The sequence below is a fragment of the Paenibacillus piri genome, from assembly GCF_004354045.1.
GTDB classification, from domain to species: domain Bacteria; phylum Bacillota; class Bacilli; order Paenibacillales; family NBRC-103111; genus Paenibacillus_S; species Paenibacillus_S piri.
In genome coordinates this window covers 1-57671 of sequence record NZ_SMRT01000024.1, presented here as the reverse complement: position 1 = coordinate 57671, position 57671 = coordinate 1, and the positions used below count along the sequence as shown (strand labels likewise).

The following is a 57671-nucleotide window of genomic DNA, read 5'->3' as shown; positions in this document are numbered from 1 at the left end:
GATTTTCGATACGCAAGCAGGTAGAGCAGGAGCCGCGTCCTGCTTTTTTAATCGGACTCGATTGCGGATATTATACACGGCAGCGCGGCACATGGAAGAAGTCGCCCGGTTTAACGACTTACGGAGCATGGAATTTTTCATTAAACTGGGGTACAATGGCACCAGAGAGAACACCGGGAGATTCGCTCCCGGAGCGGAGCGTTCTCATAACAGTTCGGACGAGCTTTACATCGGTTATGCAGCGAAAATAGAAGCATAACGCGCACAGACGAACCGCTAGAGAAAGGAGATCCCCCATGAGTGAAGCTTTATCCGGTCACTATCAAGATCAGGAGCTGATCGCGCAAATCGCCGTTCGTAATGAAGAAGCTTTTAAAAAACTATACGACCGTTACGAAAAGCCGGTTTATGTTTTTATATACCGGATCGTCCGCGATGCGGCGAAAGCCGAAGAAATTTTACAGCAAATGTTCGGTCAGCTATGGAATGCGGCGGATGGGTTTGACGGTCAGGAGGGTGAGCCGGCCAAGCGGATTTTTGCGCTGGCACGCAAGCTGGCGGTCGATGTGCTGCGTATACGGAGAACTCGTGCGTCTCGCCATGTCGCCGATTCAGGTCAGGAGTCCAGGCAGTCTCTCCCGTTGCAGTTGACGGATGGGGCGCTTGAAACGGCAGCGACGTCGGAAAGGGAATGGATCGGTGAGCGGGTCAATTCGGCTCTGGAAAGATTGAGCCGGGAACAGAGGCAAATTGTGGAGTGGATATATTTCCAGGGGTACACGCCCCAGGAAATAGCGGATCGGCATTCCATCCCGCTGAAAACGGTGAAAAGCCGGGGGCGTATAGCGGTGAAGCAGCTTCGCCAGCATTTGTCCGATCTGGCCGGAGGCGTTTCGGCCATAAGCAGCGGACAATCGGATACGATGTGCGAACGGGTCGAGCTGTATGCTCTGGACGGATTGGAGGAGCATGAAAAGGTGGCCTTTGCGTATCACTTGACCCAATGCGCATTATGCCGTAATCAGCTGAAGGAGCTGCAGCGCATGGTCGAGCTTCTGCCTGCGGCCTCGGATGCGGTTCCGCTGCCTGCGGGGATACGCAGCCGGCTGCTGTCGGCAGTACTGGGAGAAGCGGCTGCCGGGCGGGCCGGAGCAGCATCGGAGGCGCTTCCGTCGGGAGGCAGAAGGGCGGGCCAAGCCACCGGCCGGACAAGCCGATACGTGTCATCGCGCGATCTGGCCGCATTTGCCGCCGAAGCGCAAGGAAAACCAGCCGCGGATGCGGCCGAGCTCAGCCGGCGCGCGGTCCGCAAGGAGCGGGCGGGACGCCAAGCGGTCTACTGGCGGCTGGCAAGCGCGGCGCTGCTGATTGCCGGAGCGGCGGCGGGCTGGTACGGCTACCAGTCGAAGCAGTTGGCCAACCAACTGCAAACGGAGCTGGCCGCTTCAAACAATGCGCAGCTGAAAATGGGCGCGGATTTGGACAAAGCGGCAGCCGAGCTGCTATCGCTACATAGGCCGGCGGAGGCGTTGAAGGTGAGCCGGACGGCCAGCCTGACACCGATGCTGGATACGATCGCCTCCAAAGGCCAGGCGACGATAGGCGTCGACAGCAAGGGAATGCATCTGCTTGTACAGGTTGAGGACATGCCGATCATTAAGCAGGAGGAAGCTTTTCAGGTGTGGCTGATCAAGAACAATGCGCCGACGAATGCGGGAACCTTTTTTTCGCAAAATGGACGGGGCGCATCGTATTTCACGTTTGAGCCGAAGGAATTCGATTCGTTATCCATCACCATCGAGCCCGACGCAAAGGGCGAGAAGCCGAGAGGGCCGGTCATTATGTCGGCCAGCCTGAAAGATTAACTTTGAAGTGGAGGGAAAACATGAACAAAGTTGACATACGCCGCATCCCGAAAGAGCAGTTCGCCGACAGTTTGGCGTTATCCGAATTCGCTTTTCAATATGAGCTGCCTCCTGACAAGCGGGAGGAGAAGCTGGCGCAGTTCAAGGAAGAGGAAAATTGGGGCGCCTACGTGGACGGCAAGCTGGCGGCGCGGCTAACGGTTCTTGATTTGCATACGTGGCTGTACGGTAAACGTTTGGCGCTGGGCGGGGTTGCATCCGTTGCCACATGGCCCGAATACCGGCGCGGCGGGCTGGTCGCCCGGCTGCTGCACAACGCGCTGCAGGTAATGAGAGAGCAAGGGCAAACGGTGTCCTACCTGCATCCGTTTCAATTCGCATTTTACCGCCGATTTGGCTGGGAAACATATACGGATACTAAAAAATATGAAATACCGACAGCGTTGCTGCCCAAGCTGCCTTCCCAGCCCGGCCATGTCAAGCGAGTCGGCTCTGATATCGGGCTGCTTCATTCGATTTACAGCGCTTACGCTTCGCGTTATAACGGCACGTTGGATCGGGATGAGGATTGGTGGAAATGGAAAATTTTCGCAAATAAAAAAGGGGCCGCGGCCGTATATTTTGATGCCGTCGGCAAGCCGTCCGGCTATGTGCATTACCGGGTGAATGAGCGTGTCTGTCAAATTCATGAGCTTGTCTCGTTAGATTGGGAGACGACGAAGGGCTTGTGGAAGTTTATTGCCGATCACGATTCGATGATCGATAAAGTGACGGTAAGCGTGCCGACCGACGATAAGCTGCCGTTTGTGCTCGATAACCCGCGGATCAAGCAGGAGATCGTTCCTTACTTTATGGCGCGCATCGTGGACGTGAAGCGGTTTTTGGAGCAGTTTCCGTTTGCCGCAGCCAATGCGGGGAGCGGCTGCACGCTGAAGCTGAGCATAACCGACGCTCATGCAAGCTGGAACAACGGCTTGTTTACGGTTGAAGTCGACGGTCGCGGTCATACGGCCGTACACTTCGAAGAGCTGCCGAACGATGCTCCGGCTGCAGCAGCAAACCCGGATGGCCAGGTACATAGTTTGGCTTGCGATATATCGACGCTAACGGCCATATTTATGGGGTACCAGCGCCCCGCCTTTATGCGGGAAATTGAACGGCTGTATGGCGATGAAGCGGCGGCAAGCTGCCTCGGTGCACTTATTCCGCAGCGTCAAACTTATTTGCCCGACTTTTTTTAGTTGTAGAGAAAGCAAATATTTATGCTTTGCTTCGCGCCTTTCGACAAACCGCGCTCGTCCCCTAAGGACGACGAGGCTATCGTTTGAGCAGCTCGAGCAGATGATACTGCTGCAGAAATGGTTCCGGATTGGCCGGACCGTCAAATACATAAGGCTTGCCCTCATTGCTGAATACGAGCATATGAGGGTTTTCTTTTGTCCGGGGATCGATAAACAGGTACAGATCGGCTGCCTGGATTGACAGCCAGCTGTGCTTCACGAGCAGCGGAGGGTTTAACGGAATATGAATGACGATACCTTGCTCCGCCTCCATATCGGCTCTGCCGGACAGCCTTTGCACGGCTTGCAGCCATCGGTCGGCCTGCTCCCTTAGTTCCTGCGAATTGGGGAAGGTGGCGACGACTTCCTCTTTCCCTACGTCGAATACTTCAACAGGCTCTGCCGCGGCGGCCGCCGGCTCTGCCGATGAAACCCCGCTGGCACAGGTTAAGGGGAGAAACAGCAAGCCGAACCATATGACGGACGCCAAAGCTTTTGTCCGGAAACGGCCGGAATATGAAAGATGATTATGATTGAAGCGGAATGGGCGCGAATATTTCATAAGGGAGGGCTCCTTTTTACAGTAAGATAGGCCATTAGTTTTGCAAGTCCGGTTTCGAGAAGAAGCAGGGCCGGAGTTTATCCGAGTACGACTTTATCGGGTTAAGACCCCCACCTCTAAGGTGGGCCTTGAATCAGGTGGGTAGAGTCCCCATCTGATTCCCCGATGTTCAGCAAAGCTGAACGAGTTCACTAAAATGCATCAGCCTCGCCGTTGTCTCCGATATTTAGTTCTGGAGCGGTTCCATTCAACGTATGGCCCGTAAGCGCAGCAGATATTCCATTCACGGTGCTTTTAATAGTAGTATGACGTTTCGCATGCCGGATCATGCACATTCGCCGACCTGTATGCGGCTATGGAAGGGCCGGAGCGCAGCCTAAAGTCTGACCTTACCCCCGACTTTGGTCTAGGAACAAAAACCGCCGCAGGTCCGTTTTGGAAAATGCCCCAAAACCCTAGAATAAAGACATAAGCAAACGACAAACAACGAAAGGCGGTGAATACATAAATGAGAATGAATCGGCACAGCGGCTTGGCGCTTCTGCTCATCTTGTTCGGGGCATTGATTTTGTTTAACAAATTCGGTTTTCATACCGGGCATTTGATGAGTTATTTATTCCCGGTTGCGATGATCGGCCTCGGCTGGTTAGGAGTGAAAAACGGCAAATCCTTAATCGGATTCGTATTGCTTGCAATCGGCGGCTTGATACTATTGGCTAAATTGTCCGGCCTGATCGCGATTGCCTTTGCAATCGGTCTGATCATCTACGGAATTTCGCTTCTGAAAAAGAAACCGTCCGTTTATTAAGTGAAGCTTGGGGAAATTTGGAGAAAAGGTGGTTAGAGCATGAGTATAGGTAAACGATTAAGAGATATTACGGTAGCTAACTTCAACGAAATGCTGGAGCAGTCGGAAGACCCGGTTCGCTTGATTGACAAGTACTTAAGCGAGCAGTCGGAACAAATTCGCGAGTCCGAGCGGCTCTTGCAGCAATGCTTGTCGCATGCGGCCACGCTCCGCCAAACGTACGTCTCGGCCACACAACTGAAGGAGCGCCGGGAGCAGCAAGCGCTCGTCGCCTTGAAGGCCGGCGAAGACGAAATGGCGCGGATTGCGCTGCAGGAGAAGCTGCAGCAGGAAGAGCGCAGCGCGCAGTACAAAGCGCTGTACGAGCAGAGCAAGCTCGGTATCGTCGAGCTGGAGCAGCAGCTGCAGCAGCTGAAGGCCGACTTCGATGAAGTCGCGTCCAAGCGCAGCTACTACATCGCAAGGCTGGAAAGCGTGCGGCTGCAGCAGCGGATGAACGAGCGGCTGCGCGGCATGGGCGGAGGCTTCGGCCATTCGCCGCGGATGTTCGATAGGCTCGAGGAGCGGGTATCCGACATGGAGCTTTCGGCGCGGACACTGCGCGAAATTCGTTCCCATGGACGGGATGCGATTATCGCGGCGGGAAATGCGGCATCTGCGGCATCGCAGCTGGTCGATCATGAGTTGGAGAAACTGAAGTCGAAACTGCAACAGGAGGGCTGGATGCGATCATGAGCAAACTATACCGTTCACGCACTGACCGTATGATAACCGGCCTGTGCGGAGGATTATCCCAGGCGCTCGGCATCGATTCCACATGGATTCGTTTACTGCTGGTGATTACGACATTTTTTACCGGAGGCGTGATGATTCCGCTCTATTTCCTGGCCGCCATCGTCATACCGAAGGAGCCGATTCCTTACGGTCCTTACGGTCAGGGCTACGGCTATAATGAGGGACCGGGACAAGGCGCTTGGCAAGGAAGCGAGGTGGGATGGCAGCAATGGGGCCAGCATTGGGGCAGAAAACGCCGCTGCGGCTCACATAAATTCGAGCACGGCGACCGCCGCGAATACGACGCCCAATATAATTCCTATGAAGGTCCGCACGGGCAAGGACAAGCCGGCAGCGACTTTGACGATAAAATGAAAGATATCGAGAAAAAAGCGATGTGGAGAGAGATCGAAGAGCTTCGCGCAAAAGTAGCCAGCTATGAAAAAAACCAACAAAATAAAGGAGATGTGTAATCATGGGCGTATTTTCCAGAATTAAAGATATGACGAAAGCTTCCATTCACGAGGTATTGGATAAAGTAGAAGATCCGATCGTTATGCTGAATCAGTATTTGCGGGATATGGAGGAAGAAATCGCACAGGCGGAAGTTACGGTTGCCCGTCAAATCGCCAATGAGCGCAAGCTGAAGGAGCGTCTGGATGAAGCGGTGCGTTTGACGGCACAGCGCGAGGAACAGGCCAAGGAAGCGTTGAAAAACGGTCAGGAAGCCGCGGCGCGTCAAGCGCTGGAGCAAAAGCTGTACTACGAAGGCAAAATTTCCGAATATACCGAAGCGCACGAACAGTCGAAAGCGCAGGCCGGAGAATTGGTTCAGCAGCTGCATGAAATGAAGGATGCCTTCTACCAAATGCGCAACAAGCGCAGCGAGCTGATCTCCCGCACCCAACTGGCAAAGGCGAAACGCCAAATGGCCGAAGTAACGGCCAGCAATGTGATCGAGGGCGGCAATGCGGCCAAAGGCTTCCGCCGGATGGAAGAGAAAATATTGACGCTCGAAGTTGAAGCTGAAATCGCCAGCAAGCCTTATGTTGCCGGAGCGTATTCCCCGGGTTCGGCCTATGCGGCAACGACAGGCTATGGGGCAGTCGATGCAGAGAAAAAGCAGAAGGTGGACGACCAGCTTCAGCTGTTAAAGGAAAAAATGAACGCGGAGCAAGCTGGGTCCTGACAAAGCCGAAAGATTCGGCAAAATCGAGCAAAAATCCACTTTGAGGAACATACAATTTGTGATATGCTAGGTAAGGCAAAAAGCCATAGGGCAGTTTTCTCGGCCGCTATGGCTTTTCCGTCTAGTTAACGATAACCGCTAAGAATCCGCATAAGAAAGGAGGCAGCACAGATGAAAAATTTCCATTGGGACCGCAAGCGCGATTACTTCCGCAAACGCGATTACAATCGCAATCACAACCGGAATGTGGCCCTTATTTTGATAGGAGTCGGCATTCTTCTGCTTGTGAATAATCATTGGGGCTTTTTTACCGTGCTGTCCCTTGTGCTGATTATAGTCGGAATCAATAAAATCCGTTCAGCTTCTCCGCGCAAAGGGTACATCCTGATCGGCATCGGAGCGGTCATTCTGATCGGCGGCAACCTGTCGCTGCTCATTGCCGTTATTCTGATTTCATTGGGATTTTTCTATATACGGTCCAAGCAGCTGCAAGGCAGCGAAAGCTATGTGAAAAAAAGCTTGATTGAAAGCATTAAATGGGGCAGAGAACCATGGGTGCTTCGCAGCACGTCCATCTGGAACGTGATCGGGGAGCTGCATATGGATTTGACCTATGCGATTTTGGAGCAGAAGGAAATAACGCTCGTTCTGCAGGGCGTTATCGCCGATGTGGACATCATCGTTCCTGAAGATATCGGCTTGTCTGTCGTATCCACCGTGTTGGCGGGCGAATCCGACGTTGGACCGAATAAGGAGTCCGGTATTTTAAACAAGACGGTATGGCAGTCGGAAAATTACGAAACGGCGGATAATCAGGTGAAAATTATGATTTCATACATCATCGGGGATATTGACATCAAAGTGGTATAACTATACTCAACAAATAAAAGTCCGGTGAACAAGAAGCGGAGAGACGCAACAGTTCATTAACGCCCGACTTTTTTGGAATGCAATTGTCAGAACGGGTTCGGTTCAAGAAATAGCTGTCGGTGCAGTCGGAATAATGATCCGGCTGCGCGGCGGCATGGACTCGCCGTATATTAGGCCGGCATTCAAGCATGCAGGCATCGGAACAGCGGGAGGTACGACTACGTATGGAGAGGCACGAGAAGCGTCTGACCAATATGATTTGGAGAAGCATGGGTGAGTCGATAGGACTCAGCCTTGTTTTGTTTGGCGTTATCGTGTACTTTTTACATTCCAACGGGTATATGATAGAGCTGTCCACCTGGCAGCAAGGCGTTCAGCTCAGTCTGACTCTGATTGTTATAGTGGCTGTCATCGGGGCGGCATACGGACTTTGGTACAGCAGCAAAATAAGGCGGCGGCTTGAGCAGCTGCGCGAAGCGATGCTGCTGCTGGAGAAGGGCAACCTGACCCGTACCGTGCCGCCGCTCGGCGAAGATGAAATCGGACGGCTGGGCGACCAGTTGAACGGCATTACGAAAAAGTGGGAAGAGCAGGTCACCTCGCTGCAGCGGCTGTCCAGCAACAATGCTCAGCTGGCGCAAAAAGCCAAATATTCCGCAATCGTCGAGGAGCGTCAAAGGCTGGCCAGAGAGCTGCACGATGCCGTCAGCCAGCAGCTGTTTGCGATTTCGATGACCGCTACCGCCGTCGGGCGGACGCTCGACAAAGACTTTGAACGGGCGCAGCGCCAAATCCATCTTATCGAGGAGATGGCGTCCGTGGCGCAGTCGGAGATGCGGGCGCTGCTGCTGCATCTAAGGCCTGTCCATCTGGAGGGCAAGCGGTTGTCCGAAGGTTTGGTCGAGCTGCTTCAAGAGCTTACCGCGAAGGTGCCGATGGAGATTACGTGGGAGCTGGCCGATCATATTCAGCTGCCCAAGGGGATCGAGGATCATTTGTTCCGGATCGTGCAGGAGGCGATGTCCAATGCGCTCCGCCATTCCAAAGCGACGCGGCTCGAGGTCCGGCTGAATCAGCCTTCAGTGGACGCGATCCGGCTCATTATCCGTGACGACGGTATAGGTTTCGATCTCGATGAGAGGAAGCACGCTTCCTACGGTATCGTGACGATGAAGGAACGGGTCAATGAGATTGGCGGTTCGTTGAATTTAATTACAGCACCGGGTAAAGGGACCCGGATTGATATACGAGTACCCATTATGACGAAGGGAGGAGACGAAATTGGAGAACGAGACGGCGATTAAAGTGCTGCTGGTCGACGATCATGAGATGGTGCGGATCGGACTGGCAGCCGTATTGAGCACGGAGGAAGATATTGAGGTGGTAGGCGAAGCGAGCAACGGGGCCGAAGGAATCCGGCTTGCGCAGGAATACCGGCCGCAAGTTGTGCTGATGGATCTTGTGATGGAGGGTATGGACGGAATCGAAACGACCCGGAGGCTGCTGCAGCTGCACCCCGATTGCAAGGTGATTGTGCTGACCAGCTTTTTGGATGACGAGAAAATGTACCCGGTCATTGAGGCCGGCGCGTTCAGCTATTTGCTGAAAACGTCCCGCGCCGCCGAAATCGCGCAGGCCATACGCGCGGCGGTCAAAGGGCAGTCGATCCTCGAATCGCAGGTGGCTTCGAAAATTATGAACCGGTTCCGTCAGCCGAAGCTTGCCGCCCCGGCGCATGAGGAGTTGACCGAGCGCGAGATGGAGGTATTGCGCCTGATCGCTTCCGGCAAATCGAATCAGGATGTGGCCGACGAGCTGTTTATCGGCATTAAAACCGTCAAATTTCACGTCACCAATATTTTAGCCAAGCTGGGCGTAGAGGATCGTACGCAAGCCGCAATCTATGCATTTAAGAACGGCCTGGTCGAGTAACGGCGGCCGCGGCGGTGGTAATGCCGTCCCAATATATCCGCCAGATGCTGTTCAGCCGGTTGTAGAACGGCTCTTTCCCGTAATAGTACAGCTGCAGAAAACAGCCGTCCATCAGGCATAAATACGAAGCCACCAAATCCTCGACGGGCTCTTCCTTGATGATTCCCTCATGAATGCCTGCCGTAAAAATCGCCTGCAGCGAATCGATCAGCGCACGCTCCGCCTCAAGAAACTGACGGTGCATCCGCTCCTGCAGGAAAGCGGGCGGAAACAGCATCACCCGTTTCAGGAACGTCATCTTTTCCTCGCTCAGCATGTAATTGTCACAATTATCCTGCAAGATCCGAAACAGCATCTGCTCGACCGTGCTGCCCTGCAGCGTATGAATCAGTTGTCGGGTCCGGTAAGAATGCTCCTGAAGCACATCCTCGAACAGCTTCATGAACAGCTCCTCTTTGCTGCGGAAATGAGCGTAAAGGGACGGGGTTTTGATGCCGACCTCCTTGGCGATGTCCGATAAAGGAGTGCCTTCATAGCCATGACGTGCAAAATGCTGCAAAGCTGCCTTTTTAATAGATGACGCTGTCATGGGAGATATCTCCTTTCTTTTTATATATACATAACAAACGTTAGTTTATGTTATATATAATAACATTAATAACACGATTTTCAACATTAAAATGATTAAGAAACAATTAAGATGGATATTTAATGTAAAGTTACTTGACATAATAAAATACCGTGTGTATGATACTGGTAACAGCATAACACATGTTTTCTAGGGTTCCGCAGCTGTCCTGCAGCTGGACTGGTCCGAGAGAAGACACACGAATGGTTTCGTGCACACGGAGGGAGAAAAGCCCGGGAGAGATATCGATGATATCCTTCCGGGCTTTTTTTTAGGAGTTTAGAAATTAAGCACAGCATATTTGGAAAACCGGGGGCTCCCCCAAAAGTAAGGTCAAGAGTTGTTTGCGCTCTTGACGAAACCCGGTGAACACGGGTTAGCGGAAATTGCTTCAGAGCTTTACTTCACTTTTGGGGGATTTGTTGCTACTCGAAATTACGGGAGGATGTCCATATGAGAAAATTCATGCTGGGGATGATTTGTTTAATGCTTGTCGGTACAGTTTTGTTAAGCGGCTGCAGCAAGCCGCAGACGGTCGGAGGCAGTGCCGGCTCCGGAAAAGCCGGGGGCGCGGCGCCGGTCAAGCTGGCTCTAAGCCCGTGGCCGGGCTGGTTTGTCTGGTACCTGGTCAAGGAGAAAGGCTTCTTCGAGAAAAACGGCGTCAACGTCGAGCTCGTCTGGTTCCCGGTATACAGCGATTCGCTGGCCGCTCTTGCAACAGGCAAGGTCGACGCCAACAGCCAGACGCTGAGCGATACGCTCGCACCCGCGAGCAAGAGCATACCGCTCAAAGCCGTGCTGGTGAACGACAACTCCAACGGCGGCGACGGGATCGTCGTGAAGCCGGGTATCCAATCGCTGCAAGATTTGAAGGGCAAGAAAGTCGCAACCGAACTCGGCACGGTGGACCACCTGCTGATGCTGACGGCCTTGAACAAATCGGGCATGAAAGAGCAGGATGTCAACTATGTCAACATGACCGTCAACGATGCCGGACCGGCATTTATCGCCGGGAATTTGGACGCTGCCGTATTGTGGGAGCCTTTTCTCAGCAAGTCGATAGAGGAAGGCAAGGGCAAGCTGCTGTTTTCCTCCAAGGATACTCCAGGACTTATACCGGATTTATTAGTGTTCAAAGAACAATTCACGAAAGACCGCCCCGACGATGTGAAGAAAATAATGAATGCATGGTTTGACGCGCTGGATTATTGGAAAAAGAACCCTGACGAATCGTTGAGCATTATGGCAAAAGCGGCGGAAACCCCGCTTGATGAGTACAAAAAAGGCGTGGACAGCGTAAAAATATTTTCTGTCGAGGACAACCAAAAGGCGTTCAAGAAAGGCGAAGACTTTACATCGCTGTATTACACCGGACAAAAAACCGGCGAATTTTTGAAAGGGCTGAATATGCTTTCGTCCGTGCCGAAGCTCGATTCCGTCATCGACGGCAGCTTTATCGAGGAGGTCGCCAAGCAGCGCAAGCCGTAGAACGGGCGGACGGTTCCGTCGTTGCCCAAGCAAAACGATGGGGAGGAACATGAATGAAAAAGCGGAGGAAGCGTCTGTTTCAAATACGCGGCGAGCTGGATAAGTCGTCGTACATGTCCGGCGTCGCCGGCATATTCATAGCGCTGCTGCTGCTCTGGAGCTTGTTTAGCTATGGGGGAGTTGTGGAACGCACATTTTTGCCGACGCCCGACCAGGTTGTCGTACAGCTGCTGACACAGCTCGGCAACGCCGATTTTTGGCACCATATCGGGATCAGCGTATATCGCGTCGGCATGGGCTTTCTGTTGGCCTGTCTGCTCGGAGTGCCGCTCGGCATATTGGCCGGAACGTTCCGTATCGCGGAATCCATTGTCGTGCCGCCGACCGAGTTTATCCGTTACATGCCGGCGACGGCGTTCGTACCGCTCATCATGGTATGGGCGGGGATCGGCGAAGGCGCGAAAATTATGGTTATATTCGTAGGCTGCTTTTTTCAGCTCATTTTGATGGTGGCGGATAATACGCGCACCGTGTCGAACGACCTGCTGCAAGTTTCCTATACGATGGGTGCGAAACGGTGGCAGGTGATCGAAAAGGTGCTTATTCCCGCCCTGCTGCCCGATTTGATGAACACGCTGCGCCTCATTATCGGCTGGGCATGGACGTATCTGGTCGTAGCCGAGCTGGTGGCGGCGAACAGCGGACTCGGGTTTTCAATCATGAAGGCACAGCGCTTTTTGAATACGGATATGATATTTGTCGGCATTATCGTCATCGGACTGCTCGGATTGGTTACGGACCGGATATTCGCGTTTTGCCACAAACGCTTTTTTCCTTGGTTGGAAGGGAGGGCTTGAATGATGTTAAGCACATTGCCGCAGACAGGCCGGCCGGTTGCGCCAGCCGCCGGTCCTGTCAAAATTGAAGCCAAAGCGATCACAAAAGTATACGGCGGAAAAAAGGGAGCGTTCACCGCGCTTGATCCGGTATCGTTCGATATTCGCGAACAGGAGTTTGTCAGCTTCGTTGGGCCGTCGGGCTGCGGGAAGTCGTCGCTGCTGCGGATTTTGGCCGGTTTGGAGGAGGCGAGCTCGGGGGAGCTGTACATTTCGGGCCAGGCGATCGACGGGCCGGGCGCCGACAGGGGCATGGTGTTTCAATCGTACACGTTGTTTCCATGGCTGACGGTACGGCAAAATATCGAATTCGGTTTGACGCTGAAGGGCGTTCCGCTGTTGGAGAAGCGGCAGATCGCCGATCATTTCATGGAGCTGGTGCAGCTGACGAAATTCGCGAAGTCGTATCCGAAAGAGCTGTCCGGCGGCATGAAGCAGCGCGTGGCGATTGCGAGAGCTTTGGCGAATAATCCCGAGGTGCTGCTCATGGATGAGCCGTTCGGGGCGCTCGACCCGCAGACGAAAAATTCGATGCAGGAAATGCTGCTCAATCTGTGGGAGAAGGAGAAAACGACGGTTGTGTTCATAACTCACGATATTGAGGAGGCGATCTTTTTGTCGCAGCGCGTCTATGTGATGCAGGCGCATCCCGGACGGATCAAGCAGACGGTGCATGTACCGCCGGGCTTGCGGAGCGACGCAGGCTGCCGGGATTCCGAAGCGTTCCTGCAGCTGAAACGGGAAATTGTATCGCATATCGGGGCTGCGCCGGAGGAGGAATAGTAATCGTTTCGATGATGCGCCTGGATTTCGTTCGTGATATCCGTTAAAAAATGACGCTGTTTCCGATTTTTCGGGAACGGCGTTATTTTTTTTTTGAAAAAGTGCAAGAAAATGAACGTTTGTATCGTCTATATAAGTAGAGAATATAAAGCTCGCAGGCTGCGAACGCATGGAGCTGAAAAAAGAAGGAGGTGGCGGCAATGGCCGCAAGCTCAGAGGCGGTTGCACGCACGGAGATTGCTCCGTTAACGCCAAATGAAAAGGTGAAGCTCCTCCGCCGGTATGAGGACTATTGCTATCAGATCGCCTATTATTTGCTGAACGATGGCCAGCAGGCCAGGCAGGCGGCCGAGCAAGCGCTGCTGGCTTTATATAAGCAGGAGGAATGGTACGAAATGGCTCACGCGGCGCAGAAGGCTAAGGTAAAGCGGCTGGCGCTGCACAAAGCGCTTGAGCTGCGAAAGATAATCCCGACTGTGTATAGAGGCCGTTTCGATCATTCCGGCGAATAGGAGCGGGCCTCCGGATATAGAACGATAAGAAGTAAAGAGCCTCCGCAACACCGCCAAGGTGGAACGGAGGTCTTTTGGCGTCTTCCTGTTATCGTCAGCGTCATTAACGGGCTCATTGGTTAAAAGCCGCGGTCAAACAGGATTCCGGTTAGCGGCAGGGGCAAGTAAGTACGAATCGGACTGCCGACCCGGGTTTCGGTCCGATAATTGGCATAGGAGCGGAACAGGCTCTGCTGCGGCTCCAGCAGCTGACTCGGTGGCATGGCGAGCAGCTTCCCGGCCGCATCCGATATAGCGGCGGCCAAGCCGTCCGGTCCGCGGAGGCTTGGCTGCGGTCGCCCGTAATTGGCGGCGGCCTGCGCTTCCAGCGCTTCGCGGTCGAGCCGCCAGGAGCCGTCCGGCTGCGGCCGGACGCCGAGCTCCTGCAGCGGAAACTGCGCGAGCCCGCCTGTGACGGCGTCGCCGGTGCCGTTCTTGAACGGCGGCGTTGAATCGCGGATCGCGGAATGCAGAGCGTTGTAGCCGTCGACCAGCTCCTGCATCCGATCCAGGAGCCGCCCTCCGGCAGCCGCACCGGCAGGGCTTGCGGCTGCGCCGGTCAGGTCGGCGCCGGCGGGCTCCGCCGCCGGCTTCGCTTCGTCGGCCGAAGCGTCGTCCGGCCGCTTGTCCGCGGCCTGCTGCAGCCGCCTCGCCGCGCCCAGCACAGCCGTCATGCTGCGAGCCAGGCCTGCGGCATGCTCGTCGAAGCCGTCCCGGCCGAAGCTTGCCGCCGTACCGTCCGATCCGCGGTCCCGGGGCCCCTGAGGCCGGCTCGTCTGTTTCGAAGCAGTCTGCTTCGAGGCTTGTTCCTCCGCATACGCGTACCAAAGCGCTTGAGTCCTGTATGTGCGGGATACCTGCGTCACATGCGTCTTCACGGGCTGCACCTCGCATTCCTGAGCATTTATTTCCTTAATTATACAATAAATCGGCCCATGCCGTAAGCCGCTTCTTGACAACAATCAAATAATTCCTGTATGATGACTATTTAACTCGTTTAAAGGGGATTTGGGGCATGAGTTGGTTACAAGTCATCGTCATAATATTGGTTGCTGCCGTCAGCTTATTGTTTTTAGCTTTTGTCGGCAAAAAATATTTGAAATAATAGCAGCGCCTCGCCTCGCTTCATAGAATAGATAACATCTATTTCTTCGGAGGCGATTTCATGATCCGCAAACGTATTCCTCAAAAAGACGACAAAACGATCTGGTCGTTGATTGTGCTGCTGCTGCTGCCATATGCGCGTTTAACCCATCCGAATTTGCGGGTCAATATAGCTTACGTCCGTCATCGGCTTCACCGGTGCACAACGTTCGTTGCCGTGAACGGCAGACGCGCCCCGTCCGGGTTCATTGCTCTGAGGCCTGAAAAGAAGACGATGTTCATCGATATGCTGGCGGTTCATCCCCGTTTTCAGGGCAAAGGGATCGGCACCCGGCTGCTGGAGCATGCCGAACGTGTCGCTCTGCAGGCCGGATATGAGGATGTGTCGCTGTGGGTTGATGAATCGAACCGCAGCGCCCAGCAATTTTACGTCGCCAAACAGTACGAACCGTTCCATTATGACAGGACGATCAAATGCTACTTGCTCGTGAAGCAGCTTCAGAACCGCAGGTTTTGAAGCTATTTGACGTCAGCGGATACGATCGTGTTGCTGCTCATCCAATGATTTTCCGACAAATACAGCGTTGGACCGGCAAAATAAAGTGACGCCGCACGCGCCTCGCCCAGCCCTTTTTGCCCGGTCCCGTCAATCCGCAGCTTATCGATGAAGGACGAGCGCTGCATGCCGAAATAGCCTAGCGTCATATAGATCCAGCCTTGCCGGTAGTGGAGTCCGGTGACCGGGTAGTTCGATGTCAGCAGGGGGATGCGCACGGAGCCGTCCGCGTTCATTTTGCTCAGCTGATTGCCGAAGCTTGCAGCGAGAGCGACAAGCTGACGAGAAGTGAGCAGAGCCCCATCATTTTATTACGCATCCCTCAAAAAGTCTCCTTTCTCCGTATAGCATCGCTTCTTTTTAGTTTGACCGCTCGATTTGCCCGACTGTTGCGCGTACTGTTCGAATTCATCAGCTTTTTCGATCGGGCCCATTCGGCAGCGCTGAAGCTTGTCCGCTTAAACGGGACAATAGGGTAGCGCTTTTTTTGCCGATGCCGCAGCTTTGCCGAGAAAAAAAGGGGGCAATGCCCCCTCAAGCGCGGATAGATCAATTGACTTCTGGAAGATGAATGATCCGCCTGCGCAGCGGGCCTTTATTCACAGGACGTCTAGAAGAATGCGAAAAGCAGCGCAATTAACGCCAGGTCAAGCACCAGCCCGCCGCCGCCGAAACCGGTATTCGGAAACGGGGAGAACGATACCTCCGCTTTATGATTGATTCTCTTGCTCTTCATGTTCCTTTTCGGCGATCTCGATTTCCCGGATGAAATGTCCGCTTCGCCGTTCAAAACCAATGTGTCCGGACCGACCTTGGTCAGAATGCCCGCGATTTCACCGCCGTCCTTCAAAATAACAAGGACGGGTTTACCGTAATGTTCCCTGCAGCTGGCTTCGCTGATCGGATGAATATGTCTCATCAATATACACCTCCAAGCTTTTCATACTATTCAGACTATGCGCGCCGCAGCAGGGCGACTGGTCAATGGCCTACTGGTTCTGTGCCTATTTTTCGTGACATTTGTACATAATATATTGAATGTGGCGGTTATTTTCGCTATGCTTAAACATAATCGGCAAGTAGAAGCTAATAGTTTCAAAAAAATACATAATGAAAGAATGATGACGATCATGACCAATACCGTATTTTTTTTATTTGGAGCAACGGGGGATTTGGCCCGCCGCAAGCTGTTCCCTGCGATTTACAGTTTGTACCGCGAGCGCAAGCTCGGCGATCGTTTCGCCGTAATCGGTCTGGCGCGCCGTCCGCGCACGAATGAGCAGTTTCGTTCCGATGTGCTGGAATCGATCAAAGAATTTGCGCGCTACAATGTGACGAAGGACGAGCAATGGGAATCGTTCGCGGACCATTTTGAGTACATGTCGCTGGACATTAACAATGTGGACGGTTTCAGAGAGCTGAATACCGTTGCCGATAGATTGGACAAGAAGTTCGAGGTCGGCGGCAACCGTTTATTTTATTTGGCGCTTGCGCCCGAGCTGTTCGGCAGCGTATCGCATAACTTGAAGGAGGGCGGTCTGCTTGAAACGTCAGGCTGGTCCCGTCTTGTTATTGAAAAGCCGTTCGGCTATGATCTGCCGTCGGCGGAGAAGCTGAACGCGGAAATTCGTCAAGTGTTCGAAGAAAAGGATGTTTACCGCATCGACCATTATCTCGGGAAAGAAATGGTGCAGAACATCAACGTGCTCCGTTTCGCGAACGCGATTTTCGAGCCGCTGTGGAACAACCGGTACATCTCCAACATTCAAATTACGCTCAGCGAAACGGTGGGCGTTGAAGAACGCGGCGGTTATTACGATCATTCCGGCGCACTGCGCGACATGGGCCAAAACCATATGCTGCAAATGCTGGCGATGATGGCGATGGAGCCGCCGAGCCGCATGTCTCCGGAGGATATCCGCGACGAGAAGGTAAAGGTATTCCGCTCGCTGCGCGGCTTCCAGACATCGGAAGAAGTGCGGGCGAATACGGTGCGCGGCCAATACGCAACAGGCAATATGAAGGGCAAGCAGGTGGCCGGATATCGCCAAGAGGACAAGGTGAACCCGGAATCGATGACGGAGACTTATTTTTCGGCTCGCGTATTCGTCGATAATTTCCGCTGGGCGGGTGTTCCTTTCTACATCCGCACAGGCAAGAGACTGCCGGTTAAAACGACCGAGGTCGTAGTCGAATTTAAAAATGTGCCTAACAACGTATATTTGTCCAAAAAGCATAAGCTTGAGCCGAACCTGCTCGTCTTCCGCGTCAACCCGATGGAAGGCATCTATTTCAAAATGAATGCGAAGCAGCCGGGCTCCGAAGGAACGATCGTGCCTGTGGCGATGGACTTTTGCCAAAGCTGCCAGGTCGGTCTGAACACGCCGGAGGCTTACGAGCGTCTGCTGTACGATGCGGCCCGCGGCGATTCCACTTACTTTACCCGTTGGGACGAGGTGGCGCTCGCTTGGCAGTATGTCGATAAGATTGCCGCAGCCTGGCGCGAAAGCTCGGACAATTTATGCTTATATCCTGCGGGCACCTGGGGACCAGAGGAAGCCCATCAGTTGCTGGACGAGGACGGCTTCCGTTGGTGGCCGGTGAACGGACAGGACGAGGGCGAGGTTGCCTGGGAGTTCGTTCAACGATAGGAGAAAGCTCGAACGGATACAGAAAAGGGCCGTACTTTTCGGGGTACGGGCCCTTTTTCTTTTTACGGTGGGCATCGGCCGGATATTTTGAATGGCAGGTGCAAAAAGGATGCAGATAAGGGCATAACAAGATATAATGGAGTAAAAAGCGTTACGTTCAAGTAACGGCTGCTTGTAATGGATCATCCAGTTTGTGGGGGGTATTTATTTATATGTCAAGACGGGCTTTTGTTCGCTGGATGCTCGCTTTATTCGTTATGATCGGAGCTGCGGGAACCGGATTGGTAAAGCTGCTGCAGCGGGCAGTCGAATCGCATCCTATTGTCGAGGCGAAGCCTGAACCGGTGTTGGCGCTGCCCAAGCAGGAGCCGTCGGCGCCGAGAGAAGGTCCTGCGGACGATAAGTCTCCGCTATTTTCGTTTATGCTGCTGAGCGATCTTCATATTTCCGTGTACGATCCGAATACGATCAAGCATATGAAAGAAGCGCTGGAGGATATTAAAGCGTTCGATTCCCCCATCGATGCGATCGTGCTGACCGGCGATTTAACGGATTATGGAGGCTCTGAAGGCTATGCCGAGCTGCAAAAGCTGCTGTCCGCCTACAAGCTGCCCCCGCTGTACGCCAATATGGGCAATCACGACTACTACGATATCTGGATCGACAAGAAGGGCGCTTTTAACAAGGACACGGTGCCGAACGGCAAGACGGATTGGCAGGCGCGCGAGCGGTTCCAGACGTTTTTTAACCAGCAAAAGCCTTATTCCGCCGCGTCCTTCAACGGCTATCCGCTGATTATGCTTTCCCAGGAAGCGTATGTGCAGGAAAAACCGGAGGTCGGGGAAGGCGCGTGGTACTCGGATGAGCAGATGGATTGGTTTAAGCAGCAGCTGGCGATTTATAACGGCAAACCGATGTTCATCATGACGCATCAGCCGCTGCCCGAGATCGGGAAGGATGGGGGGACCCATCAGTTGATCCGGGCGAAGCAGTTTCGCGAGCTGTTGAAATTTTATAAAAATGTGTTTGTCTTTTGCGGACACCGTCACCAAGATTTCCAAAACGGCTCGGAGCATTATTTCCAGGAAACGTTCCATTATTTCCATAATTCGTCCGTCGGCCGGGTGTTGAACCGCAGTTATCAGAACGAGGGCAAAAATAAATCGCAGGGCTTGTACGTGCAGGTGTACAAGGACCATGTTACCGTACGCGGACGCGAATTCAGCAACCGCACCTGGTTGAAGGAAGCGGACTGGAATATTAAATTAACTTATTGATTATCGACAAGGAAGGAAACATAATTCGGATGAGTATGGACACCAAGCAAAAAATGCAAGAAGAGGTAGAGAAACGGCGCACCTTTGCGATTATTTCCCACCCCGATGCAGGGAAAACGACGTTGACCGAGAAGCTGCTGCTGTTCGGCGGCGCGATACGTCTCGCCGGTACGGTCAAAGGCCGCAAGGCGAGCAAGCATGCAACCTCCGACTGGATGGAAATCGAGAAGCAGAGAGGGATCTCGGTTACGTCCAGCGTCATGCAGTTTGATTATGCGGGTCATCGGGTAAACATTCTTGATACGCCGGGTCACCAGGATTTTTCCGAAGATACGTACCGGACGCTGACCGCGGCCGACAGCGCCGTGATGCTGATCGACTCGGCCAAAGGGGTCGAGGCGCAGACGAAGAAGCTGTTCCAGGTATGCCGCAAACGCGGTATTCCGATTTTTACGTTCATTAACAAGCTCGACCGCGAAGGGCAAAATCCGTTCGATCTGCTGGAGGAGCTGGAGCAGGTGCTCGGCATCCGTTCTTATCCGATGAACTGGCCGATCGGTTCGGGCAAGCAGTTCCGCGGCGTTTACGACCGGATGCAGACGCAGGTGGAGCTGTTCCAGGGCGACGATCATAAAGAAATCCAGGTACAGAAAGTAAGCGGCTACGAGGATGACATTGTCAAAAAAATCGCCGGCGATTTTTTCTACGACCAGCTGGTACAGGATTTGGAGCTGCTGGATGTGGCCGGCGACGAGTTTGATTTCGAAAAAGTGCGCAGCGGCGAGCTGACGCCTGTATTTTTCGGCAGCGCGATCAACAATTTCGGCGTACAAACGTTTCTTGAAAACTTCCTGAAGCTGGCGCCGATACCGACCCCGCGACGGAGCAGCGAAGGCGAGGTCGATCCGCTGAGCGAGAAATTTTCAGGCTATATTTTCAAAATTCAAGCGAATATGAACCCGGCTCACCGCGACCGGATCGCTTTTCTGCGCATTTGCTCGGGCAAATTCGAGCGCGGCATGTCGGTGAAGCACGTGCGTGTCGGCAAAGATATCAAGCTGGCCCAGCCGCAGCAGTTTCTGGCGCAGGACCGCGATATCGTCGAGGAGGCGTATCCGGGCGATATTATCGGTCTGTTCGACCCTGGCATTTTTCGTATCGGCGATTCGCTGGCCCAAGGCGGCAGCCTGGAATTCGACGAGCTGCCGACGTTCTCGCCGGAGCTGTTTTCCAAGGTGACCGTAAAAAATGCGCTCAAGCACAAGCAGTTTCAGAAGGGCGTCGATCAGTTGACCGAGGAAGGCACGATTCAAGTGTTTAAAACGGTCGGTTTCGAGGATATGATTCTCGGCGTCGTCGGACAGCTGCAGTTCGAGGTATTTGAATACCGGATGAAGGGCGAGTACGGCGTCGATGTGCAGCTGCAGCGGATGAACTTTCAATTTGCCCGTTGGCTGGTGGACGACAAGAACAATATCGATCCGGGCAAGTTCCGCATCAATTCCCAGCTTGTAAAGGATAAAAAGGATAATTACGTCGTGCTGTTCGAGAGCGAGTACGCGATGCGCTCGGCCATGGAAAAAAATCCGACCGCAAAGTTTTTGGAAACCGCTCCTTAAGGAAGGCGGCTGCGGAGCGGAGGCTTGGCAGGCTTGACTGCACAATTTCGGATAATCGGGTTCGCGATTAAACGGAGCTATAGGAGGGTGAAACGATGGATGTTCGTCATATCGCCATAACAGCGGGCTTCACGGCGCTGATCGCGTTCATGCTGTACCGCAGATTTAAACGGTCAGTCGGCTATCAGAAGCTGAACCGGTCCCGTCTATTGTTCCGGACCGTATTGTTCGGCGTGCTCGGCTGCTTGTTTCTGTATATGGGGACGCTGCATCCGATGAATTATGTCGCCGATGCGGCCGGGCTGATCTGCGGCCTTGCGCTCAGTTATTATGCGGTCAAGCATCTCCGCTTTGAGAAGCGGCAGGACGGCTGGTACTATCGCACCCATATCGGCATCGAGGTTGCCGTGCTGGCGGTATTTGTATGCCGGATCATATACCGGCTCGTCGCCGTTTATGCGCAGGCTCCGGCTGTCCAGACGGGAGCAGCCAGCCCGATGGCGCAGGATATGACAAGGGATCCGTGGACCGTCGGCGTTTTTTTCCTGCTGATCGCTTATTACCTTCGTTATTTCATTCATTTGTTGCGTCGTGAGAAAGAGCTGGAGGCATAAAACGGCGCGTTGAATCGGTCTCAACCCTGTATCGGCTGCGATGGAGGCTCCTGCGCTGCGCCTTTCGGCAGCACGATCCTGAAGCTCGAGCCGAGTCCGGCCGTGCTCTCCGCTTCGATGGTCCCCGAATGGGATTCCACCAGACGCTTCACGATTGATAGGCCGAGCCCGGTTTCACTGCTGTTTTTGGCGCGGGACGGATCGGCCTTGTAGAAACGATCCCAGATCAGCGAGAGCTCCTCGGCGGTCATGCCGCGGCCGGTATCGACAATTTCGATGAACGTGCTGCTTTCGTTGTCGGAGCCCTTCAGCCGGATCGTTCCGCAATCGGTAAACTGGATGCTGTTTTTGATCAAGTTGATCATAATTTGAATCAATCTGTCGTAATCGCCGTATACCGTCACTTCATCGCCGCACTCGATAATTAGCCGAAGCTTTTTGGACTCGGTCAGCACCTTCAGCGATTCGGCAACGATGTTCATAATTTCCCGGAGCGAACTGCTTGATGCATGCAGCGTCACCGTGCCTGCATCAATTTTTTCCATGTCGAGCAGCTCGTTGATCAGCCGGATCAGCCGAAACGTTTCCTTTTCGATAATCGCGTAATATTTTTGCTTATCCTCTGGACGGGTGACCAGGTCGGTCTTGAGCCCTTCGATAATTCCGCGAATGGATGTCAACGGGGTGCGCAGCTCGTGGGTAATATCCATAATAAAGTGCTGACGGCGCTGTTCATACAGCTTTAGCTTATGGGAGGCTTGCTCCAGACGCTCCGCAATCCGGTTGAAATCCAGAGACAAATCGCCCAATTCGTCGGTGCGATTCGTCTGGAGCCGTTCCTCGTAATAGCCGGCCGCAATTTGTCGGGTTGCCTGGCGGAGCGACTGTATCGTACGGCTTAAATTGCGCGAAACAAGCCAGCCGACCCATACGGCTACAGCAAAAACAACCGCGATAATCCAAATCAGCGCCCGATCGAGCGATTTTTGCGTTTCCTGGAAGCCCTCCAGCGGGGAAAAGATGAACAGATACAAATCGCCCCTCGTTTTCAAATGGATCGGCTTGGTGACGACGACCAGCGGCAGTTCCGTATTCCGCTCCACAATGAAGCTTTGATTGTCCTTCATCGTAAAAATATGCGAACGGAAGCCGTCCAAAAACGGCTTGCTGCGCATGGACGTCGGCATTTTGGGGTCGCGGAAGACGATTTCGCCCGATTTATCGAGAACGATAAACGAAATTTTCCGTTCGGACAGCAGATTGCGGTACGATTGGATCGGCCCCGTCGGTTCTTCCTCTTCGCGTACCATTTGCCGGGCGATTACTTTGGCGGCGCCGGTAAGCTCGACTGTAACCATGCTGAGCGCCTGCTGCTTCAAATAATAAGCAAAGCCCGCGCTGAGCAGCCCGAGAATGAGCAGACATACGATCAGGTGGCTGACAAACTGGCGTTGAAAAAACGTAAACCGGTACCGGAACCGCTGCCCTTTTACAGCCATTATGATTCCTCCAGCTTGTAGCCGACGCCCCATACGGTTCCGATCAACGGATAGTCGGGCGTCGATATTTTTTGGCGCAGCCGTTTAATATGAACATCCACTGTCCTTTCCTCGCCGGCATAGCTGTAACCCCAGACAAGCTCCAGCAGCTGCTCCCGGGTGAACACCCGCTTCGGGTGGCGGACAAACAGGCAAAGAAGCTCGAATTCCTTCGGCGTCAAATTCGTCGCTGCCGTTCCTTGAATGGCGACAGTGCGCGAATCCAGATGAATGACAATGCCGTGATGCCGGAGCAGGCCGGCTTCACTTACCGAAGTTTCCGGCTCGCGGGGAGCCACAAATATGCCCGGCTGATAACGGCGGAGCACGGCTTTCATCCTTGCGATCAGCTCCATCGGGCTGAACGGCTTCGCGACATAATCATCCGCCCCCGTTTCCAAACCCAGAATCCGGTCCTGCTCCCGGTCGCGGGCCGTCAACAAGATGACGGGTGTCGGCATCGATTGACGAAGCTCGCGACATAGCGTAATGCCGTCCTTGCCGGGGAGCATCCAATCCAAAATTATGAAATCCCAAGCTTCCTCACGAATGCGGCTTCCTGCCGTCAATCCGTCGTGGACAAAGGTGGTATCATACGATTCCTTTACAAAAAACATGCGCAGCATTTCGCATACGGACTCGTCATCTTCGGCAACAAGCAGCTTCATGGAACAAACACTCCTTGTCTATACATGGTTATGTTTAGCATAGTCGGATCGGGGATAATTGGCAACGGGTTCCAAGGGCTCAACTGGATAAAATTTACAGTGAGGCCGGCAACAATGTTAAAAAAGGAGATTGACATCCACCATGCTTGCATGAGAAAATGAACGCGTGTACATTACAAGTTGTATTTTTATCATAAAGGGGTGGTCTTCTTATTGTAACGAGAAAGGAAGTAGCTGAGTTAGCGGGAGTATCCGAGGCTACGGTTTCCCGTGTATTCAACGGCGTCGGTCCGATGAAGGAAGAAACCAGGCAGCGGGTGCTTGATGCAGCCAAAACATTAGACTATCATCCCAATGCGATTGCTCAGAGCTTTGCCCGCCGCAGAAGCGGCAATTTGGGCGTTGTGCTTCCTTATGTGCCGAAGGTGCATCTGTTTTCGACGTATTATTTTTCCGAGGTGTTAAGCGGAATCGGCGCCAAAGTGAAGGAGAAAGGATATGACCTCCTCCTGATTTTTCGTTCGCCGGATCAAGAGAGCGATTACAATGATGTTTTTCGCTCGCAAAAGGTGGATGCCTGCATTATTTTGGGCGCGTCCGATACGCCCCTTGAGCGGCAGCAGCTCCAGCGGTTGGAGGAGGGGGAGCATCCTTTCTGCCTCGTGAACCAGCATTTTGCCGGCGAGCGGTTCAACGAAGTGGACGCCGACCATACGGAGGGCAGCTACCGGGCAGTGAAGCATTTACTCGATAAAGGCTACAACCGGATCGCGTTTTTGAACGGTTCCCCGCAATTTTCCAACAGTGCCGACAGGCTCGAGGGCTATACCCGGGCGATGCGGGAAGCGGGAATGGAGCCGGAGCAATTGGCGCACTTGTACTTTGAAGGCAATTACAGCCGGACCAGCGGTTACCGGGCGGCTGCCGCCGTCTATGAGCGGCGGCGGGAGATCGACGCCGTATTCGCTGCCAACGACCGGATGGCGATCGGTTTGATGCAGGGACTGCGCGAGCTCGGCTGGGAGGCCGGCCGCGATGTGGCCGTTGTGGGCTACGACAATTCGGATGCGGCCCGCGTAACCGATCCGCCGCTGACGAGCGTGGCGGTGCCGTTCTATGAGATGGGCAGCCTTGCGGCGGAACGTCTGCTGATGCAGTTGAACGGCGAGCCGGGCGGATTCCGGCTCAAGCTCGATACGGAGCTGGTGATCCGGCAATCGTGCCGCAAGATTGCGGCCGAGCCCCGTTGAACCGCAGGCTGCGCGGTAAGCGGTATCAATTGAAACGATCAAGGGAGGAAAAATGGGATGAAGCAGATCAATGTGGGAATGGTCGGTTATAAATTTATGGGCAAGGCGCACAGCCATGCATACCGCGATTTACAAATGTTTTTCCCGAACTCGGTGCGACCGGCGATGAAGCTGATTTGCGGGCGCGACGAAGCGGGCGTAGCGCAGGCGGCCGATCAGTTCGGTTGGGAGGGCTATGTAACGGATTGGCGCGAGCTGTTGAAGCGGGACGATATCGATCTGATCGACATTAACGCGCCAAGCGATGCGCATAAGGAGATCGCGCTTGCGGCTGCCAAAGCCGGCAAGCACCTGTTCTGCGAGAAGCCGCTGGCGCTGACGCTGCCGGATTCGCGCGAAATGCTGAGAGCGGCCGAGGAAGCCGGGATCAAGCATATGGTCGGCTTCAACTACCGCTTCGCGCCGGCCGTATTGCTGGCCAAGAAGCTGATCGACGAAGGACGGCTCGGTCAAATTTATCATTTCCGCGCATGGTTTCTGCAGGATTGGATCCTTGATCCCGAATTCCCGCTCGTATGGCGTTTGCAGAAGGAAATCGCAGGCTCCGGTTCGCATGGCGACCTGGGCGCTCACTTGATCGATTTGGCGCATTTTTTGGTCGGGGACATGACCGAAGTGATCGGAATGAACGAGACGTTCATCAAGGAACGTCCGATGCCGGCCTCCATGACCGGGCTCAGTGCCAAAGGCAGCAAGGATGCGCCTAAAGGGCCTGTCACCGTCGATGACGCCACGTTGTTTATGAGCCGCTTTGCGAATGGGGCTGTCGGCAGCTTCGAAGCGACGCGGTTCGCAGCGGGCCATCGCTGCACGAATTCGTTTGAGATTAACGGCAGCAAGGGCAGCTTGAAGTTCGATTTCGAACGGATGAACGAGCTGCAGGTTTATTTTACCGACGATGCCGACGATGTTCAGGGCTTCCGCCGTGTGCTCGCTACGGATCCGGCCCATGCTTATATGGACGCCTGGTGGCCGCCGGGTCACACGATCGGCTATGAGCACACATTTATCCATGAAGTCGTCGAGCTGATGCAAGCGCTGGAGGAGGACCGCCAGCCTGTGCCTAATTTTGTCGACGGCGTGAAATGTCAGGAAGTGTTGGAAGCGGTTGACCGCTCGATCGGCGAGCGGCGTTGGGTCAAAATAGACGAAGTTTAGGAGTGGACGAAGATGAAAAAAGCATTGATTGTGCAGGGCGGCTGGCAAGGCCACGAGCCTAAGCAGGTTTCGGACATATTCGAGCGTATTTTGAAAGAAGAAGGGTTCGAGGTCGAGGTATCCGACACGCTGGAATCGTTCGCCGATGCGGATAAGCTGCTCGGTCTCGATTTGATCGTACCGGCATGGACGATGGGCGAAATCGACAAGCAGTGGGCCAAAAATGTAACCGCCGCCGTGCAAAGCGGGGTCGGCATCGCGGGGCTTCACGGCGGCATGTGCGATGCGTTCCGCAACAACGTGGACTGGCAGTTTATGACCGGCGGACAATGGGTGGCGCATCCGGGCAACGACGGCGTCGAGTACGTCGTTCATATTAAGCAATCATCCAGCACGCTGCTGGACGGCATCTCCGATTTCAAGGTGAAAAGCGAGCAGTATTATTTGCACATCGATCCGGTCGTCGAGGTGCTGGCAACGACCCGATTCCCGGTTATTGACGGCCCTTATTCGTCGAACGGCGCAGTCGATATGCCTGTCGTTTGGACGAAGCGGTGGGGTGCCGGACGCGTTTATTATTGCTCCCTCGGCCATAAGGCGGATATCGTCGCGATGCCGGAGGTCACGCTGATGATGCGCCGCGGTTTTGTGTGGGCGGCGGAAGGTAAGTCGGCAGCGAGCCAAAGCGCTGTGAAGGATCTTAAATATACGGGCATGGGAGACAGCAATTAACCCGCAAATGGAGGAGCAGGCGTCATGGAGAAAGTAAGAATCGGTATTATCGGCTGCGGTAAAATCAGCAGCATTTATTTTAAAAACTGCAAAACCTTCTCCGCACTGGAGGTCGCGGCATGCGCGGATTTGAATGTGGCCCGCGCGCAGGCGAGCGCCGAGGAATTCGGCATCCCGAAAGCATGCTCGGTCGAAGAGCTGCTGGCCGATCCTGACATCGATCTGGTGATCAACCTGACGATTCCCGCGGCGCATGCCAGCGTCTGCATCCAGGCATTGGAAGCCGGCAAGCACGTCTATGTGGAAAAGCCGCTTGCCGTTACCCGCGAGGAAGGCCAGAACATTCTGGCAGTCGCCAAACGAAACGGCAAGCTGGTCGGCAGCGCTCCGGATACGTTCCTGGGCGGCGGCATCCAAACCTGCATCAAGCTGATTCAGGACGGCTGGATCGGCACGCCGGTAGCCGCTTCCGCATTTATGATCGGACGCGGCCACGAGCATTGGCATCCCGATCCGGAATTTTATTATGCTCCCGGCGGCGGACCGATGTTCGACATGGGACCTTATTACTTAACCGCGCTGGTCGCTTTATTGGGACCGATTCAGCGCGTCACGGGCTCGGCTAAAATTTCGTATCCGGAACGCACGATTATGAGCGAGCCGAAATTCGGCAACAAGATTAAAGTCGAGACGCCGACGCATATTGCCGGCGTGCTTGATTTCCACAGCGGCGCGATCGGAACGATCATTACGAGCTTCGACGCATTCGGCGGCTCGCAGCTGCCGCGGATCGAAATATACGGCAGCGAAGGCACGCTGAGCGTGCCGGACCCGAATACGTTCGGCGGTCCGGTCAGCGTCCGCCGCTTGGATGCGAAGGAATTCAGCGAAATTCCTTTGACGCATGGCTATGCCGATAACAGCCGCGGTCTGGGCGTGCTGGATATGGCTTACGCGATCCGCAACAACCGTGCCAATCGTGCGAATGGCGAATTGGCCTATCATATATTGGAAGCGATGCACGGCTTTCATGATGCGGCAAAGGACGGCAAGCATTACATCATGCAAAGCAGCTGTGAAAAACCGAAGCCGATGCCGGGGCACCTGGTTCGAGGTCTTTTGGACTAATTGCATCGCATAGGCGCTTAACACGAAAAGCCACGTCAGACCGCGCTGCGGACATTCCTTCGAATGCCCGCACGACGGCTGTGCCGTGGCTTTTTTTGGTTCGGGAATTGACTTGCGGAACATTGTAAGGAGAATCGGTTCCCGCCCGACAGTTTCGGTTTTCCTCCTACTATGCTGTGGAACTGCCACCTCACATTAGGGCAGCTTTGCATAAAGCAAGGCTGTTCATTACTTCGCACAGCCTTAGCCAGTGGGCTTGCCAAGTGCAGGCTTAGATAAACAAAAGCTGCCGCAGCTCGGGAGTGGGGCTTGGAAAACGAAAGCTGCCGCAACTCGGGGGTGGGGCTTGGAAAACGAAAGCTGCTGTAACCCGGGTGGGAACTTGGAAAACGAAAGCTGCCGCAGCTCGGGTAGGGGCTTGGAAAACGAAAGCTGCTGTAACCCGGGTGGGATCTTGGAAAGCAAAAGCTGCCGCCCCCCTTGTAAGGGCTTCGCCAAAAACTAACGGACTCCAGAGACGCTATTTGTGTCCCAAAGGACGATTTTTCAATCTAACGGACCGAGGTGCCGTTATATTGCCAAATTTGCGGTGAATTGGATTCTGGCAAGCTCAATAATGGCATTCCGGTCCGTTAAAATGTCAAACACGCCAAACCGGGACTAATAGCGTCTGCTGAGTCCGTTAGAGTGGGAATGGCAGGGGCCTTGAACTCGGGTCAACACTCGCTGCAATTGGAGGCGAATCGCGTCTCCTTTAGAAGGAATCGGAAAGGACTCAGGAGGTTTGCTTTACGTTTGTTTGACTCGGGCAGGGACGCCCGAGAGGGTTCAGCGCCGTACCGGATCTGATTTCGCGCTCATTCTCCCCCCAGTCCCGATACAAGAGAAATTATTCCACCGATTGAATCGTCGAGAGATGGTCCTTTAATGATGTGATCATTTGATTATGCAGCTCTTCGTTGCTGTGCTGCCAGATGATTTCGAATATAACGCCTAATCCGGGCAGCACCTGCTCCTGGCCGCCGATCGAATCCTCGACCACCCCAACCAGTTCCTCGTCATTTTTGTCCGTAATGCGTTCAATGATGGCCTGTCTCAGATTTAGATTCATGTTCATTCCTCGCTTTATCGTCTCGTTTTTTACTCCAATTAATATGCACCAAACAGGAGGGCTTCATGCTTTCGTTTGCCCGATTCATTTTATGGTATACTAAGGTTATGAAGTATTGAAGGGGCAGGGCCTTAAGCACGTTAGTCACCAATGAAAAGCTTGTCAGTGATGGGGGATGGTGTTCATGAAAAAGCAATTTGCGGTTATCGGGATGGGACGGTTCGGATCGAGTGTCGCCAAAACGTTGCACGGCTTAGGCTTTGAAGTGCTGGCCATTGACAGCAGCGAACAGCGGACACAGGAGGTTTCCTCGATTGTTACGCATGTGGTGCAGGCCGACTCGACGGATGAAGAAGCGCTCCGTGCGCTTGGGCTGCGCAATTTCGATGTCGTTGTCGTGGCTATCGGACAAGATATTCAGTCGAGCATTTTGACCACGATCATTTTAAAAGAAATCGGCGTTCCGAAAGTCGTAGTGAAGGCGCAAAACGAGCTGCACGGCAAAGTGGTCAGAAAAATCGGTGCGGATAAAGTCATTTATCCGGAGCGGGATATGGGCCAGCGCGTTGCGCATCACCTGATCTCGTCGAACATTATAGATTATATCGAGCTGTCGGACGACCACAGTATTGCCGAAATTCGCGCTTCGCGGCCGATGATCGGCAAAAATTTGCGCCAGCTGGACATTCGGGCCAAGTATGGCTGCAATGTGATGGGCATCAAAACCGGCACGCATATTAACATCGCTCCCAACGCGGAAGATACGCTCAAGGAAAACGATATTTTAATCGTTGTCGGCAAAAATGTAGATTTGCAAAATTTCGAAAAAACTTTTACGGAGTAACCCGAACGTTATGACCAAGCACGATATTTCGATAATTTCATCTGTTCACAACCCGCGCGTCAAGGGTTGGACCCAGCTCCTGGATAAAAAAGGAAGGGAACGCCAGGGGCAATTCATGATCGAGGGCATTCACCTCGTACAGGAAGCATTGGCTTCCGATGCTGCGCTGGAGGCGCTAGTCTACGCGGCGGAGCGGCGGCAGGAGCTGTCCGGCGGCATGCTGGAGCAGGCCGAGAGCCGAGGCGTCGAATGCGTCGCGGTGAGCGAGGCGGTGCTGGCCAAATGCACCGACACATTAACGCCGCAGGCGGTATTTGCCGTGCTGCCCAAGCTGTCGTGGCAGCCGGAGGATCTGCTCGCGACGGCGGGCACCGGGCCGGAGCTTGTCGTCGTCATCGACGGGATGCAGGACCCGGGCAACCTGGGCACGATCATCCGCAGTGCGGATGCGGTCGGGGCCACCGGTGTGCTGCTCGGCAGGGGCACCGTCGATTTGTACAACCCGAAGACCGTGCGCGCCACGATGGGCTCACTGTTTCATTTGCCGATTGTGCAGGGAGACCTGCAATCGGTGCTTCCGCTGGCCGCGCAGCAAGGCGCGGCGGTGGTTGCGACGAGCCTGCAGGGCACGTCGGACTGCTACGGCTTCGATTTCCGGCAGCCGGTCTGGTTTGTCATCGGCAACGAGGGGCAGGGCGTGTCGCCCGAGGCGGCGGCGCTAACGACGGAGCAGATCCGCATCCCGATGCAGGGACGAGCGGAGTCGCTCAACGCCGCGATGGCGGCGACGGTCGTGCTATTCGAGGCGATGCGGCAGCGATTATTTTAATTGAATAGCGTATAATGTTAGATATATCGTAAATTGAGACTAATTTTAAGATGGTTTGAAGACTGTTTATACCATCAAAACGTTTATGATAGGTCATTATAGAGAATGCACCAAAGCGTGCTTTTAGCCTCTTTAAAATAAACCGCTTACCCTCACTTTCATAAAGGTATGTACCGATATTTCGGGGATAGATTAGAAAGGATGCTCTTGCGCAGCCTTGGCCATACGTCTGTAAGGATTGGGTCTTTGGTTTGGACGAACGAGGTTTAATTTCTATATGTGCCTAAAAATCCGTTTTCGATTATAGATCACGTCGAACTCGTTTTCCAGAATCATTTTGATAGAGCGAGAGCCCTTTTTCTATCCCCTTAGATGGAATGCCTTCTTCTTTATCCCTCCACGGCCGGTGGATGAAGGTCTTTTTGCGTGTAAAACACCCTAAAGCCAGCTCTTTTCCGCAAGTTCCCTGTCACATTACATTTGCAGGCGATTTAAAAATGCCTCCTTATCAAGACGTCCTTATTTTTGTAAGGTTAAGAAGCGGAAATAAAATAAGGTAATCAATGTATATGGAATACCCAAATCAACAGCAGCATTTCTGGAAGAAATTTCAGGGCCCCCATGTACGGAGGAACAGAAGATCAGTGTGCCGGGAAGCACAGCTGGGTGAGACATGTGATTGATTTTGGGGCCGGCAGTTGACCATTCTGGGGTTCAATACCATGGGAAGCAAGACAAATCTAATTTCCAAATGGACCCGGCCGTTCTTCTCATCCTGCGCTTGCACTGTTTGTCCGACATAGCGCCATGGCACCGAATACTGGTTGGCTTCTTGATATCGGCCAATCCCGTGAAGGTGCGGATGCGCGGCCAAAGGTTTTTGCTAGATTAACCGATGCCGTCCTGAACTTTTCCTTTCGTCCGGGCCCGATAAGGCGCGCAGCGTCGGAGCAGAAAACGTGGTGCGCCGCAAAACTGGTGAATCGTGCATTCCAAATCGGGTGGCCTTGTTCGTCCAGGCGTTGTTAGGACCGTTTTCAACAGAAATTTGAATCTTTTTCCCTCGACTACTGTAAACTCAATCTTGATTTTACTGGTAGTTGTGGTACAATTTACCTGCTAAGGTGCTCTTCTCTTGGGGTGATGTGTTATGGACAAAACACAATATCTACCAAAGAATAAGAGCATTTTTTTAATATACATCAAAAACACGAATGTATCTTCATCGAAAGGGCTTCGGTCAGAAGGTTTTCTTATAATTTCAAAGAACGTTACTTTCGAAATTCGGGATAATAAATTCAATATTAATGAAAGCGAAGGTTCAATATGAAAGATATCTAAGGAATTTCGGTAAAGGGAGGGTTTGCATTGCTTAGAGTCATCTTTGTAGACGACGAACCCTGGGCTCTGACAGGAATTAAAAATGTTATCGATTGGAATAAAGAAGGATTTGAAATCATCGAGACTTTTTTAGATCCGCGGAAGGCACTTAAGAGCATCACGAGTATTCAGCCTGATATAGTCTTTACCGATATACGTATGCCGGGAATGACCGGACTTGATCTGGTCAGGGAATCCCGAGAAAAAGGAATTAATTCTGAGTTTGTCATCATAAGCGCTTTTAGCGATTTCGAGGTAGCCCGCGGCGCCTTGCAATATGATGTATTTCACTATATTCTTAAACCTCTTGACCGGGATGAAGTTGGAACTGTTGCGGACAGGCTCAGAAAAAAACTTATTTCTGCCAAACACCCTGTCCTAATGGAGGTCTCTCAAACCGGCAAACTCATGAATGAAAAGCAGAGAGAGGTGCTTGTATCAGCTGCTGTCCATCCTCATTGTTACGTTGCAGTCGCCGATTCGAAAAATTACAACTTCCCCTCCAAAAAGGATATGCATGTTGGGCAATTTTTGCTCACTGATGGAACAAGCCTCTATCTGCTTTCATCAAAGCAGAATTTGGAGCCCTTTTTCAACCAATTGAGGATATCAGCTGCTGCATGCGGGGTAAGCTCAGGTATAAGTGTACAGCGTCCCGATTTTGAAGATTTCGATAATATGTTTTCCGAAGCTGTCAGCTCTGCACAGCTGGAGATTGATTATTCTGCAAACTCTATAGTATCGGCGATACAGGTATATCTTAGCAAAAATTATGAAAATGAGCTTTCGCTTAGTGAGATCTCTGAAAAATTTTATCTGTCCGAAACATACTTATGCGATCTTTTCAAGAAGCAAACGGGGATTACGCTAACAGGATTTTTGACTGCGATCAGAATGAAGCGAGCGGCACACCTGCTTTTGGAAAACGAAGCGCCTGTACAGCAAGTGGCGGACATGGTGGGTTATTCGGATTATGGTTATTTTGGAAGGTTATTTAAGCGCTTCTTTGGATTTACTCCCAGTAAGTACCGAAAAATTCAGAATGCTGCCATCATCCAACAGAGCTTCAGCATGCTGGAGGAGTAAAATTTGGACTCAACAATGTAAGCGCTTTAGGTATACAGATGACGACTTTTGTGTAGTGACCCTTAACAGAGCGGACCTCGAAGCGATATTGGTCACCAAAGCTGTTCTTTAGACGCTGCTGTATATTATAAAGGCCTATATTCGTTTTTCCAATAGAAGTACCATCGTTTATCGGTTGATTAAAGTTATTTATTTTTTTGAGCTCTTCGTTGGATATGCCGGCACCATTATCGGCAATGTTTAGTAAAAGGGACCCATCTTCTTGAAGCCGACCTGATATTCTTATGATGCAGGGCGGCATTTTTTCTTCAAAACCATGTCTAATTGAGTTTTCAACGATAGGCTGGAGAAACATGGCATGTATGGGATGGTTCATTGCCTCATGCTGTATATCCAGCTTTATTGCGTACTTGCCCGGAAAACGCTGGCTCATGACATTCAGATAGTCGCAAGTATGTTTGATCTCGTCTCGAAGGGTAACGATCGTTCCAGAGCTTACCGAATAACGGAACATGCCGGCCATTGATGTGCAGAGATCCTCAATACTTCTAATGCCATAGGCTTGGGCCATACTTCGCACACACTCCAAGGTATTAAAGAGAAAGTGCGGATTTATTTGGCTTCTGTATGAGAGCAATTCGGCCTTTTGCTGGGCAATCATGGATTGGTACAGATTCTGCTGGGATTTTCTAATCTCTTTTTGGGAAATTTCAATTCGCTCCAGCATATCATTGATATCCTCGGCAAGTCTGGCAAGTTCGACAGTTTTTGGTATACTCACCCTTACTCCGTCTTTCCGCAAAGTTAGATTTCTCATATCACTGATGATCTGATCGATAGGATTGGTCACGGAACGCAGTACAAGCTGCATCTGGAAAAAAAGCAGAAGACCGGCAGCAAGTATAATAAAGATACCGATGCTTCTTATAGGAATAAGATCGCCAATTAGGGAATGTCTGGTGGCCAGCGAAACAAAACGCCATCCGAATTCGGGTACAGATACGGAGCTGGTGAGATATTTTTCCCCGTTGACGTTCGCCTTGCCCTGGCCCTCTTTTGCGTTCAGCAATATAGACTGTTCAACTTCATTCACTTCCCGGCTGGAATTTATGATTTTATCTTCAAATATGAGTGCAGTTAGACCATCGTTGGATATGCCGGTGCCAAGTTCGCCTGTAAATGATTTTAAATTAACTACCACAGCACATAATGCTATGTTTTTTTTCTCGCTATATCCTTCTAATATGGAACGGACAGGGAGAAAGTACAAAAAGAAAGGCCCGTTATTGCCGCCGCTATTATCGAAGAATACATTGCTAACAATCGGGTTGCGTAGTGTGATATCTTGAGCCAGTCCGCTTTCCTCCATTGCCATTTCTCGAATCTCACGGAAACTGTCGCTAATATAAAAGTTATTCATGTTTCGGGATGTAAGGACAATGCTTTTAATATTTTTGCTGCTGTAAGTGGAGTCGTAAAGAACTTCGGTAGCTGAAGCCTTCAATTTAAAATATTCGGAAGGATCATCCGTTAACAGGAACTGCTGAACGGCAGTAGAGTAAGACACACGTTTGGCGGCCCTGTCGATTTCATTGATGGCCATGGCAAGTCTCCGGTCCATCTCTTTGGACAGAATCTCAAAGGTCTGATAGGCTCTGCGCTCGGTGATGGATTCGAACCCCGTATTGTATATGATCATTAGAACGCCCATGGAGAGAAGAAACAAAAGTGTACTTCCTATAATACGGCCTCGAATAGAGTTGAAGTTAGCCAATCTCATCTTAGATAAACTCCTTCAAAAATAAATTGATGATGCTACAAGACTATGATTTTATTATATAGAGGATTATAGAATATTCGCAATATTCCGAATTCAGTCCTATTTCAACCTAATCTAACGCATATCGCTGTTTACTTGCACCTGCTAAAATTTAATTATGAAAGCGTTTTAAAAAAACATCAAGTTATTTATGAAAGCGTTTCATTGATGAGTCCTTAAATAAACTCCAGGGCGAAAGGAAGCGATGAAATGGCAAATCGGCAGGATTTAACTGCCCAACTTCCCGATGGACGAACGTTTCAGTTCTGGGAGGTTGAACAAAATTACGAGCGTGAAATACATGTGGACAATAAAAACCCGCAGGCATCGGATAAGAACAGCGGATCGGCGTCGGAACCGTTTAAGACGATTAACGCGGCGGCGCAAGCTGCAACGCCGGGTACAAGGATACTAATCCATGGGGGCGTCTATAGAGAGACGGTACAACCGGCCATGGGCGGCGAGAGCCCGGAGAAGATGATCAGTTACGAGGCTTATGAAGGGGAAGAAGTAATTATCAAGGCTTCGGTAGAGGTTAATGACTTCAAACCCAGTGAAGGATGGAACCTGCGCAGAGGTTTCAGAAACGACACCGCAATCCCTGAAGGGATCAAGGTTTGGGAAATCGAGCTCAATCCCGAGGATTTCAAGGGCTATAATCCGTTTTGCGCAGTGAATATCATTCACGACAGACTTTTTATTGAATTTAGTAAGACCGATATGACGCCCTATCTGAATCGCAGGGGTATGGTTTTTATAGATGGCAAGCCCATGCGCCAGGTGCCTTTGTATTACCAGCTGGCCCAGCATGAGAATGCATACTGGGTGGAGGCAAACGGACAGAAAGTGCATATTCGCCTTGCCGGCGACGACGAGCCGTGGAATCATATGGTTGAGCTTAGCAACCGTGAGCAGTGTTTTGCTCCAAAGGTACCGTTTCTGTCGTACATCCGTGTGAAAGGGCTTACTTTGGCGCATGCTGCAATGGGCGCGCCGGTACCGCAGCGGGGCTCTCTGTCCTGTCACAGGGGTCATCATTGGATTATCGAAGATTGTACGATCGATTGGGCAAACGCAGTAGGAATCGATTGCGGCAACGAGTGTTGGCATCATACTCCGATCGAAGGACAGATCAAAGGGAATTCAATCATCCGGCGAAATACAATTAAAGATGCGGGCGTATGCGGGATCGCCGGTATAGGATCAACGAACCTGCTTATCGAGGATAACTGCATCGTCGGAACGGGTTGGCAGCGCATGGAGCTTTCGTGGGAAGCAGGGGGCATTAAATTGCATAACACAATTAATGCATTAATTAGGAGAAACGTGATTAAAGAATGCTATGGCTGCGATGCGTTGTGGCTTGATGTAGGCAATGAGAATTGCCGCATCACCTCCAACCTTTTCATTGACGGGATCGATTCCAGGGAGCATATCTTTATAGAATGCACCCGCGATAAAGAAAACTTGATCGACAACAACATTCTTTGGAATGTTGAAGGAAGATATGACAGGAATGCGGTTCCTGCGGAGCCGGGTTCATCAGGCTGGTACAGGAATACCGAAATGCTTGTGAAGAACGGTTACGGAATCTACCTTGAAGGCACTGACCGGTTGAGAATGGTCAATAATTTGATCGGTAACTGCAATAAAGCCGGCTTCTTCGCTAAAGTGGTAGCTTTTAGGATTTCGAAGCGCGGAGGCACTACCAGAGAGAACAAATTTTTCAATAACCTGTTCTACAATTGCGGTGAAGCTGCAATTATTATGCCGAACCAACACAATGAGGCGGAGGGGAATGCCTATGCGAAGATGCCGGGAGGATTCCTGCGCGTGATGTCCCCGGAGCCGGAAATGTGCCTGGATCTGGCGACATGGCAGGAGTTCTGCGGTTTTGACTTAACGGGATGCATGGTTGATGCAGAAATTAACATAAACAGCGCTGATTTAACCATGGAGGTTGTGTTCAAGGGGGGAGTACCTCAAGTAAAATCGGATTCAAAAGTTTGCACCGATTACTTTGGAAACGAAGTGCAAGGAAAACGCGTTGCCGGTCCGATAGCGGGTTTGAATGAAAAGAAGATGCGTTTCAGTATTGATCCAAGAGCCTCTCAATCTCAATCTCGAGAATCGGCATTGGAGCAATATTAAAAAATATGGGGGAGGATAAAAGTATGACAAATTTGAAGAAATTAGTAGGTCTTGGCACTGCTGTATCCATGATGTTCAGTATTGCAGCATGCAGCAGCGACTCGGGGAATAAGTCGGACCCCTCAAATAACGATAGTTCCAAGCACGTCAAACTAACAATGGCGTCCGTGCAGGGAATTGAAGGATTTAATTACACCAATGGCGATGCCGTTGCCAAGTATTATTCCGACAAGTTCAACTATGAATTGGATATGACGGCGCTGAACTGGGACAACTGGAATGAAAGACTCCGGATATGGATCAACTCAGGCGACATGCCGGATATTGCCGTATATAACTATATTCATGCGGATGCCGCTGCTTTTGTAGAGCAGGGACTTGTCAAAAAGCTTCCCGACGACTGGAAAACCCGTTGGCCTAACGTCGCAAAGGTTTATAGCAAAACATCGCTCGGGCCTCAGATGGAAAAAGTGTTCGGCGGGACCTATTTCATTCCAAGAGCGCGGTTTATGGCTAATTTGCCCGGAGACCCCTTGCCGAATCATCCATCCATATATATGCGCAAGGATTGGGCCGAAGCTGTGGGTTTCCCTATCAAGTCCGCCTATACGACCTCTGAGATTATTCAGTATGGCAAACTGATCAAGGAAAAGGATCCCGGCAAAGTAGGCGACAAGTTAATTCCGCTTGCTGAGAATACAAATCACGCCGTTGATTTATTTGTTGCAAGAAACAGCACCCATTACAACAATTTTTACAAAGATAAAGATGGTACGTATAAATGGGGCGGGGCTTCCGAAGATACTTTGAAAGGGCTTAAGGCGTTCTCTGAAGCCTACCGGTCCGGTGTCCTTAGCAAGGACTTCTTCACTGTGAAGAACGAGGAGCATGGCTCTTACTTTGATGTAAAAGGCAATGCGGGAGCTACCTATTTCCAGGCGCCGACATCGGCTCTTCAGACTCATTATAATGATTTTCAGGCAAATATTAAGCTTGACCCTTATCAAAACATTCATATGGCCAATATTTTGGGAGAAGACGGTAAGTATCATCAGGAAGACCTCATTAATTTCTGGGGCACCATCATCTTTAATCCGAAAATATCCGATGATAAATTCGTGCGTTATATGGATGTGCTTGATTATAACGCTACTCCGGAGGGCAATACCATAACCAATATGGGGCTAAAAGATGTGGACTGGACTTATGAAGCCAATGGCAAAGTAAAATCGCTCTATGATCCAGTAAAAGAAGGCAAGCCGCTTGGCGGCGCAAACGGAAAGTATCCTTCCAATGGCTATCTGTTAGGCAGCACAATTCTGTTTGACGATTTCGCATTCGATAACCCTAATTCCGACCAAAGATTACGGGATATGTCAAAGCAGCTTTACGCTGATAAAACGAAATTAGGCACCCCCGACACATTTACAAAAGTTGACTGGGATTTATATACCTACGATTCGCCGAGCAAGAGAAAGGCCCAAATCGATTACAATACGGACTACGCGAATCTTGTGACTATGCAGGGCGATATAGAAGCAAACTGGAAGAAGTGGATTGATTCGAAGATGCCGATCATAAAGCCGGTTCTTGACGAACTGAACTCAAAATTGGCTAAATAGCGAGCAGATGCCGTTCGATTAATTGTCTTCAAGTAGCTGCGGTAAATCCTACATGATTTGCACGGCTACTTGATCTTATACCAACTCTGGCAGAAGGAGTTTCATATGGAGAATATAGTATCGGAAAAGAAGAATTCATCGTTGGAAAAAAATTATTTATCCTTGATGAGTCGCGTATGGAAGTCCAGGGAAATTTACCTCCTGCTAATACCGGGAGTCATTTGGTATATCATTTTTGCTTACATTCCCATGTATGGGTTAACACTGGCGTTTAAAACATATAAAGCCAATCTCGGAATTTTTGGCAGCCCATGGATTGGACTTGAAAATTATACCTATGTTTTCAGAGATCCCGCATTTATTGAATCGATCTGGAAGACGCTGTGGATTAATGCAGGACGTATTCTGTTTCAGTTTCCTATTCCGATTATTTTGGCTCTCATGTTGAATGAAGTGCGTGTGAACCGATATAAAAAGGCGATACAAACGGTTTATACGTTCCCCCACTTTTTGTCGTGGATTATCGTTGCCAGCATTATGATTAATACTTTAAATTTTCAAGGTATGGTAAACGGCATTATCAAAATGCTGGGCGGGGATGCAGTCAACTTTCTGGGCTCCTCTGAAATCTTCAAATCGTTATTGTATATTACCGAAAACTGGAAGTCGGCCGGTTGGGTCATGATTATCTATCTGGCCGCTATTGCAGGCATCGATACGGAACAATATGAATCCGCTCAACTCGACGGAGCTAGCCGTTTGCAGACGATGTGGTATATCACCCTTCCAGGCATACAAAGCACAATTGTTGTTATGTTGATCTTATCAGTTGGAAACCTGATGAATGCAGGATTTGATCAGATTTTTAATATCAGTAATGCTGCAACTGCCAAAGCGGGTGAAATTCTGGACATGTATATTTATCGAATTACATTTCAGTCCGCTGCCGACTTTTCTTTCTCAAGTGCAGTAAGCTTGTTTCGATCTATAATCAATTTTGTTCTGTTGCTATTCGCTGATCGTGTCTGTAAATGGCTTGGCGCGGACGGACTTTTTCCATCCAGGAAGAAGACGGTTCGGGGATAAATCGGATGCGAATATTTAGGGGAAAGGAAAGTGAATATGGCGGAAGTTAAACCGGTACCGGAAAAAGCTTATCAGCATAAAAAAATGCAACCATTGGATATTGTCCTGTTGGTTATTCTCACCTTCTTTGCAATTGCCATCATTTTACCGTTTATCAACGTCACTGCGATATCCTTTTCAACACAACAGGAGTATCTGAAATCGACGGTATTATTGATACCAACGGAAATTACACTTGAAAATTTCAAGGCCTTGTTTGAAGACGGACGCATATGGATAGGCTACCGTTCCACCTTGCTGCTCCTCGTATTAGGATTGCCGCTCAACATGTTTCTGACTACCAGTATGGCTTACGGGCTTAGCCGCCCCGATTTTCCGCTCAAAAGATTTTTCATTTATTTTGTTGTCATTACTCTGTTGTTTCATGGCGGAATTGTCCCCATGTACTTGTTAATGAAGCAGTTGAATTTAATTAATACAATTTGGTCTGTTGTGCTTGCTTATGGAGTTAATTCATTTTATTTAATCATCATGATGAACTACTTCCTGTCGTTACCGATATCGCTTATGGAGTCGGCAAAGCTTGACGGGGCGGGCGAATGGCGGATTCTCTATAGTATCATATTGCCTTTATCCATGCCAATCATTGCGACAATCATATTGTTCTATGCCGTGGACCGTTGGAATGAATGGTTTAATGCCATGATATTCATAAGAAAAGGCAGTCTTGTTGTCTTGCAGCTTGCTTTAAGGTCTATTGTTATCGATTCCCAAATCAGTCAGCAGATGAATATTTCGAATGTACAAACCGATGTAAAGTTTTCGGAAGGTATGAAAATGGCTGCAATTATTGTAACGATGATCCCGATCATGTGTGTATTTCCTTTTTTGCAAAAGCACTTTGTCAAGGGGATGCTGATAGGTGCAATTAAGGCTTAAGTCATACAGGAAAAGAGGGTTTTTTAATGGTTAAGAAGGCAAAAGTGACCGTACACCCGGATTATAAGATAGGCAGGGTAGATAAACGTCTATTTGGTGCGTTTCTCGAGCCGATCGGCAGTTGGGTCTATGGAGGCATCTATAATCCCAAGCACCCGACGGCGGACGACATGGGTTTTCGGCGGGATGTCATAGACGCTGTCAAGGAGTTTGATCTTCCGGCCCTTCGCTTTCCGGGAGGCAACTGGGTGTCGGGCTGGGACTGGAAAGATTCCATCGGACCGCTTGAAAACCGTAAGGTACAGCTGGATCTGGCATGGTTCCAGATTGAGCCGAATATTATCGGCCATGACGAGTATTTGGAGTGGACCCATCGTATCGATGCAGAGCCGATGTACACCATCAATCTCGGTACGGAAGGGATCAAAAGCGCCGCACACTTGGTGGAGTATTCCCGTCATATCGGAGGCTCCTACTGGTCTGACCTGCGCAAGGAGTATGGGCACCCCGACCCCTATCCCATTAAGACCTGGTATCTGGGGAATGAAATGGACGGCCATTGGCAGATAGGGTCCTGGGAAAAGGATCCTGTCGGCTTCGGCATCCGCACCCATGAGATTTCCAAGATGGTCAAATGGATTGACAACAAGGCGGAAACCGTTTTTGCGGGTACCTCCGACCATTACAGGCATTTCCCCGAATGGGAAATGGCGGCGCTTGAGCAGTGCTACGAATCGGTAGACTACATATCCCTGCACCATTACCACTCCGCACCGGAAGGCGACATCGCCAACTATCTCAACATTTCCTCCGTATTTGAGGACTATATCAAGACAACCGTCGCCATTTGTGACTATTTGCAAACCAAGCTGCGCACGCCTAAGAAAATGTACATCTCCTTCGACGAATACGGCTGCAGCTTTGGCAGGCAGGGCGAGGTTCTCTTCGGGCGCAGAGGCTGGCAGGATGTTACCAAGAGTTACTCCCAATTTGCCCCCAGAGACAATGTCTTTACAAGATATGACCCGGAAAATTATGTGGAACGCAGGTTTGGTTCCCATCAAATGCTGAACGCCCTTGCCATGTCTTCAGTGCTTCTGACATTCCTGCGCCATGCGGACCGGATCAAGATAGGCTGCATGACCGGCGGCATTCGAAACGCCCTGGCTTTTAACGGCGCACATGTATGGAAGAACGCGGCATATTATCCATACTACCAGATGAACAAGCTGACCCGCGACGGCATTTCGATCCTGCCCGTGGTCGACGGGCCGACCTTCAATACCGAGCAATTTGCCCTTACGGGCTCTAATCAGTGCCACGCCTACGAAGATGTTCAGGCTATAGAAGCAGCCTCTGTACAAAATGAGGAAAAGGGCGAGGTCTATATCTTCATCATCAACCGGGGGATCGAGGACGACATCGAGGTCAGCCTGGACGTTCGCGGCTTCGATGGCTATAAGCTCGCCGAGCATATTGAGATGTACACTGATGATCTGGAAAAGGGGAACAACTTCGAGAACCAGGATGCGATAAAGCCCGTGAGAAATACCGAAACCAAAATGGAAAGCGGTAAAGTGACAGCCGCAGCCAAAAAGCTTTCTTGGAATGTGATTCGCCTTACGAAATAGACAAATAATTGAAGGAGGAGCATCAAGTATGCTTAGAGTAGTGAAAGTTGAAAACGGCATAGTTCAAGGGCTGCCGGCAGCCGATCCGCGTATAACAAGTTTCAAAGGCATTCCATTTGCCGCGCCGCCCGTAGGCGAGAATCGCTGGCGTGCCCCGCAGCCCGCAAAAGATTGGAATGATGTGTTGAAAGCACATGATTTCGCGCCGGTCTCGATGCAGGTAAGGCAAAAGATCGATGTAAATAACATCTATACCAGGGAATGGGCTGTAGATCCGGACATCCCCATGGACGAGGACTGTCTGTACCTGAATGTATGGACTCCGGCTAACAGTCCCGACGAGAAGCTGCCGGTGTTTGTATGGTACTTCGGCGGCGGGCTGCAGGTCGGTCATACGGCTGAGATGGAGTTTGACGGCGAACGCATCGCACGCAGAGGCATCGTGGTGGTGACGATTAACTACCGTCTGAACGTATTCGGGTTTTTATGCCATCCTGAAATATCGGCGGAGGCTCCGGAAGCTCCCGCAAACTTCGGCCACCTTGATCAGCAGTTCGCGACGCAATGGGTCAAACGCAATATTGCGAATTTTGGCGGCGATCCCGACAACATTACGATTGGCGGACAATCTGCCGGCGGTGGAAGCGTCATGAGCCAGCTTACTTCGCCTCAGAACGAAGGACTCTTTCAGAGAGCGATTATTCAGAGCGGTGTCTCGGCGCCGCTTTACCCGGGAGGCCGTATGCCCAGAGTTCGGCGCAATCTGGCGGAAGCCGAACAAGAGGGTCTGAAATTCTTTGAATTTATCGGAGTTTCCTCCCTTACAGAAGCCCGTAAGCTTGATGCGGAATATGTCCGCGACAAGATGCTGGAATATAATAAGGGGTTCGGGTTCTGGGGTACCGTTGTTGATCAAGTGTTCAATACAGGCAACACATTTGATTTATTCCTGGAAAACAAGCGGTTGATGGTACCGGTGCTTTGGGGCCACACTTCCTCCGAGTTCTTCAGTGTTCCGAATGTCAAGACGCTTGAGGAATTCCGGCAAATGGCTGCCGAAATGTTTGGCGATGATGCCGATGAGTTTCTTGCGCTTTGCCAGGCTCAGTCGGACGACATAGATGAAGCAGTAAATAATGCTTCCGTGAGCGGTTTTGAATATGCGATCCGAATTGCCTCGCAGGCCAATGCGGATACCGGAGCCAATATCCCGCTGTATTATTATAATTTTGATGCGGAAATACCGGGATGGGATAACCCTGGAACCTTTCACTCGGTGGATCTCTGGTTCTTCTTTGAGACCCTGGCCAAATGCTGGAGGCCTTTTGTCGGTCAACATTATGATCTTGCCCGTCAGATGTGCAACTACTGGGCAAACTTCATCCGTTCCGGAGATCCGAATGGACAAGATTCCACTGGAGAGGAGATGCCACAGTGGGTGCCCTATACTCCCGAGGCGCCGTACGGAATGGTATTCAAAGATAAACCGGAGTTTGTCAGAGAACAACCCGGCGATTTAATGAAATTCCTTGTAAAGCAATACTTCAAGAAAAAAGGAGGAAAATCTTTTGAAACTAGTAAACGGTGACTATACCCTTATTCTTCAGGACGGCGGCGTCCAGGTACAAAAAGACGGAGAACTTCTATATTTTAACAGACGCCCGGTCTTCGTAACCCTAAAGACCGCCGTTGCCCTTAGCGAGTTTTATGACACAGCTTACAGCGAGATTGCCGCTTCCGGCAATACAATCACCGCCAAAGGAACGTTAACCGTGCCCTCCGGCTCTGAATTTTCTTTTACAGATACTTATGAAGCAAGCGGCGCCGGATTTAAGGTAAGCAGGAACGTAAAGGTGCTGAAGGCGGGAGATGACCTTGGTTTTTCCACCAAGCTCTCCTTTATAATGACGGAATCGGACGATCCGCATGACTATAACTGTTTCGCGCCCGGTGTATGGTATAAGCAAAATGAATTTGCGCGTGAGCACGCCTTTGGCAAAGACCTGGATTGTGAGTATTTCTGGCGGCTGGAAACCGCTTGCGCCCTGCCTTTGTTCGCCATGCAAAACACCGCTTCGGGTGAAATGGCGGCAATATCGCGTTGGACTTCAGACGTGACCATGCGGTCTCTGGATATTTTACAGGCTGCCAATTATGTGGACCCCAAATTTACGATTGGAGCCGTTGGCATGAGCAAGCCGGAAAGCAGAACCATGAATTATCTGTATTATGGCTTTGCCGTTCGCAAGGAGCTCGAGACGAAAGTCGACGGCTTGTCTATCGATTATGTATACCCGGGCTGCGATGGTCAAATGCCTGCAACAAGAAGGTATGCGGGTCTCGATTTCCAAGATCAATTCAAATCCTTCCAGCGCGTCTGCCACCCGGTGGAGGTCGGTTTCGAGCAAAACTATGCTGTGGCTGTCAATTTCGGACACTATAGCAGCTTCCAGTTTATGATGAAAGACATCTGGAGGGTGACCTATGACCGGATGCGCGACAAGTTATTTGATGTAGATAATGAGCTCCATTTTCACAATTGCATGAAGATGCTCGCCCAATATACGCGGCAGTACGGCGAATCGTACGGGTTGCCCTTCTCCTGCCAGCTGCCCCACATGGATGTATCCAGTGTGTCCTTTCAGTTCGGCTTTGTCGGACAACAGCCCGGAATCGGTTATCAGCTGCTGCGTTACGGACATAAGGAAAACGTGACCGAAGCCTTCGAAAAAGGCGTTAACATCATCGATTTCTGGGTGCGGACGGCGATGACCGAATCCGGCTTGCCGCACATGTGCTACCATCCCGGCATCAAGGAATTCGAGCCGTATCCCCATTATATCCGGATGCTTGCCGACGGGATTGAGGCCATTCTGGACGCTTGCCTCTATATGCGCAAAATAGGCGACCAGCGGCCGGCATGGCTGGAATTCTGTAAAAGAACCGCCGATTGGATTGTGAACATTCAAAACGATGACGGCAGTTTTTACCGCGCATACAATACCGACAGCTCCGTCCGCATGGACTCCAAGGCCAACACACCCAGTGTGATTCGTTTCTTGGTGCAGTTCTATCTGGTGACGGGTGATGAAAGATATAAAGCCGCTGCGATCAAGGCGGGGGAATGGTCTTACGATAATGCCTACTTGAATATGGAATATCGGGGCGGCACCTGCGACAACATGGACATCATGGATAAAGAGGCCGGGATCTATGCTTTGTTCGGCTTTCTCGCCCTGTACGATCTGACCGGTAATGACAGGTGGCTCGAGGGCGCGATCGGCGCTGCCGATTATACCGAAACCTGGACCTATGCGTGGACATTCCCTGTGACCACCCCTTGGCCGAAGCATCCGTTCAACAAGTATTCCATCAGCGGACAGAGCATTATCACCATCGGCGGGGGGGCCGATGTGTATATGGCCGCCTGTTCATATACCTATTACAGGTTGTATGTGATTACAGGTGACGAGCATTATCTCGATTTTGCGGAGTTCATCGATAAGAATACCCGACAGTCCAATGATGCGGACGGAAGTATCGGATATATTATGCCTGGCTTGGGACACGAATCAGGCAACTTTACCAGTCAAGTGCTGCAAAGCCATTATCACTGGCTGCCTTGGTGCACCTATGTGGAAATCGACCCCTCATCGAGGCTGTATGATACCTTTGGCGGCTATGAGATTGCAGATGCTCAAAAGCTCAGTCCGGAGGAACGGGCCAAGAGAAACCGTATCTATGATACATTTGCTGAGATTCAGATTGGAAGCTAGGGAGCTCGCGATATGACCCGGAATCTGACGAAAATCGAATTGCCCCGCCTGATCAGCGACGGTATGGTGATACAGAGAAACGCACAAGTAAGCATATGGGGCTGGGCTCCGGCAGGAGAAGTCATCGCGGTCCATTTTATGGGAAATTCCTACAGCGCCGCTGTTGACGCAAATGGCGAATGGCGGGTACGTCTTCAGACGGCAAATGCCGGCGGGCCCTATGACATGGCCATAGAGACCGATGAAGGTGCGGAAAGAATGATCATCAAAGATATCCTTCTGGGCGATGTATGGCTGTGTTCTGGCCAATCCAATATGGAAATGAAGATGCAATCCCTTCGGGATGTATATCCTGAAGAGATTGCTCAGGCTGGCAATGATTTCATACGACAGTTCCTGATCCCGGTAAAATACGACTTTGAACGGCCGCGAACCGATGTCGAAGCCGGATGCTGGGAGGCGGCAAATCCACAGAGCGTCTTGAGCTTCAGTGCCGCAGGGTATTTCTATGCGTCAAAGCTGTTTGAAACGTATCGTGTACCCGTCGGTCTCATCAACGCCAGCCTGGGAGGGGCGCCTGTAGAATCTTTTATGAGCGAGGATGCCCTTTCGTTATTTCCGGATTATATTGAAACCTTACAAAAGATGAAGAATAAAAATGATGTGGAAGCCATGGTGAAGGAGGATCTGGTGTCCAGGGAAGAATGGTACCGCAATGTAAACCGTAATGACGCGGGCTTGTCTGATGCCGGGAAGCCATGCTTTCATCCGGACTTCGACGCAACCGATTGGCCGTACATCAGGATGCCTTCCTATTGGGAAGAAGAGGGATTGGGTCATTTCAACGGTGTCGTCTGGTTCCGGAAGGAAATAGAAATTCCCCCCTCCCTATTGGGCAACTCCGCAACTCTTTTTCTCGGGAACGTTGTAGATGAGGATACGGTTTATATCAACGGTACTATGGTAGGGACCAAGCCCAACCAATATGTGCCGAGAGCATACGATATTCCGGCAGGCCTGCTGCAGGAAGGAAGAAACACGGTTGTAGTCCGAGTGGTTAATTTCTCCGGGAAAGGCGGCTTTTATAAAGGCAAGCCCTATCATCTGAGAACTGGAGACCGGATCACCGATTTAAGCGGGGAGTGGCAGTACTTGATCGGTGTGAAAAGCGAACCGCTGCCTGCACCCGCCTTCGTTCAATGGCGTCCATCCGGCTTGTACAACGGCATGATTGGGCCGGTTGTCCGTTACGCCATCAAAGGAGTCGCCTGGTATCAGGGAGAATCCAATGCGAAGAAGCCGGAAAAGTACGAGAGCCTGTTCAAGGCATTGATTGCCGATTGGAGAAAGAAATGGGGCTTAGGCGATATCCCCTTCCTATATGTTCAGCTGCCAAACTATATGGAGCCTTCGGACAGACCTGCCGCAGGCAAATGGGCGGCATTAAGGGAGGCACAGCGGAAGACGCTTGCCGTACCGAATACGGGAATGGCTGTTACCATTGATATTGGAGAATGGAACGATGTTCATCCTCGAAATAAAAAGGATGTGGGAACCCGGCTTGCACTGGCGGCACGGAAAGTCGCCTATGGAGATGAAGCAGTCGTGGCTTCCGGGCCCATGCTCCGGTCTGCGAAGATAGATGGGAACCGGATCATATTGTCCTTTGACGATAGGGGCAGCGGATTAGTAGCCAAAGGCGGGGACAGGCTGAGACATTTCGCCATAGCCGGGGCCGACCGGTCCTTCGTATGGGCGGATGCCAGGATTGAGGACGAATGTGTAGCGGTATGGCATAGCCGGGTGCCCAATCCCATCTATGTAAGATATGCATGGGCCGATAATCCCGAAGGGGCCAATCTGTATAACCGGGAAGGCTTGCCTGCTTCGCCGTTCACAACGGAATCGCTAAAATGAAGAAATTGGGGAGGTAAAAAAATGCAGGATCATTATTATGATACCCTGCCGGATGGTACCAGGTTTTCGTTTTGGCATCCGCAGGAAGAGTATGGTAAAACCTATTATGTGAAACAACAGCATCCCCAAGCAAGCGATGATAATCCTGGAACGGAAGAGCGGCCGTTCAAGACGATAAATCGGGCTGCACAGGCCTTGATGCCCGGTGAGCGCGTCGTTATCGGCGAAGGTGTATATAAGGAATTTGTACGGCCAATCCGCGGGGGTACAGGACCCGATGCCATGATCAGCTATGAGGCGGCTCCCGGTGAACGAGTGGTCCTGTCCGGACTGGAGAACTGGCATACACAGTTTGTTCCGTCTGAAGGCTGGAAGAAGACAGGACAATTCGGACAAAATCTAATCGTGGACACCTTTGATGAGCATGCGCGTGTTTGGCAGGGCAGCCTGGATTTTAAGAGCTTCGAGGATGCCAATCCTTTCGCAATGCTGAACGTGCCTCCGCATCCTTTCGGCGACTGTACGTTCTTGTTCCACAAATTGCCGAAAGCTATGGACTACAGAGAGTTTATGATGCGCCGGGGCTTGCTGTTCTGCGACGGCAGGCTGCTGCGCCAGGTCGAGATTTATGCAGAGCTTTGGCAAAGCCCGGGCACGTATTGGGTTGAAGACGGAGGGCTTACAATCCACTTCAGATTGTTTGATGATGATGCGCCTGAGAATCATACGCTTTCCTATACGGCTAAATCGCAGTTGTTTGCTCCTTCAGAGCCATACTTCGGATACGTAAGAGTAAAGGGGCTTACCTTTGAATATGTCGGCAATGGATTTCCAGGATCGCAGAAAGGCGCTTTATCCACTTATTGCGGTCATCATTGGGTCATAGAAAATAATACCGTCCGGTGGGCGAACTCGATCGGAATCGATACCGGTCATGAAAGCCCGATGCGTCAATCGGATAAACCTTCCGGTTTTCATATCATCCGGAATAATCTGATTACCGATTGCGGTTTATGCGGTCTTTGCGGTGTGCCTGCATCATCCACCGGCTATGAAAGTGTGCTCATTGAAAACAATAGATTTGAAAGGAACTGTTGGCATAACACGGAGATTTTGTGGGAGTCGGGCGCCATTAAGGTGCATGTCACTCGCAATAGCCTGATCCGGCACAATATGATCGTGGACAATATGTATGGTCCTACGATCTGGACCGACTATAACAATAGAAATACGCGTATATGCGGAAATGTCGTCATCGATGCGAAGCATACTCTGTTGGGTTCCATTTTTGTCGAGGCATCGCATTACGTCAATAAAGTAGACAATAATGTCATTATTAATGTCGGTGCAGACTATACGATGATGCATTCCGGCAAGATCGAACCGGGAGGGCATCCTGATGCAGAAGGCGGGGGCCATGCCATATACGAACATGACACAGACTACCTGATTGTGGAGAATAACTTTGTCAGCGGCGCCCAAGGGTCAGCTATTTTTATGAACAACGACGGTAATCCCGACCGGATCGTTAACGGACGAGGCTCGCTAGGCCGGAAATTCAAGATCCTGGGCAATATTATCGATAACTGTCACGGAGCTATCCTGTTACCTAACGAAGATAATTTGAGCGACTATAATATATTTGGTAAAATATTGAATAGAGGCGGCTCGTGTCGGCTACAGCACAGAAACCAACGGTTTAACCTCCGTGCATGGAGGGAGTTTCTGGGCTGGGACGTGAACGGGAAGGAAGCAACGGTCACTTCCCGCGTGGATAAGGATGAACTCAGGCTGGATCTTCGCATCGAATGCGGACAGAAGATCGTAGAGCAATCGATCGATTTGTCAAAACCGTTCACGATCAAAGAGCTGGTGGAGCAGTTTGAGTAAAGCGTTTTCATTTCGTTGGGTTCCAAAAGATTGCGGGAGGGCTGTAAAATATGAAAATTACGGAAATTAAAACCTATCTGGTATCAACACTCAGACAAAATTGGTTGTTTGTCAAAGTATTGACGGATGAGGGAATCCATGGCTGGGGAGAAGCTAGCGTGGAAGGGCAGGAGAAGGCGGTTGAACAGAGCATTCATGTATTGGCGGAGCGCAGCGTCATCGGAGACGATCCCCGCAATATCGAGAAAATCTGGCAGAAGATGTATCGCCACGGATTTTGGAAAGGCGGATTTATTTATATGTCTGCCATAAGCGCGATCGACCAGGCGCTGTGGGATATCAACGGCAAGCTTTATAATGTGCCGGTATATATGCTTCTTGGCGGAGCTGTGCGGGACAAAATCCGCACCTATACGCACGCAGGTAACGCGGAATCCGCATTGAAGGCGATAGAAATGGGCTTTGACGGTATTAAAACGGGAGGCGGGAAAAGCGGGCCCACTTACGACCCGGCATCCGATATCGAGTTCTTGGATGAGAATCTTGCAGCGATTCGCAGGGCGATCGGTAAGGATAAGGTGATCTGTATCGACAGTCATGGTCAAGCGGCTCCGGCTGACGCTATCAAGCTGCTCGAGGTAGCCGCTAAACACAATGTCTACTTTTACGAAGAACCGATCCCTCCCGAAAACTCTGCTGCGTATAAGAGAATCCGCAATAACTCGAGCAAAGTCCCGATAGCGGCAGGTGAACGCTTATTCAGTCGTTTCGAGTTTCGCGAGATTGTCGAAAACCGGCTGCTTGATATTGTACAGCCTGATATTTGCCACTGCGGGGGTATTACAGAGATCCGTAAAATTGCTTCGATGGTGGAGCCGTATCATATCAAGTTCGCTCCCCATAACCCTAACGGGCCGGTTGCAGCGGCAGCGAGTCTGCACGTTAGCGCCGCCACCCAAAATTTCGATATTCTGGAGTTTGCGGCCCATTCTGTATACGCACGGGCGGACATCTACAATATGTCGCTTAAGCCTGAAAACGGGTATTTTCCTCTGCCGGAAGGCCCTGGTCTGGGGATAGAGCTCGACGAAAAGGCGTTTGAAAAATATCCATATATATATAAGCAGTATGAGCCGCGTTACAGCCTGGATGGAAGCGTCGCTGAAATTTAGGTCCACTCTTTATAGAATCAGATTGGTTATATAGGAGGGGAGAAAGGTTCATGAGAAACGGGAAAGTGGCCCTTGTAACCGGTTCCAGCAAAGGGATCGGGCGCGGGATTGCATATGCGCTTGCCGGAGAAGGGTATGATATCGCGGTCCACTCTCATTTTTCAGATAAAGAAGCGCTTGAGGTAGTGGCAGATATTGAGGCAATGGGGGTTAAAACCTGTTTGTTGGAAGGCGATATGGGCGACCCCGATGTTCCGGAGAGGCTTGTGAAAGAAACGGTAGAGAGACTGGGCAGGCTTGATGTGTTGGTCAGTAATGCCGGATTTACTGTCTTCCAAGGAGTTTTGGATATTACAGTTGAGAGCATGGATGCGCTCTATCGCGTGAATTTCCGAGGAATGATTCTTGTGGGGCAGGCCGCCGCAAAATATATGGTTCAGGAAGGTATAAAAGGAAGTATCTTGTTTAACACATCCGTACGCAGCTTTTCGCCCCATGGCAGCGATGGTGTATATGGTTCTTTGAAAGCGGGAATGAATCGCATGATCGAATCGTTCGCTATTGATCTGGGGAAATACGGAATTCGTGTCAATGGTTTTTCGCCCGGCGTTACAAACGTCCGCGCACCTGAACCGGAAGACGAGGCGGTACATCCTTTCTATAAAGATTCGCACCGCTTTATTCCACTGAGGCGAAATGGCTATGCGAAGGACATGGGGGGAACGGTAGTATGGCTTGTTTCCGATGCCGCTTCCTATGTAACGGGTCAGGTTATTCGGGTTGATGGGGGATTGTCGGCCGTAGGAACGCCGGAAAGCTTTAATGAGCTGATGGACTTCTTTGATGTAAAGGATATGATGAAGGATACGCCCTGAATAATAATAAGGACGGCAGGTTGGCTTGTTTGAGGCACGATCCAGGTACGCTAAAAGCGGCTTTACATAGAGCGAAAGGCAGGACAGGTTGAATGCTTTGGCGATGGCTATTTTTAAGAAATCCGCCGCATCGCCGATCGTCATGCCTGCAGAGGCTCGATGTCGAGCCGCGGCACCTGGTTTGATAGAAACGATTTTAGAACTTACGTTGTATCAAAAGAAGGAGAGCGAAATATACTTGTCCAAAGCGAAATTTGCGGCTCCCAATGCTCCGCCGATTTCTTTGAATCTGGATGTCATAACAACCGTTTCGCTTGAAAGAGGATGCATCGCGCGCTGCCGCATCGTTTTCATGGCGGTTTCGACAAATAGAGAACTTGCGTTTGGGACGAAGCCCCCTAGAATAATGGCTTCGGGATTAAAGGTGTTCAGCAGATTGGCCATGGCGATGCCCAAATAGTCCGCCGCTTTTTTGACAACTCCAATCGCCAGATCGTCACCGTTTTCCGCAGCTGCACATACGTCTTGAGCTTTTACCAATTGAAGGTCAATGCCTCGATCGGTAAACGACTGCGTATGGTTTGACTGGCGGATGGTTTTTCGATATTCTTGTTCGATTGCGGGTCCCGCCGATAACAACTGCAGGCATCCATGATTACCGCATGGGCATAAAGGGCCGTCCGGTTCGACGGTAGTATGTCCAATTTCTCCGGCTCCTCCCCTCGGCCCTGATAATAGCTGCCGGTCGATATACAGTCCTGCTGCGATACCCGATCCGACCCCGATATAAATCATATGACGATACTGCAGGTCTCCCCCGTACCGGCATTCTGCCAAGCCTCTGGCTCGGTGACGGTTGACCACAACCGTAGTTAATCCTGTTTCATTCTTCATTAAACCGCCGACGTCCACGTTGTGCCAACCCGATTCCGCAGCGCTTCGAATAACATTCGATATGAAGGTTAAGGTCATTATGGGCAAAGAGCCGATTGAGTCTTGGGACAAGTTGGTGGAGCAGCTGAAGGCGGATCCGCAATATCAGAAAATCACGGAAGAATTCAATAAATCGTACCAAGAGCGCGGTGGAAAATAGGGGAATAATCGGAAGCCGTTTCAATCAGCAATGAAACAATAGCGAATGGGATTACAGGGAGGACCAGCTTGCTTAACCGATTTCTACAGCCGAGGTTGTTTTGAAAATCACATCTTTATTGCACTGCTTTTGTGTAATAAAGATGTGATTTTTTTTAGATGAAGTTTTGATGCGATACGAGGATAGTTTCTGCAAAACCGTTTTGTGAAGAGGGTCCTTCCGAGTTCATTTTGACAATCTTTCGACGGGTTTCGGACAATGAATGACTTTTCTTTGGATTTCAAAACTTCTAACTAAATGTCACTTGTATGACACTCGGTGTATTGATTAGCATTGAAAAAAGTACATGTCCCATTTATTTTTGTTGTTTTTAAGCATATAAACTTATTTATTTGATCCGAGAAATCTGTGAAAGGGCGGGATATGTCACTCATACGATGAACCTGCGATCGACCGGCGGACCATAAGGCGGCGGCTCATAGCAAATAGCCTACTACTTAAGGAGGAGAAGCATGACTAAAGTATTTACGAATCGATTGGAACGATTTACACAGCAATTGTTAAAGGCTGCCGGATTAAACGACAGCAATGCCGCGACGGTAACGGACGTTTTTATGAGAGCTACCTTGCGCGATGTTGGCCATCACGACATCTATGAGCTCCCCGGAAGAATCGACGGATTGCTGTCGGGCAAAGTGAAAGCAAATCCGGAAATATCTTTAATCCACAGCTTTGGAGCGTTAGAAAACTATGAAGGAGACCAAGGATTAGGCGAACTATGCGCATCGTTTGTCATGAAGCGAGCGGAGCAATTGGCGGAACGGTTCGGAATCGGCTTGTGCTCCATTCGCAACACGCATCATATTCTTGCTTCAGCGCCGTATGTTGAAGCTTCCGCGGAGAAGGGCTACATCGGCTATATCATCACCCGTGGCGCTCCTACCATGGGGGCGCCAGGGAGAAAGGAAAAGGTGATCGGCACGAGTCCGATGGGGTATGCCGTGCCTACTGACAAAGGTTATCCGCTCATGTTCGACGCTTGTCTGGCTTATACCTCAAACGGCGTGCTGGCCGAGAAAATCCAGGCCGGCGAGCGAGTACCCATCGGCTGGGGCCTAGATGCCGAAGGAAATCCGACGGACGATCCGGCCGCCATTGCGAAAGGAACTCGGTTGCCAATGGGCGGGCATAAAGGTTTTGGACTAACTCTGCTGGGCGAAGTGCTGACCGGAATCCTATCCGAGGGCCAGATCGTCGATGAGCCTCAGTCCGGGACCGGTGTTATAGGTGTGCCTTCGCATACGGCGCTTTGTATTAAAGCGGACGGCCTCTTCGGAGCGGACACCTTCAAGAGAAGAGTGTCCGAAATTATTGATCGAATGGAGCGGCGCGCTTCAGGCTTGCAAGTCCCCGGTCAAGGCTCGCATACCAGGAAAATGAAGATTATATGCGAGGGAGCCATCGACCTGAAGGAAGAGCTAGTCAACAAACTCAACGAACGCGCCCGAAGCCTGCAGCTTGAGACGTTGGCTTAATTGAGTGCCGGGACTGTCCGATACAATAATGTTCATGTTACACTTGTTTGAAAGGGAGTATGTGGTCTCTCTGGATATTGTTAGGACTCTGGGCAGGCGTCGTTTTTAGAAGGAAAGGAGGTTGCGCTCCCGAAGGAGATAAATTTCTTTCTCCAAGCATGTCGTCCTTAGCTTTTCTGAAAAGGCCGCCTGAAGGACGGCCCACAAGATGACGAGAAATGGGGGCTGTCTTCTGCGAACAATTCGCATCCCGAAATTCCGCAATAATCTTTTAAACCGTTTGATATGGCAGTGTTGTATTTCTATCTGTGTAGCCGTTATCGTCGTTGGGACAGTTTACTATCAGGTGTCTATGTCGCAGGCCGAACGTCAAGCTATGGAGCAGAGTCAAACCAGTCTGGCTCGCATAAAGGATAGTGTAGAGAGCCTGCTGCAGGGGGTGGAGAACGATTCGCTGCAGTTGGCTGTAGATCCGCTGCTGACCGAATCCTTCACTAAACCGGATTACGAGAACAATTTCTTTTTTCAACAGGATGTCATCAAGCTGCTATCCAGAAAAAATTATTTTAATTCGATTATTAAGGAGATTATCTTTTATCGCATCAATGATGGATTTCTGCTGTCCAGTGAACAAGGTCATATTCAATTGAATCGGTTCAAGCAGGCAGACGATATCCAACGTATCTTGAACGGTTCGAGGTACAATCATTGGATGCGCTTGCCGCAAAGTCTCGAAAAAAGTATGATCACGTTCACACGGGAGGTGCGAACTTCCTCCGACTCCGTTGTACACGGCTTTCTGATTTACCAGGTCCAAGTCTCTATCCCCCCGCTTCAAAATTTACAGGCGGTGCCGGGCTGGTCGTCCCGACTGTATGTTATCGATGACGAAAAGCGAATTCTGTTCGGCACGACGAATGAATTGCCCGTGCGGTTTGCCTCTCCCCAAGTGGAGGCATTTCTGAATGCCAAAGATGCCACTGCAAGCCAATATATCAAGGGAAAACTATACACCTTCGTCAAAACCGCAATCGGTAGAGAGTATATATCGTTAACGCCGCGAGAAAGTATTGCCAACGAGTTCACCTGGATTCGCTGGCTGACCGCTCTTATCGTCAGTGTTGTGCTGATTTGCGGTATTAGTGTAACTCTTCTGAACCTGAAGCTGATTTATAATCCCATTGAACAGCTCATCCTTCACGGAGAACAGGCCAGCCGAGGGAGAATTAGCCGTCAGGGAAATAATGAGATCGCTTTCATAAAAGACTGCTTGACCTACCTAAAGGATGAGACAGACAAAATCAGAGAATATGTCTCTCATATTCAGCCTACTGTTCGGGAAAAATTTTTGCAAATGGTGCTTGAATGGAACCCTCTTATCCGGCATTCCATTGAAAGCGAGTGTGAAAAATTTAACATCCGAGTACATGGAACCTACGGTGTCATCGTGATTGATGCCGAGAATCTGCATCGGCAGAACCGCTTCCTTAGAGGAGATCAACCTATCATCGCATATGCGGTAACAAATATGCTTAATGAGCTTCTGAAATCGGGGCAGTTCCCATTGGACGGCTATGTCGTAATGAGCAGCGAATGGAAAGCGATTGCAATTTTGCATCCGACCCGGAAAATGTCGCCGGAAAACGTTCCAGCCTCTATAAGACAATTCTCCACCGCTCTCTGCAGTCGTATGGACGAAGTGATGAAAATTCAGATAGCCGTCGGAATTGGACGGATTTACAACCACATTGCGGATATTTCGGTAGCGTACCAAGAAGCTAAGATGGCGCTGCAGCGCAGGATTTACGGTAATCAGGAACGCCTTCATTTCATCAGCGATTCGGACAAAACCGCGAAATCGTTTCCGCAGCTGTATCCGAATACGGTGGAAAAGCAAATGATCGAGGCGCTGAAATCCCGTGAGCTGCTCGAGGGCAAGTCCGCAGTGGTTAATTTTTCAAACAAAATCTGCGGTTCCGAGAACGCTGCTTTCATTTCACAATGCTATAACGTGCTGCTTGCTTCCTTGTTAAATTCGCTTCAGACGGAGGGCGGGAATCTTTATAATGTGCTTAGTGAACATGCTCTATTCGAGGAGCTGCGTGAACGACAGACTTCTTCTGAGATTCATGATTGGTTCACGGAGCGTTTTTTCCCGGTTTATCTCAAAGCCTTATCCGAAGGAAATCATGTACGCGGCAAAAATGCTGTGATGCGAATCATGAAGCATATTCGCGATAACGCATTAGACAACCCTTCTCTTGTGCAATGCTCAGAGATGGTCTCCATGAATCCGTCATATATCAGTCATATTTTTCGTATAGAGACAGGAATGTCTTTTGTGGAGTTTCTTACTCAGTGCAAATTGGAGGAGTCCAAGAAGATGCTCAGCCACACTGATATGAATGTAGGAGAGATCGCATCTAAGGTAGGGTTCTCAGAGCGCCACTTCCTCCGTGTATTTCAAAAACATCTAGGGATTACCCCGAGTCAATATCGCGCGATGCACCGCTAAGAACCAATTGATGACAAAGGTACGACAATACTTTGGTTCGTTAGGGATCCAAAGTATTGTCACTGTCACGACACTTTTGTTTGCCTTACAATACGTGTGCAAGACTAAATCATGAAGAACAAGTCCAGCGGTATGATGTCAAGTCCCTGATTCAATCGAATTGGAAATTTTCTTGGCCGTAAAGTAGATCAGTCAGGAAAAATGGACGCATCAAATCAGACCCAGCCTAAAATCCGATTTTTTACCAGAATTTTACTGGGAATCCATGAAGGACTTTGACAAAGGAGGCGTTATCCCTTCGCGTTGTTCACCTTCCTCCGTGGCGTATAAAGTTGGTCGTTGCGTAGCAGCACATCGACCAGACGCACAAGTTTTCTTGCCGTTAAGACGAGGGCGCGTTTGTGTTGGTGCTTGGGAAC

48 protein-coding genes and 1 riboswitch are annotated in these 57671 nt (G+C 50.9%); of the genes, 38 read left to right on the top strand and 10 right to left on the bottom strand.

Features of this window, described 5'->3' with window-relative positions; genetic code table 11:
• Positions 1–296 precede the first annotated feature (296 nt).
• Both E1757_RS31455 and E1757_RS31450 read left to right on the top strand, forming a co-directional pair.
• Positions 297–1865, top strand: coding sequence for a sigma-70 family RNA polymerase sigma factor (locus E1757_RS31455; RefSeq protein ID WP_133235789.1), 1569 nt, complete (start codon positions 297–299; stop codon positions 1863–1865).
• A 20-nt stretch (positions 1866–1885) separates the two neighbouring features.
• A complete protein-coding gene (locus tag E1757_RS31450) occupies positions 1886–3106 on the top strand; it encodes a GNAT family N-acetyltransferase (protein WP_133235787.1) in 1221 nt (406 codons plus the stop codon).
• A gap of 76 nt (positions 3107–3182) precedes the next feature.
• Here the strand turns inward: E1757_RS31450 and E1757_RS31445 are convergent, their stop codons facing one another.
• On the bottom strand, positions 3183–3707 hold the full coding sequence (locus E1757_RS31445) for a hypothetical protein (protein ID WP_133235785.1): 525 nt from the start codon (positions 3705–3707) through the stop codon (positions 3183–3185).
• Positions 3708–4215: 508 nt separating this feature from the next.
• Here E1757_RS31445 and E1757_RS31440 point away from each other — a divergent pair.
• From E1757_RS31440 to E1757_RS31410, 7 genes are all read left to right on the top strand, one after another.
• Positions 4216–4515, top strand: coding sequence for a LiaF transmembrane domain-containing protein (locus E1757_RS31440; protein WP_133235783.1), 300 nt, complete (start codon positions 4216–4218; stop codon positions 4513–4515).
• 39 nt (positions 4516–4554) lie between these two features.
• A complete protein-coding gene (locus E1757_RS31435; RefSeq protein WP_133235781.1) occupies positions 4555–5250 on the top strand; it encodes a PspA/IM30 family protein in 696 nt (231 codons plus the stop codon).
• Positions 5247–5762 carry a PspC domain-containing protein gene (locus E1757_RS31430; protein WP_133235779.1) on the top strand — a complete coding sequence of 172 codons (516 nt, stop codon included), beginning with the start codon at positions 5247–5249 and terminating at the stop codon, positions 5760–5762. Before E1757_RS31435 ends, E1757_RS31430 begins: the two co-directional genes overlap by 4 nt.
• Before the next feature lie 2 nt (positions 5763–5764).
• Positions 5765–6478, top strand: coding sequence for a PspA/IM30 family protein (locus tag E1757_RS31425; RefSeq protein ID WP_133235777.1), 714 nt, complete (start codon positions 5765–5767; stop codon positions 6476–6478).
• 171 nt (positions 6479–6649) lie between these two features.
• A complete protein-coding gene (liaF, locus tag E1757_RS31420; RefSeq protein WP_133235775.1) occupies positions 6650–7348 on the top strand; it encodes a cell wall-active antibiotics response protein LiaF in 699 nt (232 codons plus the stop codon).
• Between the two features lie 224 nt (positions 7349–7572).
• Positions 7573–8652, top strand: a complete 1080-nt coding sequence (locus E1757_RS31415; protein WP_133235773.1) for a HAMP domain-containing sensor histidine kinase — start codon at positions 7573–7575, stop codon at positions 8650–8652.
• Positions 8630–9280, top strand: a complete 651-nt coding sequence (locus E1757_RS31410; protein WP_133235771.1) for a response regulator — start codon at positions 8630–8632, stop codon at positions 9278–9280. The genes E1757_RS31415 and E1757_RS31410 overlap by 23 nt, the downstream gene beginning before the upstream one ends.
• Here E1757_RS31410 and E1757_RS37010 read toward each other — a convergent pair.
• Positions 9258–9869, bottom strand: coding sequence for a TetR/AcrR family transcriptional regulator (locus tag E1757_RS37010; protein ID WP_133235769.1), 612 nt, complete (start codon positions 9867–9869; stop codon positions 9258–9260). The two genes, E1757_RS31410 and E1757_RS37010, sit on opposite strands and share 23 nt — an antisense overlap.
• 178 nt (positions 9870–10047) lie before the next feature.
• A riboswitch (guanidine-I (ykkC/yxkD leader) is annotated at positions 10048–10150 on the top strand.
• A gap of 211 nt (positions 10151–10361) precedes the next feature.
• Between E1757_RS37010 and E1757_RS31400 the strand changes: the two genes are divergently transcribed.
• The 4 genes from E1757_RS31400 (at position 10362) to E1757_RS31385 (ending at position 13587) form a co-directional block, all read left to right on the top strand.
• Positions 10362–11396 carry an ABC transporter substrate-binding protein gene (locus E1757_RS31400; RefSeq protein WP_133235767.1) on the top strand — a complete coding sequence of 345 codons (1035 nt, stop codon included), beginning with the start codon at positions 10362–10364 and terminating at the stop codon, positions 11394–11396.
• 53 nt (positions 11397–11449) lie between these two features.
• Positions 11450–12253 carry an ABC transporter permease gene (locus E1757_RS31395; protein ID WP_133235765.1) on the top strand — a complete coding sequence of 268 codons (804 nt, stop codon included), beginning with the start codon at positions 11450–11452 and terminating at the stop codon, positions 12251–12253.
• Positions 12254–12256: 3 nt separating this feature from the next.
• Positions 12257–13075: an ABC transporter ATP-binding protein gene (locus tag E1757_RS31390; RefSeq protein WP_133235823.1), complete on the top strand. Its 819-nt coding sequence runs from the start codon at positions 12257–12259 to the stop codon at positions 13073–13075.
• A gap of 200 nt (positions 13076–13275) precedes the next feature.
• Positions 13276–13587 carry a hypothetical protein gene (locus E1757_RS31385; RefSeq protein ID WP_133235763.1) on the top strand — a complete coding sequence of 104 codons (312 nt, stop codon included), beginning with the start codon at positions 13276–13278 and terminating at the stop codon, positions 13585–13587.
• A gap of 119 nt (positions 13588–13706) precedes the next feature.
• On the opposite strand, the gene E1757_RS31380 is transcribed toward E1757_RS31385, so the two are convergent.
• Positions 13707–14504, bottom strand: a complete 798-nt coding sequence (locus E1757_RS31380; RefSeq protein WP_133235761.1) for a hypothetical protein — start codon at positions 14502–14504, stop codon at positions 13707–13709.
• Between the two features lie 287 nt (positions 14505–14791).
• On the opposite strand from E1757_RS31380, the gene E1757_RS31375 reads away from it, so the two are divergent.
• On the top strand, positions 14792–15247 hold the full coding sequence (locus E1757_RS31375; protein WP_133235759.1) for a GNAT family N-acetyltransferase: 456 nt from the start codon (positions 14792–14794) through the stop codon (positions 15245–15247).
• A gap of 2 nt (positions 15248–15249) precedes the next feature.
• On the opposite strand, the gene E1757_RS31370 is transcribed toward E1757_RS31375, so the two are convergent.
• Together E1757_RS31370 and E1757_RS31365 are read right to left on the bottom strand one after the other, a co-directional pair.
• Positions 15250–15522, bottom strand: a complete 273-nt coding sequence (locus E1757_RS31370) for a hypothetical protein (protein WP_133235757.1) — start codon at positions 15520–15522, stop codon at positions 15250–15252.
• Between the two features lie 374 nt (positions 15523–15896).
• On the bottom strand, positions 15897–16205 hold the full coding sequence (locus tag E1757_RS31365) for a hypothetical protein (protein WP_133235755.1): 309 nt from the start codon (positions 16203–16205) through the stop codon (positions 15897–15899).
• 211 nt (positions 16206–16416) lie between these two features.
• Between E1757_RS31365 and zwf the strand changes: the two genes are divergently transcribed.
• The 4 genes from zwf (at position 16417) to E1757_RS31345 (ending at position 21447) form a co-directional block, all read left to right on the top strand.
• Complete coding sequence (zwf, locus tag E1757_RS31360) at positions 16417–17937, top strand: glucose-6-phosphate dehydrogenase (RefSeq protein ID WP_133235753.1); 1521 nt, start codon at positions 16417–16419, stop codon at positions 17935–17937.
• Between the two features lie 212 nt (positions 17938–18149).
• Positions 18150–19214 carry a metallophosphoesterase family protein gene (locus E1757_RS31355; protein ID WP_133235751.1) on the top strand — a complete coding sequence of 355 codons (1065 nt, stop codon included), beginning with the start codon at positions 18150–18152 and terminating at the stop codon, positions 19212–19214.
• 35 nt (positions 19215–19249) lie between these two features.
• On the top strand, positions 19250–20833 hold the full coding sequence (locus E1757_RS31350) for a peptide chain release factor 3 (RefSeq protein ID WP_133235821.1): 1584 nt from the start codon (positions 19250–19252) through the stop codon (positions 20831–20833).
• Positions 20834–20928: 95 nt separating this feature from the next.
• Positions 20929–21447, top strand: coding sequence for a CcdC protein domain-containing protein (locus tag E1757_RS31345; RefSeq protein WP_133235749.1), 519 nt, complete (start codon positions 20929–20931; stop codon positions 21445–21447).
• A 20-nt stretch (positions 21448–21467) separates the two neighbouring features.
• Here the strand turns inward: E1757_RS31345 and E1757_RS31340 are convergent, their stop codons facing one another.
• Entirely contained in the window at positions 21468–22946 is a 1479-nt protein-coding gene (locus E1757_RS31340) for a sensor histidine kinase (protein WP_133235747.1), read from the bottom strand.
• The gene (locus E1757_RS31335) at positions 22946–23653 is read right to left on the bottom strand and encodes a response regulator transcription factor (protein ID WP_133235745.1); all 708 of its coding nucleotides are present in this window, start codon (positions 23651–23653) and stop codon (positions 22946–22948) included. The genes E1757_RS31340 and E1757_RS31335 overlap by 1 nt, the downstream gene beginning before the upstream one ends.
• 212 nt (positions 23654–23865) lie before the next feature.
• Here E1757_RS31335 and E1757_RS31330 point away from each other — a divergent pair, with 212 nt between their 5' ends.
• Genes E1757_RS31330 through E1757_RS31315 form a run of 4 tightly spaced genes read left to right on the top strand, consistent with a single transcriptional unit; the run spans position 23866 to position 27981 of the window.
• Positions 23866–24903, top strand: a complete 1038-nt coding sequence (locus E1757_RS31330; RefSeq protein ID WP_133235743.1) for a LacI family DNA-binding transcriptional regulator — start codon at positions 23866–23868, stop codon at positions 24901–24903.
• Between the two features lie 57 nt (positions 24904–24960).
• A complete protein-coding gene (locus tag E1757_RS31325; protein ID WP_133235741.1) occupies positions 24961–26121 on the top strand; it encodes a Gfo/Idh/MocA family protein in 1161 nt (386 codons plus the stop codon).
• Between the two features lie 12 nt (positions 26122–26133).
• A complete protein-coding gene (locus E1757_RS31320; RefSeq protein ID WP_133235739.1) occupies positions 26134–26853 on the top strand; it encodes a ThuA domain-containing protein in 720 nt (239 codons plus the stop codon).
• 24 nt (positions 26854–26877) lie between these two features.
• The gene (locus E1757_RS31315) at positions 26878–27981 is read left to right on the top strand and encodes a Gfo/Idh/MocA family protein (RefSeq protein WP_133235737.1); all 1104 of its coding nucleotides are present in this window, start codon (positions 26878–26880) and stop codon (positions 27979–27981) included.
• A gap of 889 nt (positions 27982–28870) precedes the next feature.
• Here E1757_RS31315 and sspI read toward each other — a convergent pair.
• Entirely contained in the window at positions 28871–29092 is a 222-nt protein-coding gene (gene sspI, locus E1757_RS31310; protein WP_133235735.1) for a small acid-soluble spore protein SspI, read from the bottom strand.
• 184 nt (positions 29093–29276) lie between these two features.
• On the opposite strand from sspI, the gene E1757_RS31305 reads away from it, so the two are divergent.
• The 3 genes from E1757_RS31305 to E1757_RS31295 all read left to right on the top strand — a co-directional run bounded on the left by E1757_RS31305 (position 29277) and on the right by E1757_RS31295 (position 33231).
• Positions 29277–29936 (top strand): potassium channel family protein, encoded by a 660-nt coding sequence (locus E1757_RS31305; RefSeq protein ID WP_133235733.1) that lies wholly within the window; start codon positions 29277–29279, stop codon positions 29934–29936.
• A 10-nt stretch (positions 29937–29946) separates the two neighbouring features.
• Complete coding sequence (locus E1757_RS31300; RefSeq protein WP_133235731.1) at positions 29947–30765, top strand: TrmH family RNA methyltransferase; 819 nt, start codon at positions 29947–29949, stop codon at positions 30763–30765.
• A 1368-nt stretch (positions 30766–32133) separates the two neighbouring features.
• A complete protein-coding gene (locus E1757_RS31295) occupies positions 32134–33231 on the top strand; it encodes a response regulator transcription factor (RefSeq protein WP_133235729.1) in 1098 nt (365 codons plus the stop codon).
• On the opposite strand, the gene E1757_RS31290 is transcribed toward E1757_RS31295, so the two are convergent.
• The gene (locus E1757_RS31290; RefSeq protein WP_133235727.1) at positions 33212–35011 is read right to left on the bottom strand and encodes a sensor histidine kinase; all 1800 of its coding nucleotides are present in this window, start codon (positions 35009–35011) and stop codon (positions 33212–33214) included. The genes E1757_RS31295 and E1757_RS31290 overlap by 20 nt on opposite strands.
• Positions 35012–35260: 249 nt before the next feature.
• Between E1757_RS31290 and E1757_RS31285 the strand changes: the two genes are divergently transcribed.
• The 11 genes from E1757_RS31285 to E1757_RS31235 all read left to right on the top strand — a co-directional run bounded on the left by E1757_RS31285 (position 35261) and on the right by E1757_RS31235 (position 52109).
• The gene (locus E1757_RS31285; protein ID WP_133235725.1) at positions 35261–37201 is read left to right on the top strand and encodes a right-handed parallel beta-helix repeat-containing protein; all 1941 of its coding nucleotides are present in this window, start codon (positions 35261–35263) and stop codon (positions 37199–37201) included.
• A gap of 23 nt (positions 37202–37224) precedes the next feature.
• Positions 37225–38823 (top strand): type 2 periplasmic-binding domain-containing protein, encoded by a 1599-nt coding sequence (locus tag E1757_RS31280; RefSeq protein ID WP_133235723.1) that lies wholly within the window; start codon positions 37225–37227, stop codon positions 38821–38823.
• A gap of 105 nt (positions 38824–38928) precedes the next feature.
• Positions 38929–39909: an ABC transporter permease gene (locus E1757_RS31275; protein ID WP_133235721.1), complete on the top strand. Its 981-nt coding sequence runs from the start codon at positions 38929–38931 to the stop codon at positions 39907–39909.
• A 36-nt stretch (positions 39910–39945) separates the two neighbouring features.
• Positions 39946–40848 carry a carbohydrate ABC transporter permease gene (locus tag E1757_RS31270; RefSeq protein ID WP_133235819.1) on the top strand — a complete coding sequence of 301 codons (903 nt, stop codon included), beginning with the start codon at positions 39946–39948 and terminating at the stop codon, positions 40846–40848.
• 26 nt (positions 40849–40874) lie between these two features.
• Positions 40875–42479, top strand: a complete 1605-nt coding sequence (locus E1757_RS31265; RefSeq protein ID WP_133235719.1) for an alpha-L-arabinofuranosidase C-terminal domain-containing protein — start codon at positions 40875–40877, stop codon at positions 42477–42479.
• Between the two features lie 28 nt (positions 42480–42507).
• Complete coding sequence (locus E1757_RS31260; RefSeq protein ID WP_133235717.1) at positions 42508–44067, top strand: carboxylesterase/lipase family protein; 1560 nt, start codon at positions 42508–42510, stop codon at positions 44065–44067.
• On the top strand, positions 44048–46255 hold the full coding sequence (locus E1757_RS31255) for a hypothetical protein (protein WP_133235715.1): 2208 nt from the start codon (positions 44048–44050) through the stop codon (positions 46253–46255). The genes E1757_RS31260 and E1757_RS31255 overlap by 20 nt, the downstream gene beginning before the upstream one ends.
• A 12-nt stretch (positions 46256–46267) precedes the next feature.
• A complete protein-coding gene (locus tag E1757_RS31250) occupies positions 46268–48172 on the top strand; it encodes a sialate O-acetylesterase (protein WP_133235713.1) in 1905 nt (634 codons plus the stop codon).
• Positions 48173–48193: 21 nt separating this feature from the next.
• Positions 48194–50062, top strand: coding sequence for a right-handed parallel beta-helix repeat-containing protein (locus E1757_RS31245; RefSeq protein ID WP_133235711.1), 1869 nt, complete (start codon positions 48194–48196; stop codon positions 50060–50062).
• A 50-nt stretch (positions 50063–50112) separates the two neighbouring features.
• Positions 50113–51234, top strand: coding sequence for a galactonate dehydratase (dgoD, locus tag E1757_RS31240; RefSeq protein WP_133235709.1), 1122 nt, complete (start codon positions 50113–50115; stop codon positions 51232–51234).
• A 50-nt stretch (positions 51235–51284) separates the two neighbouring features.
• Positions 51285–52109, top strand: coding sequence for an SDR family NAD(P)-dependent oxidoreductase (locus E1757_RS31235; protein ID WP_133235707.1), 825 nt, complete (start codon positions 51285–51287; stop codon positions 52107–52109).
• A gap of 213 nt (positions 52110–52322) precedes the next feature.
• Here the strand turns inward: E1757_RS31235 and E1757_RS31230 are convergent, their stop codons facing one another.
• On the bottom strand, positions 52323–53081 hold the full coding sequence (locus E1757_RS31230) for an ROK family protein (protein WP_246079673.1): 759 nt from the start codon (positions 53079–53081) through the stop codon (positions 52323–52325).
• Positions 53082–53714: 633 nt separating this feature from the next.
• Here E1757_RS31230 and E1757_RS31225 point away from each other — a divergent pair.
• A complete protein-coding gene (locus tag E1757_RS31225; RefSeq protein WP_133235703.1) occupies positions 53715–54737 on the top strand; it encodes an Ldh family oxidoreductase in 1023 nt (340 codons plus the stop codon).
• A 208-nt stretch (positions 54738–54945) separates the two neighbouring features.
• Positions 54946–57252, top strand: a complete 2307-nt coding sequence (locus E1757_RS31220; RefSeq protein WP_133235701.1) for a helix-turn-helix domain-containing protein — start codon at positions 54946–54948, stop codon at positions 57250–57252.
• Positions 57253–57671 lie beyond the last annotated feature (419 nt).

Bases quoted from the DNA above. Each gene is read 5' to 3' on its own strand.
- E1757_RS31455 (WP_133235789.1), top strand. From the start codon at position 297: ATGAGTGAAGCTTTATCCGGTCACTATCAAGATCAGGAGCTGATCGCG.
- E1757_RS31450 (WP_133235787.1), top strand. From the start codon at position 1,886: ATGAACAAAGTTGACATACGCCGCATCCCGAAAGAGCAGTTCGCCGAC.
- E1757_RS31445 (WP_133235785.1), bottom strand. From the start codon at position 3,707: ATGAAATATTCGCGCCCATTCCGCTTCAATCATAATCATCTTTCATAT.
- E1757_RS31440 (WP_133235783.1), top strand. From the start codon at position 4,216: ATGAGAATGAATCGGCACAGCGGCTTGGCGCTTCTGCTCATCTTGTTC.
- E1757_RS31435 (WP_133235781.1), top strand. From the start codon at position 4,555: ATGAGTATAGGTAAACGATTAAGAGATATTACGGTAGCTAACTTCAAC.
- E1757_RS31430 (WP_133235779.1), top strand. From the start codon at position 5,247: ATGAGCAAACTATACCGTTCACGCACTGACCGTATGATAACCGGCCTG.
- E1757_RS31425 (WP_133235777.1), top strand. From the start codon at position 5,765: ATGGGCGTATTTTCCAGAATTAAAGATATGACGAAAGCTTCCATTCAC.
- liaF (WP_133235775.1), top strand. From the start codon at position 6,650: ATGAAAAATTTCCATTGGGACCGCAAGCGCGATTACTTCCGCAAACGC.
- E1757_RS31415 (WP_133235773.1), top strand. From the start codon at position 7,573: ATGGAGAGGCACGAGAAGCGTCTGACCAATATGATTTGGAGAAGCATG.
- E1757_RS37010 (WP_133235769.1), bottom strand. From the start codon at position 9,869: ATGACAGCGTCATCTATTAAAAAGGCAGCTTTGCAGCATTTTGCACGT.
- E1757_RS31400 (WP_133235767.1), top strand. From the start codon at position 10,362: ATGAGAAAATTCATGCTGGGGATGATTTGTTTAATGCTTGTCGGTACA.
- E1757_RS31395 (WP_133235765.1), top strand. From the start codon at position 11,450: ATGAAAAAGCGGAGGAAGCGTCTGTTTCAAATACGCGGCGAGCTGGAT.
- E1757_RS31390 (WP_133235823.1), top strand. From the start codon at position 12,257: ATGTTAAGCACATTGCCGCAGACAGGCCGGCCGGTTGCGCCAGCCGCC.
- E1757_RS31385 (WP_133235763.1), top strand. From the start codon at position 13,276: ATGGCCGCAAGCTCAGAGGCGGTTGCACGCACGGAGATTGCTCCGTTA.
- E1757_RS31375 (WP_133235759.1), top strand. From the start codon at position 14,792: ATGATCCGCAAACGTATTCCTCAAAAAGACGACAAAACGATCTGGTCG.
- E1757_RS31370 (WP_133235757.1), bottom strand. From the start codon at position 15,522: ATGAACGCGGACGGCTCCGTGCGCATCCCCCTGCTGACATCGAACTAC.
- E1757_RS31365 (WP_133235755.1), bottom strand. From the start codon at position 16,205: ATGAGACATATTCATCCGATCAGCGAAGCCAGCTGCAGGGAACATTAC.
- zwf (WP_133235753.1), top strand. From the start codon at position 16,417: ATGACCAATACCGTATTTTTTTTATTTGGAGCAACGGGGGATTTGGCC.
- E1757_RS31355 (WP_133235751.1), top strand. From the start codon at position 18,150: ATGTCAAGACGGGCTTTTGTTCGCTGGATGCTCGCTTTATTCGTTATG.
- E1757_RS31350 (WP_133235821.1), top strand. From the start codon at position 19,250: ATGGACACCAAGCAAAAAATGCAAGAAGAGGTAGAGAAACGGCGCACC.
- E1757_RS31345 (WP_133235749.1), top strand. From the start codon at position 20,929: ATGGATGTTCGTCATATCGCCATAACAGCGGGCTTCACGGCGCTGATC.
- E1757_RS31340 (WP_133235747.1), bottom strand. From the start codon at position 22,946: ATGGCTGTAAAAGGGCAGCGGTTCCGGTACCGGTTTACGTTTTTTCAA.
- E1757_RS31335 (WP_133235745.1), bottom strand. From the start codon at position 23,653: ATGAAGCTGCTTGTTGCCGAAGATGACGAGTCCGTATGCGAAATGCTG.
- E1757_RS31325 (WP_133235741.1), top strand. From the start codon at position 24,961: ATGAAGCAGATCAATGTGGGAATGGTCGGTTATAAATTTATGGGCAAG.
- E1757_RS31320 (WP_133235739.1), top strand. From the start codon at position 26,134: ATGAAAAAAGCATTGATTGTGCAGGGCGGCTGGCAAGGCCACGAGCCT.
- E1757_RS31315 (WP_133235737.1), top strand. From the start codon at position 26,878: ATGGAGAAAGTAAGAATCGGTATTATCGGCTGCGGTAAAATCAGCAGC.
- sspI (WP_133235735.1), bottom strand. From the start codon at position 29,092: ATGAATCTAAATCTGAGACAGGCCATCATTGAACGCATTACGGACAAA.
- E1757_RS31305 (WP_133235733.1), top strand. From the start codon at position 29,277: ATGAAAAAGCAATTTGCGGTTATCGGGATGGGACGGTTCGGATCGAGT.
- E1757_RS31300 (WP_133235731.1), top strand. From the start codon at position 29,947: ATGACCAAGCACGATATTTCGATAATTTCATCTGTTCACAACCCGCGC.
- E1757_RS31290 (WP_133235727.1), bottom strand. From the start codon at position 35,011: ATGAGATTGGCTAACTTCAACTCTATTCGAGGCCGTATTATAGGAAGT.
- E1757_RS31285 (WP_133235725.1), top strand. From the start codon at position 35,261: ATGGCAAATCGGCAGGATTTAACTGCCCAACTTCCCGATGGACGAACG.
- E1757_RS31280 (WP_133235723.1), top strand. From the start codon at position 37,225: ATGACAAATTTGAAGAAATTAGTAGGTCTTGGCACTGCTGTATCCATG.
- E1757_RS31275 (WP_133235721.1), top strand. From the start codon at position 38,929: ATGGAGAATATAGTATCGGAAAAGAAGAATTCATCGTTGGAAAAAAAT.
- E1757_RS31270 (WP_133235819.1), top strand. From the start codon at position 39,946: ATGGCGGAAGTTAAACCGGTACCGGAAAAAGCTTATCAGCATAAAAAA.
- E1757_RS31265 (WP_133235719.1), top strand. From the start codon at position 40,875: ATGGTTAAGAAGGCAAAAGTGACCGTACACCCGGATTATAAGATAGGC.
- E1757_RS31260 (WP_133235717.1), top strand. From the start codon at position 42,508: ATGCTTAGAGTAGTGAAAGTTGAAAACGGCATAGTTCAAGGGCTGCCG.
- E1757_RS31250 (WP_133235713.1), top strand. From the start codon at position 46,268: ATGACCCGGAATCTGACGAAAATCGAATTGCCCCGCCTGATCAGCGAC.
- E1757_RS31245 (WP_133235711.1), top strand. From the start codon at position 48,194: ATGCAGGATCATTATTATGATACCCTGCCGGATGGTACCAGGTTTTCG.
- dgoD (WP_133235709.1), top strand. From the start codon at position 50,113: ATGAAAATTACGGAAATTAAAACCTATCTGGTATCAACACTCAGACAA.
- E1757_RS31235 (WP_133235707.1), top strand. From the start codon at position 51,285: ATGAGAAACGGGAAAGTGGCCCTTGTAACCGGTTCCAGCAAAGGGATC.
- E1757_RS31230 (WP_246079673.1), bottom strand. From the start codon at position 53,081: ATGACCTTAACCTTCATATCGAATGTTATTCGAAGCGCTGCGGAATCG.
- E1757_RS31225 (WP_133235703.1), top strand. From the start codon at position 53,715: ATGACTAAAGTATTTACGAATCGATTGGAACGATTTACACAGCAATTG.
- E1757_RS31220 (WP_133235701.1), top strand. From the start codon at position 54,946: ATGACGAGAAATGGGGGCTGTCTTCTGCGAACAATTCGCATCCCGAAA.